The sequence below is a fragment of the Halorhodospira sp. 9628 genome (assembly GCF_022228075.1).
Taxonomy (GTDB): Bacteria; Pseudomonadota; Gammaproteobacteria; order Nitrococcales; family Halorhodospiraceae; genus Halorhodospira; species Halorhodospira halophila_A.
In genome coordinates this window covers 338,289-393,853 of the sequence record NZ_JAJNRF010000001.1, presented here as the reverse complement: position 1 = coordinate 393,853, position 55,565 = coordinate 338,289, and the positions used below count along the sequence as shown (strand labels likewise).

Here is a 55,565-nt window from a genome sequence, read left to right as displayed (position 1 = left end):
GGCGTTGGGCTTCGGCATGAAGGCCCCGGGGACCGGGGTGCTGGAGTTCACCGTCCGGCCCCATGAGCAGCAGACCCGCGTGCGGGTGACCGCGTATTGGTCCCCGCGGGGGGTGCCCGGGCGCATGTACTGGTACGCCATGGAGCCCGCCCACGCCATCCTGTTCAAGGGGCTGGCCCGCGCCATCTGCCGCCGCGCGGAGACGCGGGCGAGTGGTTGAGCCCCTTCTTTGACACACCGCGAGCGCGTGCCGGATCCTGATCCCTTCTGAACCGCATTGTCGGGAGCTGGAGGACCATGAGCGAGCCGCACATCGAATACCTTCAGGGCGAGGAGATCGGCCAGCGTTTTGAGCAGATCGCCGCGCTGCGGCTGCAGGTCTTCCGGGAATGGCCCTACCTCTACGACGGCAGCATGGAGGAGGAGCGGTACTTCCTGCGCTTTTACCTCGACGCCCCGTGGGCGTTGGCCACCGTGGTTGTGGATGGCGACGAGGTGGTCGGGCTGTCGACGGCCATGCCGCTGACGGACGAGTCCCCGCGGATCCAGAAGCCGTTTATCGATGAAGGCTTCGATCCGGGGCAGGTGTTCTACCTGGCCGAGTCGATCCTCCTGCCGGCCTATCGCGGCCGGGGGTTCTACCGGCACTTTTTCGATGTCCGGGAGCGCCATGCTCGAAGCTGTGGCGACTACCAGTGGGCCACCCTGTGCACTGTGGTCCGTGATCCGGCCCATCCGCTCCGCCCGGCGGACTACCAGCCACTGGACCCCGTCTGGCGGCACTTCGGGTATACGCCCCGCGAGGAGCTGATCGCCTACTACCCTTGGAAGCAGGTCGACGAGCCTGCGGAGACCGATAAGCCCCTGCAGTTCTGGATCAAGCAGTTGTGAAGGCGCTGCGGCGGGATCCCGGCCGAGGGCGTGGCCGGACGGGGAGGAGTGATGCGCATCGAGCCCAAGCCTCTGAACGCCTATCCCTGGTACCTGCGCCCGTTCTTCTGGAACCAGCGCCGCAAATACGGTGAAGTCCTCCAGCCGGGGCTGCTTTGGGGGCGCTCGCCCAGGGTCTTTGCCGCCTTGGCTCTGCTTTTCGGTGCCCTGGAGCGCAGACGCAGCCCCCTGGATCCGGCGCTGCGCTCGCTGGTTACCGTCCGTGTGTCACAGATCAACCACTGCGCGTTCTGCATCGATATCAATACCCGCACGCTGAACCGGCGCGGCGTTGACTGGACGAAGATCACTGCGCTGTCCGAGTGGCGGCAAAGCGATGCCTTCGACGAGCGTGAGCGGGCCGTGCTGACCTACACGGAGGCCATGACCTGCAGTGATGCCGGGGTTCGGGATGAGCACGTTGACGCCTTGCGGCCCTACTTCGACGAAGACGGGCTCGTGGAGCTGACCGGTCTGATCGCCTTCCAAAACATGTCGAGCAAGTTCAACAGTGCCCTCGACGTGCCGGCCCAGGGGTTCTGTCAGGCGCCTGGCAGGAGCCGGGTGAAAGGCGGCCGGCCCGGCGCCGACTGAGCCGCGCCGCCCGGTGCCGCGTTTACGTTCGGGTTGCCGACGGCGGTGGCCCCTCCACGGCAGCCCCGTCCGGTGCCGTGCGCGGGAAGAGGAACGAGGCCGCCGCCACGAGGAGTGCGAGCGTTGCGAAGGCCACGAACGCCTCCGTGTAGCCGGCCTGCGCGATGGCCCAGCCGACCAGCGGCGATCCGAGGGCCTGGCCGACGGTGATCGCCAGGAAGGGGACCACCGGTCCCAGCGAGGGCCGTTGACGCAACAGTCGGACGCCGGTAACCAGGTACAGTCCGGTTAGGGTCATGAACGCCCAACCGAAGACGCCGGCCGAGAACAGCGCGACCCACCACTCGCCCGGGGCGATGGCCACGAGCCCGGTGGCAGCGCCGAGGGCGACCAGCGCCATGGCCTGGGTGGTGGGGGCGCCAAACCGGTCACCGAGGTCACTCGCCCACGCCCCGGCTAGACCGGTGATGCCGACGGCCAACCAAAGCAGCCCGGTGAGCCTCTCGGGAAGATCGCCCATTTCCACGACCAGGTCGGGCGCGAAGATCCAGTAGGCGGACGAGGTCAGGCCCATCGCGACGCAGAACACGGTCAGCCCGACCACTGGCAGCCACCGCCCGGGTTCGTAGGCCCCGGAGGCCGGAGCGTTGTCGCCGGGCTGCGCCCTTGCCGTCTTCGGGATCAGGAACAGGGCGGCAATGACGCCCATGGCTGCGAGGGCCGCGAACGAGCCGTAGGCCAGGCGCCAGGCCCCGCTGAGCAGTAGTACCGTGGGGACGCACAGGATCAGGCCGAAGCTGGTGCCGGCGTTCATCACGGCGTTGACCCGCCCGCGGAGGTCGGCCCGCACGGCCACCTGCGCACCGGCGGACAGCGCCGGCATCATTAGCCCGGTGGAGATGCCACAGGCGAAGACGCCGGCGCCGAGCGTCAGCGCGTCAGCCGCCTGGCTGATCAGCATAAGGCCACCGAACGCAAAAAGACCGGAGACCACGGCCGCGTAGCGCGGACCGAGGCGGTCGACGATAGGTGACGCGATCAGGCTGGCGAAGCAGAAGCTGACAAAGGCCATCGAACTGATGACGCCGACGGCGTCTGCCGAGAGCCCCAGCTCTGTGCGGATGGCGGGGACGAACAGCCCGAACGCGTATCGGGCGAGCCCGAAGGCGACCGCGATCAGTCCGGCCCCGAGAACAGCGTAGCCGACAGCACCCACGGGCCTCATGATTCCGCACCCTGCGCAGTCGCGAGGACGGCGGGGATAATCCCCTGCAAGTGCTCGGTGGCGGCGGCCGCGCCGAGCACCGGGACCAGGGCGTTGGCCCCCTCAAGCACCATCAGCAGGCGTTCCGCCAGCTTCGGATCGCCTCTCGAGCGGTCGCGTTCCAGGGCGTCGCCGATGACGGCGAGGAGCTCGCGCTTGAGCCGGCGACCCTGCTCGGCGATCACCGGATGATCCTGCTCGTACTCGGCGATGGCCTTGAGGACAATGCACCCGCGACCGGGGGTGGTCTCCAGCCAACGGCAGTGGCGTTGTGCCAGTGCGGTGACGGCCTCACCCGGCGCCGCGTTGTCGACGGCAGCGCGCAGATCCTGGAGATAGCGCTCGTAGCGGCGGGCGAGCACCGCCTCCACCAGTGCCTCCTTGGATGGGAAGTGGTTGTACAGCGTCATCCGGGCGACCCCCGCCTGGGTGATGACGCGGTCGATACCCGTGGCGTGGAAGCCGGCCGAGTAAAAAAGCCGCTCGGCCGTGTCGAGCAGATTTTCGCGCTTGCTGTTGATCATGCGATACACCGGATCAGATAGAACGATCTGTCTAGTCTGGGGTAGAGGTCGCGACCTCGTCAATGGACCGGGCTGCGCTCACGCCTCCTCTTGCTCCTGCGGCGGCGGATCCGTGAAGCTCAGCGAGCTATAGCGGGCGATATACAAGCGTCGGGGACCAGTGATTCGGCGGCAGGCCGACTTTGTTGCCGGGCCGTCGTGGTCGCACCTCTCGCTCAAGGCCGAGGGATTGCTATGGGCGGCTGATGGATCGTGTGCAGATGCCCGGAGGGGATGCGGGGGAGCGACGGGGTGGGGCCGCCCTGGGTAGCTCCGGCCCCCAGCCCGCATGGGCTGGGGGCCGAGGAAGGATCCTACTCCCAGCCGTCGTAGGGGAGGAGGTCCTCATAGATCTCGTCGCTGCGATAAGTCTCGACGCCGAAGAGTAGGCGGCCGCGCTTCTCGATGCTGTCGGCCATGGTGCTGACGAGGTCGAGCGCATCTAGGGCTTGGGTGTTGCTGTACTCGGTCAGGTATGTCTCGGCCAGTTCCGGCTCCCCGGAGGCGATCAGAGCCCCGGCCATGGCGTGCACCTGTTCTTGCTCGGCTCGCCGCGCCGCCTCATACGCGGTCAGCGCCTCCTCGACCTCCGGGTAGAACGCCTCGTAGCGCTTCTCGTGGGCCGGGCCGGCATTCCACAGGGATCCGCCCATGGCGTGGAAGAGGCGCTTGAACTCCCGGAAGGCGTAGCGGCTGGCTTCCTGCTCGAAGAGTTCGGGCGGCAGGAACTGGGCGTCCTCGTCCTGGCTCAGGTAGCGGTGCCACTTGAACTCGACCGGAACGTCTTCCTGGCCAATGTAGTGCGGCATGAACGGGCTCGCTGACGAGGGTGCCACGGTCGCCCAGAGGGTCTGCAGTGTGTGGTGCTCGAGGTCGTCCCGCAGGTGGGCGACCGTCCCGTAGCCCGCCGTCTGGCTGGTGATCTTCGGCGAGCGCACGGCCTCCTTCATGTCGCTCAGCGAGACCGGCTCACGCGCCTCAAGCCAGCGCTCCATCTCGGCGACCGCCGGCGCGCGCATCTGCATGCCGTCCTGCTCGGGCTGCCGATCCGTGCCATAGACCTCATTGAAATGGAAGGCGCCGTCTTGCTCCGGATCGTACCACCCCTGCTCCTCGGCGAAGGAGATAAGGTGCTCGGCACCCATGTAGTCCGGGTGGTCCTGGAAGTCCGCGGGTATCTCGCCGATGTAGCCGGGACGAGAAACCCGTACCTCGTCCGGCGCCAGGCGCTTAGCAGCCCAGAGGCCCTCTCCGCCGGCGAGCTGGATCAGAATCCATCCTTCGTCCTCGTCGGCGAACAGGTGCGAGTTGCCGCCGTAGGTCGCGTGGCCGTGCTCCTCGACCATCTCGCCAACGAGTGCGGTCGCGCCCCTCGCCGACTCGGCACGCTCCATGGCGATCTGCGCATGATCGCTGTAGGAGAGGCCGCGCTGGGGCGTCGGGGTCATCTCGACGAGTTCCTCGCGGGACGGCGACCAGATATCCCGTGCCGCCAGCCCTTGCTCGTTGAGGCCGCCGTTGACCAGCGGGGGCGGGAAGCCGGCCCACGAGGTGTAGCGCACGGCAATGTACTTGTTCGTCTGGCTTGCCTGCGGGATCTCGATGCGCTCGCCGGGGATGTCGGCCTGGTCTGTGATGCCTACCTCCATCGTGGCGCCAGGCTCATGTGACTGCGCCGGGATGACCTCGATGAAGTGGCTCGATGGCTCATCGCCGTAGCCGCCGAGCAGGACGCTACCATCCTCGGTCAGCTCGTGGCCGACGTAGAGCCCTACGCTCTTGCCTCGCTCCTCCTTGGGGTAGGTCGCGGGCGTGGCTGCGAGCAGTTCGCTCGCCTCGCCTCCGGCCAGGGTGGGTGCGCTGGCAGCGCCGCCGATCATCAGTGCCGGTGCGGCGAGGGTGATCAGGCGTTGCGGCAAGATTGCCTCCGGTTGGTTGCTTCCATCATGGATGAACCGTGAAGGCACGCCTCACTCTCGCCCGCAGGCGCAAGGCGTACACTTCCGGGAAGGCGGTGAGAAGGTTGGGAAGATGGCGGAAGGGGAGGGATTCGAACCCCCGGTGGGCAGGGCCCACAGCTGATTTCGAGTCAGCCGCCTTCGTCCGCTCGGCCACCCTTCCTAAGCCTTTTAGGATAGCCAGTAAGGGCGGGCTGCTGCAAGGGGTTACGGCGCGCGTGGTGTGTCGGTGAAGGTGACCGAGCGGTAGCGCGCGAATTGCAGGGTCCTGGACCAGTAGTCCGGGGGCAGGCCGGCCTTGAGCTTGAGCTGAGCGAGGAACTCCTGCGGGTCCGGTAGGCCCTCCCAGACCGCGGGCAGGAAGGTGGCGCGGCGCAGACCGTCGTGGAGGATCAGGCCGTCCTCGCCGGGGACCAGCTCTTCGAGCAGTTGCGCCTCGTGCTCCACCTCCAGGGGTTCGGCCTCGCCGAGGACGGCGACCTTGACGGTCAGCGCGTCGAGTTCTTCGCGGGTGACGGGGTCGAAGCGCGGATCGCTAAAAGCGGCCTCCAGGGCCGAGTCCATGACACTGCGCACCAGCGGTTGGCGGGGCACCAGGCTGCCCATGCAGCCACGCAGCACGTCGCCCTGGTGGAGCGAGACGAAGGCGGCCCCGGGCCGGGTCAGGGCCTCCGGCAGGCCCGAGGCGATGGGCAGCGGCTCGCCCACCTCCTGCTGGTGGGCGATGTTCTGCCGGGCGAAGCGGGGCAGGAGGGCGCCGTGCTCCGACGGGACGTCGGTGCCGATGGGAGTTTGCTCAGTGGAAGACATAGCTGCCATACCCTACGACCGAGGAGCGATCGCCGGTGACATCGCCGGAGTTGCATTGCGCAATCGTCTGCGCCTGCAGGCCGTGCTTGCGCGCGAACCACAGCAGCCCGCGCAGCGGGGCGGCGCCGCAGGCCCGCTGCGGGGTGATCTGCTCGAAGGTGCCGGCCTCGATGGCCGCGGTGGTCTCGGCGTCGAGCTGCCGGGCAGTGGGGTCGTCGTGGAAGTGGCTCAGGTCCGAGCTGACCACCACCAGGGTGTCCGGTTGCCAGAAACGCTCGATCAGGCGGCCGCACGCCTCGGCCGGACCGCGGCCGACCACCAGGGGGAGAACGTCGAAGTCCTCGAGCAGGGTCTGCAGGAAGGGCAGATGGACCTCCAGGCTATGCTCGCGTGCGTGGGCCGTGTCGTCGATGTGCACGCTATCCAGTGCCAGCGCCTTTCGGCGCAGGGTGTCGCTAACGGGCACCGTGCCTAGCGGGGTCGCCAGGGCGTCGGCCATCGGCAGGGCGATGCCGCTGAGGTCGACGAAGTGGGCCGGTCCGAGCAGCACCACGTGGCGCAGTTGCTGGCGGATCGGGGCGATGCGCTGATAGCCCCGCGCCGCGGCGGCACCCGAGAACGGGTAGCCGGCATGGGGGAGCACCATGGCGCGGGGGGCCCGGGCCGGGTCCTGTTCCGGCTCGCCGGCCTCGGCGAGCAGTTCCTGGACGGACCGGCGCAGGGCTTCCGCCTCGCCGGGGTAGAAGCGTCCGGCGACGGCAGGGGGGCGAACCGAGGGCGTGGTCTCGTGCATGGGCGTGACCTCCCGTGGCGAAGGAACCGCAATGTCGATGAACCCGTCTAAACTTTAGACGATTCAACCCGAGCGCGGTTTCCGAGCGATCATGAATCAGACCACGACCCCTGTACCAAGAGAGCGCGATCCCGCGGACCCGTCCGTCGTGGCCACGCGTTTCTGGAGCCGGTGTGACGACGGGCGGCTCCAGTGCGACCTCTGTCCGCGCCACTGTCGCCTGAAGGACGGGCAGCGGGGGCTGTGCTTCGTGCGTATGGCCCGGGGCGGGGAGGTGGTGCTGACCACCTACGGCCGCTCCAGCGGCTTCTGTATCGACCCCATCGAGAAGAAGCCGCTCAACCACTTCCTGCCCGGCTCGTCGGTACTCTCCTTCGGCACCGCCGGCTGCAACCTCGCCTGCAAGTTCTGCCAGAACTGGGACATGAGCAAGTCCCGGGAGATGGACATCCTCGCCGATCGCGCCGAGCCGGAGCAGATCGCCGACGCCGCGGCGGCCCAAGGGGCGCAGAGCGTGGCCTTCACCTACAACGACCCGGTCATTTTCCACGAATATGCAGTGGATGTGGCGGCGGCGTGCCGGGCGCGCGGCATCCGCACGGTGGCGGTGACCGCCGGGTATATCTGCCCGGAGCCCAGGGCGGAGTTCTTCGCTGCCCTGGATGCTGCGAATGTCGACCTCAAGGCGTTCAGTGAGCGTTTCTATCACCGTCTGACCGGCGCCCACCTGGCACCGGTGCTGGATACCCTGCGCTACGTTCGCCACGAAACCGATTGCTGGCTTGAGCTTACCACGCTGCTGATCCCCGGTGAGAACGACAACGATGCCGAGATTGAGGCCATGGCGCAGTGGGTGCTGGAGCACCTCGGCGCGGATGTGCCGATGCACTTCACGGCCTTCCATCCGGCCTTCCGGATGGTGAACCATCCGCGAACGCCGCCGCAGACCCTGAGCCGTGCCCGGGAGATCGCCCTGGCGCAGGGGTTGCGCTATGTCTACACCGGCAACGTCTACGACCCGGAGGGCAGTGCCACCTACTGCCACGCCTGCGGCGAGCGGCTCATTGAGCGCGACCGGTACGAACTCGGTGCCTGGCGGCTGGGCGCCGCCGGCGCCTGCCGGCGCTGCGGGGAGCCGTGCGCCGGGGTCTTCGAGGCCCGCCCCGGGCGCTGGGCGGGGCGGCGCCTACCCTTGCGTTTCAGCTAGTCGCTGCTGGCTTCCCCGGTCCCCGAGGCGGTGCCGATCGGCGCAATCACGCGGACCTTCGCCCAGACCCCTCGTGCGTCCGGGAAGCACAGGGATCCGTCGGCGAAGGTCATCTTCCAGTACGAGATGACCGTGGCGGGGGTCTGCGGGGCGGTGAAGTCGACCTGCAGCGTGACCCGCTCCCCGGGGTCGACCCGCGGGAGCGGTACCGAGGGTTGCAGCGGTACCAGTCGGGCGCCGATCTCCCGGGGGGTACCGGCCGTATCCAGGATGCGGATGTCGTCATCCTGACACGTGAGATAGCGGTCGACCCACGGCTGGTCGCCGAGATTCTGGAGCTGCCAGCCCTTGCGGAAGCGGCTACCCGCCAGCACCGGAGCGCCGTCCGGGTAGTTGAGGTCGCCGATGAAGCCGCTGCGGTCGAGGCCGTTCTCGACGGTCTCCGTGACCCCCGTCGCGTTGGGGTCGTTGCGGAACATGGGCTCGAGCAGTGCCAGCGGGTGGACCTCCAGCGCGTTGGCGATGCGGACGATGGTGCTCATGCTCGGATAGCGCCCCGGTTGCCAGGCGTCGTAGAGGGCCTGACGGCTCATGCCTGCCCGCCGGGCCAGCTCTGCCAGCGGGAGCCCTCGCTCCCGGGCGGTCTTGCGGATGTACTGCTCCAGTTCCGTCTGCATGAGCTCGGGTTTCGTCTTCGTCCGTGGATTAAGCGTAGCCCCGCTGACGGGATGGACTAGGGTAGTGGGCTTTAATCCTTTTTCATAGTAGGGAAACTGGCGCAACTGTCCAGCGATCTGGACGACTCGCACGCCTTGCATGGTCATCCACTGTATAAGGGGGCTACGATCCCCTCGGAAGCTGGCCGAAGTCAGGGCAGTGCAGTTTCGGGTGCGAAGGCTCCTGCCTGTCGGTTCGGCCCGATACGGGGGGCTGTACTGCCCTGACTTCGGCCAGCTGGGGCAGGGCGGAGCCTGGATCCGCCAGCGGTCTGGAATGGACTTCCGAGGTGGTTTGCGTGCGAGGGATCCCGCTGTGTTCCCTGATTGTCTTCGGTGGGCTGGGTCTTGCCCTGGTTTTCGGTGTCGCCTTCACCGCAGCCGGGACGTATCTCGGCCCAGAGAGCCACGCTGCTGAGCCGGCCCGCACGCATCCCGCTTTGCTCACCGCCCACCCGTCGCTCCCCGGCCTGCTGCGCATGCCGGAGGGCGGGCAAGCACCGGCTGGCACGTCGACCTACCTCGTGGCGCTCATCTCAGCCGGGGCAGGCTTCACCGTGGTGGGCCTGTTCGGCCTGTGGCTGCGCCGGCAACTGGTCGTTCCGCTGCAGGAGGCAGCCCGGTCCATCGAGGTTGGGGCGCCGATGCGCCTGCGGGGGATGGCCGGGGCCGTGCGCGAGCTGCGCATGGTCGAGGAGCGCTACAACCGCGCTCGAGAGGCCATGGAGCAGCGCATCGAGGCGCTGGACGAGCAGCTGCATACCGACTGGCTGACCGGGGTGAGCAACCGGCGCGGCCTCGAGGAGGCCTTGCTCGTGGAGTTGGATCGGGCGCGGCGCTCCGGGGCCCCGGTCAGCCTGGTCTTCCTGGATCTCGATGGTTTCAAGGCGCTGAATGATGAGCAGGGCCACGAGTCCGGGGATCGGGCCCTGCAGCAGGTGGCCAGACTGCTGCGCCGGCGCGTACGCGAGGCCGATGCGGTGGCGCGCTGGGGCGGCGACGAGTTCGTGATTCTCTGCCGGGACACCGACTTGGCCGGGGGCGAGGCGTTGGCCCATGCGCTCGCCCGACGCCTGGCGCAGTGGCCGCGGATGCCGGGTGGGTGTCGGGCAAGCATCGGGGTGAGCGCCTGGCAGCCCGGAGAGGGTTTCCGCGAGTTGATTGCCCGTGCCGACGAGGCCATGTACGACGCCAAGCGCCAGGGTGGTGGGCGCGTCTGCGTCAGGTCAGGTCGCTAAAAAGGTCCTGTTCGCGTTGTCTCGGTTGCAGCCCCGAGAGGCTCACGCCGAGCAGCCTGACCGCCCGGGACCCGGCCTCGGTCTCCGCGAGCAGGGCGGGGATCAGGGCCTCGATGTCCGCCGCCCCGGCGACCGGCCCGTGCGGGGAGACCCGCCGCGTGATGGATTCGAAGTCGGCGTAGCGCAGCTTCAGTGTCACCGTCCGGGCCACCACGCCTTGGCTCTCCAGGCGCGTAGCCACCTTGGCGATGAGCGGAGCCAGCCGCTCGCGGATCTCTTCCGGATCCCGGGTGTCATCCCCGAAGGTGCGTTCGGCACCGATGGATTTCCGTGGTCGGCGCCGCCGGACGGGGCGGTGGTCGATGCCGCGGGCGGCGTCGTGCAGGGTGCCGGCGCGGTTGCCGAGGAACACGTGCAGATCGGCCAGCTCCCAGTCGAGCAGGTCGCCGACCCGGGTGATGCCGAGGCGCTCGAGCCGGGCGGCGGTGGCCGGCCCGACGCCGTGAAGCCTTCGGATTGGCTGAGCGGTGACGTACGCCGGTCCCTGTTCGGGTGGGACGACGTAGAGGCCGTCCGGCTTGCCCTCGTCCGAGGCGAGCTTGGCCAGCAGCTTGTTGTAAGACACCCCCGCCGATGCCGTCAGGCCGGTCTCCTCGCGGATGCGCCGGCGGATCGCCTGGGCCATGTGGGTGGCGGATCCGTGGAAGCGCTGCGAGCCGGTGACGTCCAGGTACGCCTCATCCAGCGAGAGCGGCTCGATGGTGGTGGCGAAGTCGGCAAAGATGCCGTGGATCTGCCGCGAGATGGCGCGGTAGTGGTCGAAGCGCGGGCGCAGGAAGATGGCGTCCGGGCACAGGCGGCGGGCCCGGGCAGCCGGCTGCGCCGAGCGAATGCCGAAGGTTCGCGCCTCGTAACTCGCCGCGGCGACCACCCCTCGCCCGTCGGGGGACCCTCCCACCACCACCGGTCGTCCACGCAGGCTCGGGTTGTCGCGTTGCTCCACCGAGGCGTAGAAGGCATCCATGTCGATGTGGATGATCTTGCGCGCGGTCATCGCTACAACGCTCAGTCCGCTCGGGTCAGCCACTCCACGCCGGCGGCGGTCACCACCCCGGTGACCACCGCCCAGATGGCCAGGCTACCGATCATCCACTGCGCCGTCTGCCGCCGCCAGGCGCCCAGGGCCAGGGCCATCACTGCCGCCAGGTGGATGCCGGTGAGCACTGGCCCGAGCAGCGCCAGTCCGGGCAGCCCGTAGCGATCCCAGACTCGAGTGGCGCGGTCGCTCCAGCGCCGGCGCACCGGCCCGCGGCGGCGCTCCCACCAGCGAAACAGGGCGATGATGGCGAAAACCGGCAGCGCGTTGCCGATGAATGCGACTACGGTGAGCGGGGTCACCGAGAGCCCCATGGCTGCGCCCATGGGAATGACGACCATGAGCTCCACCCACGGAGTGGCGGCGAGCAGGAAGACGACCGAGTACTTGAGCAGCAGTTCCATAGAGGGGGCCGGCGCATGAATGAGCGGCCCATTCTAAGCGAATCGTCTAGATAAAGAGTTCCGGGGGCAGGGCCCAGTTTGCGGGATCCTCGGCACGCTCGATGCGGTGAGCGGGGTGGCCGTGGTACAGGTCCAGAGTGGGGGGTGGTTCGATCATGCGCTGCGCCGAGATATCGTAGACCACCCGGACACGCGGCTTGTCTGCGGGGCGGTCCCGGGCCTCCAGGACCACGCCGAGCTTGCCGGACGATAGGCGCACCAGGGTGCCCGGTGGATAGATTCCGACGCAGCGCACGAACCGCTGCACCAGCTTACCGTCCAACCCCTGGCCGGCTTCGTGGGCGACGATGCGGAGTCCTTCGGTCGGTGGGCGGCCGCGGTGGTAGGCGCGGATGGCGGTGACGGCATCGTAGATGTCGACAATGGCGGCCATGCGGGTCTCGATGCTCAGCTGCCGGCCGCTCAGGCCGTAGGGGTACCCGGAGCCGTCGATCCGTTCGTGGTGCTGCTCGGCGATGCGCACGGCCAGCGGAGTGGCCTGGGCCGTCTCGCGCAGTAGCGCCGCGCCGCGCCAGGTGTGGTCCTTGACCTGCTGATACTCCTCCGGCGTCAGCGGACCCGGCTTGGAGATGATGGCATCCGGTAGCAGCGTTTTGCCGATGTCGTGGACGATCCCGGCGGAGCCTAGTGCACGTACATGGGGCTCGGGCATGCGCAGGTAGCGCGCGAACGCCATCAGCAGTACGCCGACGTTGACGCTGTGCTGGTAGGTGTAGTGGTCGCGGGAGCGGATGCGCCCGAAGGCGAGCATGGCATCCGGGTGCTCGTGCAGGGCAGCGGAGAGTTCCTCGCTGATGGTGTCGATGTCCTGCATGCGCAGGGCCCGGCCGGCGCGGGCATCCTGCAGCAGCTCGCGCACCGCCGAGCGCGCCTCCTGAGTCAGTTGCCGTGCCCACTGCCGCCCGTCGCCGGCCTTGGCCCGGGCGGGGCGCCGGTGGCTTGGTTCGGCGGCCTGCTGCGCCGCGCCGGAGGTTTCGGGGCGTCCGCGGTGTGGGTCGACCCGCACCCGGGTCAGCCCCATGGCGCGGATCTTGTCGATGCTCGCCTGCTCGAGCTCGAACTGGTTGTACAGGAACGGGTGCATGGCCCACTGCACGCCCAGGTCGACGAGGTACATGCCGGGGCGCAGGTCCTCGACCGGGACCTCGACCGCGTCCCTGGGTGGTGGTCTTTCCACGACTGCTTCCCTCCGCCCGGTTCCCTGCCGGGGATCGCAACCCTGCATTTGAAACTCCAGCGGTCAGCGTAACCCAAACGCCATTTCCCGCAACCCGGAGAGGGGAGCCGTTGGCATTGCCGCACCGCCCTTATATCCTGATCGGGTTCGAGCCCGCCCCGGAGGTCGCATGTTCCTAGAGCGCAACCCGCGATTCGTCAGCCGGCTGACGCGTGAGACCCTCGCGCTGATCATGGCCGGCGGCCGCGGTGGACGGCTCTCCAGCCTCACGGACTGGCGCACCAAGCCGGCGATCCCCTTTGGCGGCAAGTTCCGGCTGATCGACTTCCCGCTCTCGAACTGCATCAATTCGGGGATCCGTCGGGTGGGCATCCTGACGCAGTACAAGGCCCACTCACTGATCCAGCATGTCCAGCGCGGCTGGGGGTTCCTGCGCGGCGAGTTCGGCGAGTTCGTCGAACTCATCCCCGCCCAGCAGCGCATGGACAAGCCGCTGTGGTACTCCGGCACGGCTGATTCGGTCTACCAGAACATCGACATCATCCAGGCCCACGACCCGAGCTACGTGCTGATCCTCGCCGGCGATCACGTCTATAAGATGGACTACGGTGCGATGATCGCCCGCCATGTGGAGTCCGACGCCGACGTCACCGTCGGCTGCGTGCAGGTGAGTCTGGAGCAGGCCCGCGCCTTCGGGGTGATGACCGTCGAGAAGGACGGGCGCGTCACCGCCCTGACCGAGAAGCCGACGCACCCCGAGCCGATGCCGGGCAAGGACGATGTGGCCCTGGTCTCCATGGGTATCTATGTCTTCAACCGCGACTACCTGCTGCAGGTGCTGCGCGAGGACGCCGAGAACTTCGCCAGCTCGCGGGACTTTGGGCGGGACGTCCTGCCCGCGGCCATCCAGCGCGATCACGTCCAGGCCTTCCCGTTCAGCGACCCGGTCAGCGGCAAGCAGGCCTACTGGCGGGATGTGGGCACCGTGGACGCCTTCTACCGCGCCAATCAGGAGCTGATCCAGGAGGAGCCGGAGCTCGATCTCTACGACGACGAGTGGCCGATCTGGACCTACCAGGCGCAGCTGCCGCCGGCGAAATTCATGCATGATCAGAGTGGCAAGCGCGGCATGGCCATCGATTCGATGGTCTCCGGCGGCAACATCATCGCCGGTGCCTCGGTGCGTCGCTCGGTGCTCTTCTCGCGGGTGAAGGTGGGCCCCGGTGCCGAGGTCAAGGAGTCGGTGATCCTGCCCCGGGTGACCGTCGGCGACGGCTGCCGGGTGCGCAATGCGGTCATCGATGAGGGCTGCCGCATCCCGCCGGGGATGGTCATCGGCGAGGACCTGGAGACCGACCGCGAGCGATTCCATGTCACCCCGGGCGGTGTGGTGCTGGTCACCGCCGAGATGCTGGGCCAGGAAGTGGCTCACGTGCGCTGAAACGCCCGCGCTTCGCCGACGCTCGCGTCCCCGCCCATTGCCCCTGATACCAGGAAGCTTGTATGGCTGAGATCCCTGCTGTCGAAGGACTGTTCAACCAATTCGCCATCCTGCTGCTCGTTGCAGCCGTCATTGGCTTTATCGGCACCCGCCTCAAGCAGCCGCTGATCGTATCTTTCATCGCGGTGGGCATCCTGGTGGGCCCGTCTGCGCTTGGCTGGGTGGACGGGCACGAGCCGATGATGGAACTACTGGCCGAGATCGGTATCGCGCTGCTGCTGTTCATCGTCGGCCTCAAGCTCGATCTGCACCTGATCCGCACCATGGGGCCCGTGGCTCTCGCTACTGGCCTGGGGCAGGTGATCTTCACCTCGGCGGTTGGTTTCCTGATCGCACTGGCGATGGGCATGGAGCCGATCACCGCCCTCTACGTGGCGGTGGCGCTGACCTTCTCGAGTACCATCATTATCGTCAAGCTGCTGTCGGATAAGAAGGAGATCGACGCCCTGCACGGGCGCATCGCCATCGGTTTTCTGATCGTGCAGGACATCTGCGTGGTCCTGGCCATGATCCTGATCACCTCCCTGGCAGCTGGTGAGGGGGACGCCAACGTCGCCGTCGAGGTGGGGCAGGTCCTGCTGACGGGCGTGGCCCTGCTGCTGTTCGTGGGCGTGTTGATGCGCTATGTGCTGCCGCGGCTGCTTAACATGCTGGCGCGCACACCGGAGCTGCTGGTGCTCTTCTCCATCGCCCTGGCTGTGGCGATGGCCACTGGGGGCGATCTGATGGGCTTCAGCAAGGAGGTGGGGGCTTTCCTGGCGGGTATCGCCATCGCATCCACGCCCTATCGCGAGGCGGTGGCCTCGCGGCTGACGGCGCTGCGCGATTTCCTGCTGCTGTTCTTCTTCATCTCCCTGGGCGCGCAGCTGGATATGGGCACCATCGGCGATCAGGTGGTGCCGGCGCTGATCTTCTCGGCCTTCGTGCTCATCGGCAACCCGATCATCGTGCTGATCATCATGGGCTTTATGGGCTACCGCAAGCGCACCGGCTTCCTGGCCGGGCTGACGGTGGCGCAGATCTCGGAGTTCTCCCTGATCCTCGCGGCCCTGGGCATGTCGGTGGGGCACATCGGCCAGGACACCATGGGGCTGGTGACGCTGGTGGGGCTGATCACCATCGGCGCTTCCACCTACATGATCCTCTACTCCAAGCCGCTCTATGAGCGTCTGGCGCCGCTGCTCTCGGTCTTCGAGCGCAGGACCCCGCACGCGGAGATCGCCCTGGACAGTCAGCCGGATCAGCACTACGAGGCCGATGTGGTGATCTTCGGTTTGGGCCGCTACGGGCACCAGCTGGCCAAGAACTTCAAGGCCCGCGGCTGGCGGGTGCTCGGCGTGGACTTCGACCCGACCCTGGTGGGACAGTGGCGGGACGAAGGCCACATGGCCCACTACGGCGATGCCTCGGACCCGGAGTTCCCGCAGACCCTGCCGCTGGGCCGGGCCCGCTGGGTGATCAGCACGGTGCCCGATCGGGACATCGGGGCAACGCTGATCACTGCGCTGCGCGGGGCCGGCTACCGCGGTAAGGTGGCGGTTACGTCCCACTCGCGGATGGATGCTGACTACCTGCGTGGCCACGGGCCCGACCGGGTCCTGCTGCCCTTCGTCGACGCCGCGGAGATGGCCGTGGCCGGGATCACCGGGGGGCAGGGAGGAGGTGAACGATGAGCCTTGAGCGGATCCTGATTGCCAGCGACCTATCGGAACGGGCGGCGCTGGCCGGCGCTCGGTCGGCGCAGTTGGCCGAAGAGGCGGGAGCCGGCGTCGTAGCCGTCTGTGTCGTCGAGGGTGATATCCCGGCCGAGGGCGGCGGTGGCGATCCGCGGGCCACGGTACAACAGGCGGTCGAGGCCGAGCTGCAGCGGGTCACGCCGGGGCACTGGGCATCCGTGCGGGTGCGTTTCGGAGACACGCTTGGTGAGTTGTCTCGGGTGGCCGAGGAGGAGCAGGCTCAGCTGCTCCTCCTTGGTGCCCATGGTCAGCATTTCGCGGCCGACTGGGTGCTGGGGACGACCGCCGAGCAGGTCGTGCGCCACCTGCCGGTGCCCACTCTGGTGGTCCGGCAGTCGGCGGAGCATCCCTACCGGCGCATCCTGGTCGCCACCGATTTTTCCGCCTGTGCCCGCGCCGCCCTGCAGCGCGTAGCGGACTGGTTCCCGGGCGCGGACCTGGAGCTGCTCCATGTCCTCGACACCCAGGCCCTGGAGCAGATGCGTACCGCCGGGGTGGATCCGCGCTGGGTGGAGCGGCGCTACGAGCAGCTGCGCACCGAAGCCGAGTCCCGTCTACGTGAGGAACTGCTCGCCTGCAGGGTCGATCCGGATGAGGTGACGATGACGCTGTTGGCGGGCCATCCGGCGGAGTTCTTGCTCGAGCGCGTGCGGACCCGCCAGCCCCAGCTGGTGGCCATGGGCAATCACGGCCGCGGACGCTGGGGCAATCTGCTGCTCGGCAGCGTGGCCAGCCGCGTGCTGCACCAGATCGACACGGACCTGCTACTGGTCCGTGCCGGGGAGGGCTGAGGACGCCCCGGGCATGCCGCTGCGGTGGCGGTCCGCAACCTTCCCGACTGCGCGGAGGTTTCATGGTGGAGGACGAAGGGGACGCGGCCCCCGGGGCCGCGCAGGAGCCGGCTGGACGCTGGCATGCCAGAGAGGCCGAGCAGGTTGCCGAGCACTTCGGCTCGGGGCCGCAGGGCTTGGCGGTTGACGAGGTCCAGGCGCGTCTGCAGCGCCACGGCCCCAACCGGCTGCAGCCGCCCGAGCGGGCCGGCCCGGTGGTGCGCTTCCTGCGCCACTTCCACAACATCCTGATCTACATCCTGATCGCCGCTGCACTGGGCACTGCGCTGCTCGGCCACTGGGTCGATACCGGGGTGATCCTGGCGGTGGTGCTGATCAACACCCTCATCGGCTTCCTCCAGGAGGGCAAGGCGGAGCGCGCCCTGGATGCCATCCGCCAGATGCTCTCGCCCCAGGCGGTGGTGGTCCGCGGTGGCGAGCGCCAGGAGGTGGACGCCGCCGAGATCGTCCCCGGCGACGTCGTCTTCCTCCAGGCCGGCGATAAGGTGCCCGCCGACCTGCGTCTGCTCAACGCCAAGAACCTGCGCATCGACGAGGCGGTGCTCACCGGTGAGTCGGTGCCGGTGGAGAAGGGCACCGAGGCGGTGGATGCCGGGGCGGATCTCGGCGACCGGCGGGGGATGGCCTACTCCGGCACCCTGGTGACCTTCGGCCGGGGGCTCGGCGTGGTGGTGGCCACCGGGGCGGAAACCGAGGTCGGGCGCATCTCGCAGATGCTCGGCGAGGTGCACAGCCTGCAGACGCCGCTGATCCGACAGACCGAGCAGTTCGGCCGCTGGCTGGCGGCGATCATCGTGGTGGTGGCGGCGTTCACCTTCGCCTTCGGCTACTGGGTGCGGGACTACCCGCTCGACGAGATGTTCCTGGCCGCGGCCAGCCTGGCGGTCTCCACCATCCCCGAGGGCCTGCCGGCGATCCTGACCATCGCCCTGGCCATCGGCGTTCAGAAGATGGCCCGGCGCAACGCCATTATCCGGCGCCTGCCCGCGGTGGAGACCCTCGGCTCGGTCTCGACCATCTGCTCGGACAAGACCGGCACGCTCACCCGCAACGAGATGACCGTTGCCACGCTGGTCAGTGGCGAGCGGCAGCTGCGGGTCGATGGCGTCGGTTATGCCCCCCACGGCGGGTTCTGCGAGGGGCACGAGGAGGTGTTCCCCGACCGCGACCCGGTCTTCCACCAGGCCCTGCTCTGCGCCCTGCTGTGCAACGACGCGGAGCACTTCGAGCGCGACGGCGAGTGGCGTCTGCGCGGCGACCCCACCGAGGGGTCGCTGGTGGTGGCCGCACGCAAGGCCGGCTACGATCCGGTGGCCGAGGCGGAGCAGCGCCCGCGCGTGGACGTCATCCCGTTTGAGTCGGATCACAAATACATGGCGACCCTGCACTCTGACCATCACGGATGGCAGGGGATCTATCTCAAGGGCAGTCCGGAGCGGCTGCTCGAGCTCTGCAGTCACGAGCAGACCACCGCGGGGGCGCAGCCGCTGGAGCGGGCCCGGTGGGAGTCGGCCATGGACGAGGTGGCCGCTCGCGGTGAGCGCCTGCTGGCCCTGGCCGTGCGGGAGGTCGAGCCCCATCAGCAGGAGCTGACCTACGAGCAGGTGGAGGCGGGGGGATTCACCCTGCTGGCGCTGGTCGGCATCATCGACCCGCCCCGCGAGGAGGCCATCGAGGCGGTTGCCCGTGCCCAGGGGGCGGGGATCCGGGTGAAGATGATCACCGGGGATCACCTGGCCACCGCGCGGGCCATCGGCCGGCAGCTGGGGATCGGGCAGGGGGCGGCGGTCTCCGGCCAGGAGATCGACGGCATGGACGACGCGACGCTGCAGGAGACGGTACGCCGCGTCGATGTCTTTGCCCGCACCACGCCGGAGCACAAGCTGCGCTTGGTTCAGGCCCTGCAGGCCGAAGGTGGCATCTGTGCCATGACCGGCGACGGGGTCAACGATGCGCCGGCGCTCAAGCGCGCCGACGTCGGCGTGGCCATGGGCAACAAGGGCACCGAGGCGGCCAAGGAGGCCTCGGAGATGGTCCTGGCCGACGACAACTTCGCCTCCATCACCCACGCGGTGGAGGAGGGGCGCGCCGTCTACGACAACATCCGCAAGGCCATCCTGCACATGCTGCCCACCAACGCCGGGCAGTCGCTGACCATCATGATGGCGATCCTGATGGGGCTGGCCCTGCCGCTGACCCCGGTGCAGGTGCTCTGGGTGAACATGGTCACCTCGGTGACGCTGGCCATGGCGCTTGCCTTCGAGCCGGCCGAGCCGGGGGTGATGGGGCGCCCGCAGCGGGATCCGAAGGCGCCGCTGCTCTCCGGCTTCATGCTCTGGCGTATCCCGTTTGTGGCGCTGCTGCTGTGGCTGGGGACCTTCGGCCACTTCGTGTGGATGGAGGAGGTGGTCGGCGCCAGCGATGAGCTGGCCCGGACCGTGGCCATCAACACCCTGGTCGCCGGCCAGGCGTTCTATCTGCTCAACCTGCGCCTGATCTACGACCCGATCTGGCGGGGCTGGGCGTTGTTCCGCTCGCAGGCGATGTGGATCGCCATCGGCGTGCTCATCCTGCTCCAGATTGCCTTCACCTACGCCCCGGTCATGCACGCGCTCTTCGGCACCACGCCGATTGGGCCCCAGGACTGGGCGCGCATCTTGCTCTTCGGGCTGGCGGTGTTCGTGATCGTGGAGTTGGAGAAGGCCGTCGTCCGCCGGCTGCCTGCGCGGCAGCCGGCTTCGGTGGCGACGACGGGGTAGCCGGTGATCCGGGTCGGGGCGGTGCCCGGCTCAGGCCTGCTGGAGGGCCTGACGCACCGCCTCGGCCACCTGGAGGGCGCGCTCCTCGCCCATGTACGGCCACATGGGCAGGCTCAGCACCTCGTGGCAGGCCTGCTCGGCCACCGGACAGTGGGCCTCCAGGTGCTGGTAGACCGGCTGCTGGTGGACCGGGACCGAGTAGTAGACCATGCAGCCGATGCCGGCCGCCTGGAGGGCGTCGCGCACGGCGTCGCGGCGGCCGTCGGCGATGCGCACGGTGTACTGGTGGAAGATGTGATCGCCGTGGGGCGCCGTATGCGGCGTGGTCAGACCCGGCAGGCCGGCCAGTTCGCGGTCGTAGAGCGCGGCGATCTCCTTGCGCTGGGCGTTCCAGCCGTCCACGTGGGGCAGCTTGACCTGTAGCAGGGCCGCCTGCATGGCGTCGAGCCGCGAGTTGTAGCCGATCAGGGTGTGGTGGTCGCGGCGCTCTTGGCCGTGCAGACGCAGCAGCCGGCACTGAGCGGCGAGCTCGTCGTCATCGGTGGTGATCATGCCGCCGTCGCCGAAACCGCCCAGGTTCTTGGTCGGATAGAACGAGTGGGCCCCGAGATCGCCCAGCGTGCCCAGCCGGGCCTCGCCCTGGCGGGCCCCGAAGGCCTGGGCCACGTCCTCGATCACCCGCAGGCCGCGCCGGCGCGCCAGCTCGTTGACGGCGGCCATATCCGGCCCCTGGCCGAAGATGTGCACCGGAAGCAGCGCCTTGGTGCGCTCGGTGCAGGCCGCCTCCAGGGTCTCGGCGGTGACGTTGAAGGTGTCCGGGTCGATGTCGGCAAACCGCGGCGTGGCGCCGGCCAGGCTGATGACCTCGGCGGAGGCGTAGAAGGTGAAGGGCGAGGTCACCACCTCGTCGCCCGGCTCGACCCCGGCGGCGACCAGGGCGATCAGCAGGGCGTCCGTGCCGCTGTTGACGCCGATGGCGTGCCGGCAGCCCAGGTGCTCGGCCACCGCCTGCTCGAAACGCTCCACCGTGGGACCGAGGACGTAGGCCCCGGAGGCCAGCAGATCCGTGGCGGCCTGTTCGAGTTCGCCGCGCAGGGCGTCGTATTGCGGCTTCGGGTTGTAGATGGGGATCTGCACGCTTTCCAGCTCCTATGTGTTCTCTGCGTTTCTCAGGCGCCCCGTGGCCTCGGCCAGCAGGTCGACGATGCCGGCGGCAAAGCGACCGTCCGACTGACACGTCTGCCCGTGGCGCAGGCAGTCGAGGAAGTGCTCCAGCTCCAGGCGCAGGGGTTGGCCGTGGCCTTGGTGGATGGTCTCGGCGCCCTCGTCGATGTTGTCCAGGTGGCCGTCGATGCCCTTGCGGTGGTGGGTGACCACCTGGTTGATCTCGTCGTAGACCACCATCCCCTCGCTGCCGACGATGACCAGGTTGCGCCGTTTCTCCGGCCACAGCCAGGAGCAGTGCAGGTGGCTTTGCAGGCCGTCGTCGTAGCTCAGGTGGAGGTAGACGTCGTCCTCGATGCCCGGCTGCAGGATGCACTGGCCGTGGACCTGCATGCCGCGGGGCGTTCGCCCGGGCAGCAGGAAGCGCTGCACGGCCACGTCGTGGGTGCCCAGGCACCACAGGGCGTTCTCGTAGTCGCGCGCCCGCCCCAGGCCCAGACGCTCCTGATGGACGCTGTGCACCTGCCCGATGCGCCCGGCGGCCAGGTCGTCGCGCAGCCACTGGATGGCCGGCTGGAAGAGCAGCAGGTGGCCGACCATGAGCAGCCGCCCACGCTGCTCGGCCAGTTCCACCAGGTGCCAGGCCTGGCTCGGGTCCGGGGTGAGGGGCTTCTCGACGAAGACGTCCTTATCGGCCTCCAGGGCCTGGCGGACCACCTCGTAGTGGGTCGCCACCGGGGTGGCGACGGCGACGGCGTCGAGCTGCGGGTCGGCCAGCGCCGCCGCGGTGTCCGTGTAGGTGGGGACGTCGGGGCAGATCGTCTGGACCTGGCGCAGGTTTTCGGCGTTGACCTCGACGACCGCGTGGAGGGCGCCGAGCTCATGGAGGTTGCGGACCAGGTTGCGGCCCCAGCCGCCGGCGCCGATGACGGCAACCCGGGGTGTGGCGGCCTGGGCGGCTTCGGTCGTGGCCATGGGCGTATCGATCCTCTCTTGGTGCCGGCGGCGCGCTTCGCCCGCGCTGGGCCGGACGCGGCCTGCGGCGAAACCGCGCTAATTTATCAAAAATCGTGCTGGGCAGGTTATCGACCGGATCGCTGCGGGCTGTAGGGCCGCGTCGCATCAGTCGGCGGCGAGGGTTTGCAGCGCTGCCGCCAGGCGCTGCCAGGCCGCCTCGGTGCCGGGCAGGCCGAAGCGCAGTCCCGCCGGCTCATCGAAGGCGCGGACCCAGACCCCGGCCCGGGCCAGCAGCGCCTGGTAGCGCCGCGCCGCGGTGCAGGGGACCCAGCGAAACAGCGCCGTGCCCCCCGCCGGTGCCAGCCCGGCGGCGGTCAGCAGCCCATCCAGCCGCTGCGTCGCCGCCGTCAGGGCGCGTCGCTGGGCCGCCTGCCAGGCCTCGTCGGCCAGGGCCTGCCCGGCGGCATGGCGGGCCGGGCCGGCCAGAGGCCAGGGACCGAGCACCCCGGCCAGTTGCTGGCGCAGCCCCTCCGGGCCGAGCAGGAAGCCGACCCGGGCGCCGGCGAGGCCGTAGAACTTGCCCAGCGAGCGCAGCAGGATCAGGCCCGGGCGGCCGACGGCCGGGGCCAGGGAGGTCTCCGGCTCGGCGTCGCAGAACGCCTCGTCGACGATCAGATGCCCGCCCCCGGCGGCCAGCGCATCGCACCAGGCGAGCAGGGTGGCGGCGGGGTAGCGGGTGCCGGAGGGGTTGTTGGGATGGCTCAGCACGAGCGTGTGCCAGGGCGGGGGCGTGGGTGGCCCGGCGGCGATCCGCTCGGCGGTGATGCGCTCGACGCGGTGGCCCCAGTGCTGCCACGCCCGCGCATGCTCGGCATACTCCGGCGCCGGGATGGCCACGTTTCCTGGGGAGTGGAGAGCCGGGAGCAGGCTGATGGCGGCCTGGGAGCCGGGCAGGGCCAGGGCCGCGCCGTTGCCGGCGGCGTAGTGCGCCGCGGCCTGCGCCTCGAGTCCGTCGGCCTCGGGCAGCCGGTGCCAGGTGGCCGCCGGGGCGGCGCTCAGCGGGAAGGGGGTCGGGTTGATGCCGGTGGAGAGGTCCACCCAGCCCCCCGGCGGCTCGCCGAAGCGCGCCGTCGCCTCGGCGAGGTTGCCGCCGTGCTCCAGCGTGTCGGGCAGGTGCTGTGCTTCGCTCATCAACGACCCCTCAGGGGATCAGCGGGGAGGGCGCCCACAGGGCGATCGCCGCCGCGATCCAGATCAGCACCCCGCGTTCCACCAGCGCCACTGATGCCTCGATGGTGTTGGCGTCCGCCGGATGCCCGCTACCCAGCGTGGGGCGTTGGCGGACGCCGTCGCTGTAGACGGCCGCGCCGCCGAGGGTGGTATCGAGGGCCGCGGCGCCGGCGGCCAGGACCACGCCCGGGTTGCTGCCGGGCCATTGCGGGGCCTGGTTGCGCACTGCAGCCCACACCGCCTGCGGGCGCAGGCTCGCCAGGGCATAGGTGAGCGCCGTCAGACGCGCCGGGATCCAGCCGAGCAGGTCGTCCAGGCGGGCGGCGGCGTAGCCGAAGTCGTTGAAGCGCACGGTCCGGTAACCCCAGAGGGCGTCCAGGGTGTTGATCAGTCGGTGGGCGACTGCCCCCGGAGCGCCGGCGACCAGGAACCAGAAGAGGGTGGCGAAGACCGCGTCGTTGCCGTTCTCCAGGGTCGATTCGGTGGTGGCGCGGGCGGTGTCTTCGGCGTCCATGGACTGTGCATCCCGACTGACGATCCTGCCCACCGCCGCGCGGGCCTCGGCCAGGTCGCCACGGGCCAGCGGTTGCGCCACACCCAAGGCGTGCTCGCGCAGGCTGCGGCTGCCCAGGCAGAGGTAGAGCAGCCCCAGCTCCACCACCCAGCCGAGCGGCCCCAGCGTGAGCAGGGTGGCGAGCAGCACGGCCGGTGCGACCAGGATGGCGACCGCCACCATGCCGGCCTTGCGCCGGTCCGGGTCGGGCAGGCGCCCTTGGTTGAGCAGCCGCTCCAGCCAGCCGGCAACCCGGGCAAAGCCGTTCAGTGGGTGCCCGGCGCGGGGCTCGCCGAAAACCCGGTCGAGTAGCCACGCGCCGATGATCAGGGCGGGGAACGGCACGGGAGCGGCCTAGACGCTCGCCGCCACGGCGGCGGCGCCAAGCAGTGCGGCGGTCTCGGTGAGCTCCACGGTGGCGCCGGCGGTGTCGCCGGTGGTCCCGCCGAGGCGCCGTGACATCGCGTGCTGCGCCAAGACCAGGGCGACTGCCCCGGCGGCCACCGCCGCCAGCCCGGCCCATCCGGTGAGCAGGGCGGCCAGGGCGGTGACCACGGCCGCACTGCCCAGCGAGGCGCCGGGTGGCCCGAAGTGGGACAGGGCCTCGCCGATCCCGCCGGGGCGCACATAGGGTGTGGTCAGGAACAGCAGGGTCAGCCCGGCGCGTCCGACAACCGCCGCTGTGGCGATGGCCAGTACGGCGCCGGCGTCGAGCAGGGCGGCCACCGCTGCCACCTTGAGCAGGAGGACGGCGACGATCGCCGTGACCCCGATGGGCCCGCAGGAAGGATCCTTCATGATTTCCAGGGTGCGTTCCCGCTGCGCCATGCCGCCGACCCAGGCGTCGGCGGAGTCGGCCAGGCCGTCGAGGTGCAATGCGCCGGTCAGCAGCGCCCAGATCACCACTACCAGGGCTGCAGTGAGCAGTGCAGGCAAAGCTTGGGTCAGGAAGGCCATCAGAATCAGCAGGGTGCCGATGATCGCCCCGACCAGGGGGTAGGCGACCAGCGAGGCGCCACTCTCCTCGTCGTCGATGCGGCCGAGCGAAGGCACCGGAAGGCGCGTGAGAAAGGCGATGGCGATCAGCAGCGGTCGCAAGGCGGTCATCGCTCCCCCTCCGCCGATGTTGCGCGGTTATGGAAGTAGAGGGTCGGATCGGTGCCGGGCTCGACACGGACCCGGCTGACCGAGGCGTAGGGCACGTAGAGTCGGTTGAACCCGCGCAGCGGGAGCTCCAGCAGGTGCGACAGCACCACGCGGATCAGCCCGCCGTGGCCGACGAGCAGCAGGTGCTCGCCGGGGTGCTCTGCGAGCAGCCGCACCCAGGCATCGATGACGCGGCGCTGGAAGTCGGCCATGGGCTCGGCGTTGGGCGGCGTATAGTGGAGCGGATCGGCCCAGAAGCGGGCCTGCCCCTGGGGGTCCTGCTCGTAGAGCTCCGCCGGGGTCAGGCCCTCCCAGTCACCGAAGCCGATCTCTTGGAAACCGTTTTCCACCTGTAATGGCAGCCCCTGCTCGGCGGCGTAGCGTTCGGAGAACTCGCGGCAGCGGCGCAGCGGGGAGCAGACGATCCGGGTCAACGCCGCGGGCTCGAGCGGGGCGGCGCGCATCTGCGCCCAGCCGCGTTCGCTGAGCGGGTCGTCCTGGGTGCCGCGGTAGCGGCGGCCGCCCACCGGCTCGCCGTGGCGGATCAGATCGATCCAGGTCTCCTGGCCTTCGATGGGGGGTCTCACCCTTTGCCCTCCGGGGTTACGCCGGCCTCCGCGAAGGTGGCCATGCGGTTGTGGATGGCGCAGGCCATGCGCATCAGCGGTATCGCGGTCGCAGCGCCGCTGCCCTCGCCCAGGCGCATGTTGAAGTCGAGCAGCGGGCGCCCGCCGAGGGCCGCGACGATGCGGTGGTGACCCGGCTCGGCGGAGCCGTGGCCGAGGATCATCCAGGCGCGGGTGCCGGGGCGCAGTCGCTCGGCCAGCAGGGCGGCTGCGCCGCTGATGAAGCCGTCGAGGAGGATGACCACACCGCGCTGGGCGCAGCGGATGTAGGCACCGGTCATGGCGGCCAGCTCCAGGCCGCCCACGCGACGACCGGCTTGCCACGGCTCGCTGAGGTTTGCCGGTCCGCCGAGCTGTTCTCGGTGCAGGGCCAGGGTCTCGTCGACGGCCTCCGCCTTGTGTCGCAGCCCGGCGGCATCGTGTCCGGTGCCTGGGCCGACTAGCCCCGGCGCCGGTTTGTTGAGCAGGGCGCCGACCACGGCGGCGGCCGCAGTGGTGTTGGCGATGCCCATCTCGCCGGCGATAAAGACCCGGGTGCCGTGCTGATCGATGGACCGGTCGACGGCCCGCGCGCCGGCGGTGAGCGCAGCGCTGAACTGCTCGTCGGTCATCGCCGGCTGCCGGCGCATGTTGGCCGTGCCGGCGGCGATGCGTTCGTCGCGCACCGCCTGCGGCACCGCGCCCTGCCATCGGGTGCCGACATCCACCACCTCCAGCTGGGCGCCGATCTCCTCGCTCATCACGCAGATGGCTGCGCCGCCGTTGGAGAAGTTCTCCATCATCTGCAGCGTGACCATCGGGTCGAAGGCGGAGACGCCGTCCTCGGCGATGCCGTGGTCGCCGGCGAACAGCGTGATCTGGACCGGATCCACGGCGGGGTGCGGGGTCTGCTGAAGCCCGGCGAGCTGGATGGCGATCTCTTCGAGCCGGCCGAGCGATCCCGGCGGCTTGGTCAGCTGATCCTGTCGAGCCCGCGCCTGCTGGGCGTAATGCGGATGGGTCTGTTGGATCGGTTCATCGAGCCACTCCGGTTGGTTCACGATTGCGCTCCTCATTCCCTTCTTGGCGGCGTCAGCCCGTCGCGGGGGGACGACTCTATTTCAGGGGCTGTGCGAGGCCGGCGACGGTCCAGGTCACTCGCTCGCAGCGTTCGGCCATCTGTTGGTGCAGCGCTCCGGCCTCGTCGCAGAAGCGCCGCGCCAGGGCGTTCATCGGCATTACGCCCAGACCGGTTTCATTGCTGACCAGCAGCAGGTCGCCGCCTGCGGCGGCAACCGCGTCGACCAGCCCGGTTCGTGCCTGCTCAAGGCTCTCGCTGGTGACGTTTGCCTCGGTGGCCCCGTCCCCGGCGACGAGCTGATTGGTCAGCCATAGACTCAGGCAGTCGACCAGGAGTACGCGGCCCGGGGCGCTGTGCGCCTCGATGGCCCGGGCCAGCTCCAGCGGGGCCTCGATCGTCTGCCAGTGCGCGGGGCGTCGCGCCCGGTGCGCGGCGATGCGCTCGGCCATGCCGGCATCGCCGCGGGGTCGGGCCGTGGCGATGTAGACGACATCGTCGCTGAGTTCGCGCGCGCGCTGTTCGGCATGACGGCTCTTGCCCGAACGGACGCCGCCGAGGATGAGTTCCCGCATGGTATTCCCCCTGGCACGGGTGAGGGAGGATACCATACCCTTGCACTAGCCGGTCCCGGTCGGGACCGCATGCCCGATGCAGAGAAAGCCAGCCAGCATGACCCTTAACGTAACGGAAAGGCACCAGGCCAGTGACCCCGTCCCCGGGGCCTACGTCGACCACCCCCTGCGCCAGGAAGTCAACGACGAGATTCACGCCCGACCCTATGAGCGCCTGCGGGCCCCGGCCCGGGTCAGTCACCTGGGGATGTTCTCCGGGCGCCACTCAGCGGATGCCGATCGGGCGGCCGTAGCGGATCTGTGCGAGCGCTTCGGCGTGGAGCCGCCGGAGCCGGATGCCCAGCACATGTCCCGTGACTTCGGCGCCTTTCGGCTCAAGTGGGAGCGGCGCACCGAGGTTTCGACCTACACCTTCATCGTCGAGGACGAGTTCGAGCACCCGTTCGAGGGGCCACCCATCGAACGCTTGCCCGAGGACTGGCTGGCCAGTTTGCCCGGACCGCGCCTGGTCGGCATCCATCTCGCGCTGGAGCCGTCCTGGTCGCAGCCGCGGACCAGCAGCGGAATCGTGGCGCTGTTCAACGACAACACGATCGTTGGCAGCCAGATCGCCGGCGGAGCGGCGCGGGTGTGGACGGACTTCCGTATCCACGATGACGGCTTTTCGCGCATCCTCCTGCGCGATGTGAACATGCGCGAGCGCCAGGCCGGGCGTGCCATCCAGCGTCTGCTCGAGATCGAGACCTACCGCATGATGGCGCTGCTCGCCTTCCCAGTGGCGCGGCGCCTCAACCCTCAGCTCAACGAGCTCGAGGAGCAGCTGGCCGGGATCACTGAGCGCATGACCGGCTCGAGCCGGGAGCGTGACGAGCAGCACCTGCTCGGTCAGCTGATGGAGTTGGCCGCCCAGGTGGAGCGTATCGGCAACAACACCAACTACCGCTTCCATGCGGCGCGTGCCTATCACGAGCTGGTCGAACGGCGCATCCAGGAGCTGCGCGAGCAGCGCATCCAGGGCGTACAGACCATCCAGGAGTTCATGGAGCGGCGCCTGGTGCCGGCCATGCGCACCTGTGCCACGGTCACCGAACGGCGCGAGTCGCTCTCCGAGCGTATATCGCGCACCGGCGATCTGCTGCGCACCCGCATCGACGTGGCCCTGGAGGCGCAGAACCGCGATCTGCTCGACTCCATGGATCGCCGCGCCAAGCTGCAGTTCCGGCTGCAGGAGACGGTCGAGGGGCTGTCGGTGGCGGCCATCAGCTACTACCTGATGGGGCTGATCAGCTACGTCCTGGAGGCGGCGCGCGACGCCGGTGCCCCGATCCGGGTGGAGGTCACCCAGGGGCTGGCGGTGCCGGTGGTGGTGTTCACCATCTGGCTGGTGGTGCGCCTGGTCCGCTACCGCATCGCCAAACGCCAGGAGGCCTAGCGCCGCGCCGGCCGGCGCGGCGCCGGCCGCGGATCAGCCCTCCACCCGGTCGGTGGCCGTGCCGGTGCTGGTGTCGCTGGTGTGCCAGTCCGACTCCACCTGCGCCCACGGTTCCATGGGCGGTTCGCTGCGTTCGCCGGGCCGCGGTGCGAAGCGCTCCTCCTCCAGCGCTTTGAGCAGGCCCACGACCATCCCGAGGATGATGAACGAGAACGGCACTGCAGCGGCGATGACCGCGCCCTGCAGGGTGGTCAGGCCGCCGGCGGTGAGCAGCACGATGGTCACCAGGGTGATGACCGTGCCCCAGATCACCGTGTGCAGCCGGGAGATCTCCGTCGAGCCGTTGGAGAGCAGGGTCTGGGTGACCAGGATGCCGGCGTTCGCGGAGGTGATCAGGTAGGTGCCGATGAGCACGGTCACCAGCACCGACGCTGCCGCTCCCCAGAGGCCCACGTCCATCAGCTCGATGGTGCGGAAGACGGCGGTGCTGACCTCCTCGCGGGTGGCTTCGGTGACCCCGCCGGGGCCAAAGAGCTCAAGGTGGATGGCGTTGCCGCCAAACAGTCCGATCCAGACGATGGTGATACCGGTCGGCACCAGCAGCACGCCCATGACGAACTCGCGCAGCTTGCGGCCGCGCGAGATGCGCGCGATGAAGATCCCGACGAAGGGCGCCCAGGCCAGCCACCACCCCCAGTAGAAGAGGGTCCACTCGGCCTGCCAGTTGCCCTCGGCGTTGGCGTGGGTATGGAAGGAGAGGGTGAAGAGGTTCTGCAGGTAGTCGCCGGTGGACTGCACGATCAGCGCCAGCAGGTACTGGGTCGGCCCCCAGAGCAGGAAGAAGAGCAGCACCGCGGCGCTCATCCAGAAGTTGGCCTCGCTGATCATGCGCACCCCGGACTGCACGCCGTAAAGCACCGATACGGTGGCGACGCCCATCACCGTGACAGCGATGGCGATCTGACCGGTGGTGCCCGCCGTGATCCCGGTGAGTTCGCCGATGCCGGTGTTCAGCTGCTGGATGCCCAGCCCCAGCGTAGTGGCGATGCCGAAGACCGTGGCGAACACGGCTAGGACGTCGATGGCATCCCCCCAGGGGCCGTGGATGTGCTTGCCGATGAGCGGGTAGAAGGCCGAGCGCATGGTCAGCGGCAGCCCGCGGCGGAAGCTGAAGTAGGCGAGGATGAGGGCGACCAGCGAGAAGACCGCCCAGCCGTTGAGGCCCCAGTGAAAGTAGGCCAGGCGTAGCGCGGTGTCGGCGGCTTCGCTCGGGTCGTCGCTGACCGTGAACGGGTTTCGGTCGAAGTGGGAGATGGGCTCGGCGACCGCCCAGAAGATCAGGCCGACGCCCATTCCGGCGGCGAAGAGCATGGTGAGCCAGGAGAAGGTTCGGAACTCGGGCACCTCGTGGTCCTGGCCCAGGCGCACGTTCTTAAAGCGCCCGGTGCCCAGCCAGATCACCAGCAGCAGAAAGGCGGCCACGACCAGCACGTAGTACCACTGCAGGAAGGGGGTCAAGGCCTCGCGCCAGCCGGTGACCACCGTCTCCAGCTGCTTCGGCCAGACGGCTCCGGCCAGGGCAAAGGCGGCCACAAGGAAGGTGGACACGGCGGTCACCCGGGGGCTCATGCCCTTGAAGAAACCGCGGGTCGCTACGTTGAACATCGCTGCTGGCTCCTGCTTTGCGGTAGGCTAACGGGCTGGCGCACGGGCGCCCTAGCCTAACAACCACCGACGCGTCCTGCGGCGTTGGCCGCGCCGCGGGGCCCAAGGAGGCGTGCATGCATCGCGGGATGCTCCCCGTTTTGTCCGTCGTCGGCATCCTGGCCGTGGTGACCGTCGCACTCGGGCCCATGGTCTCGGCGCCGATCGCCGCCGCCTGGCCCGCCTGGTGGCCGGTATGGTCCGGGTTTGCCCTGATCGGTGTACTGGCCGTTCACGTCGCCCGGCAGCGGCCTTGGCTGGCCCGGGTAACGGCGGTTCGGGCATTCCTGGCCTGGATACTCTGGGCGATGCCGGCGCTGGTCTACGCCGTCGTCGGTGGTCGCTACGGGCTGCCGACGGCCGGATGGGGCGAGCAGGCGCTCGGTGCAGACGAGATCAGCCACTGGCTTGATCGGGTCACCGCTTACAGCCTGTTGGGGGCCCCGCCGATTCCCGAGCCGCTGCCCCAGTTGGGGGCGACCGTAGCCCTGGTGGCGGTCTATGCGGCCCCGGTGCTGGCCTTGCTGGTGCTGGTCTCGATCTGGCGCAGCGGCCGGCGCGGTCGCCGCGGCCGTGCTTGACACCCCTGGCCCCCCTGCCTAGCATCCGCGGGGCTGACCCGGAGCGCAGATCCTGCCCATGAACCTTGATGCAATCCGTGAGCTCGCCGCCGACGACATGGCGGAGGTCAACCGCTTGATCCAGGCGCGGCTGTCGTCGGACGTGGTTCTGATCAACCAGCTCGCCCACCATATCGTCAACAGTGGCGGTAAGCGTCTGCGCCCCACGGTCGTGCTTCTGGCGGCGCGGGCCTGCGGCTACCAGGGCACGGATCACGTCCAGCTGGCGGCGATCATCGAGTTCATCCACACCGCCACGCTGCTCCACGACGACGTGGTGGACGGCTCGGACATGCGTCGTGGCCAACAGACGGCGCACACCATCTGGGGGAACGAGGCCAGCGTGCTGGTCGGCGACTTCCTCTATACCCGGGCCTTCGAGATGATGGTCGAACTCGACTCCATGGCCGTACTGCGGATCCTGGCGCGGGCGACCAACACCATCGCCCGGGGCGAGGTGATGCAGCTGATGAACGTCCACGAGCCGGATCTCACTGAGGCCGATTACCGGCAGGTGATCTACCGCAAGACGGCGACCCTGTTCGAGGCCGGCTGTCAGAACGGAGCGGTGCTCGCGGGACTGGACGAGGCCGGATGCGAGGCCCTGGCGGCCTACGGGCGGCACTTGGGGACGGCCTACCAGCTGGTGGACGATGCTCTGGATTACAGCGGCGATGCCACCGAGATCGGCAAGAACATCGGTGACGACCTGGCCGAGGGCAAGACCACCATGCCCCTGATCCACGCCATGCGCGAGGGTGAGCCCGCGGACCGTGACCTGATCCGGGAGGCCATCGAGGCCGGTGGGCTGGATCAGATGGAAGCCGTCGGCCGGGCGATTGAAAAGACCGGATCGGCTGAATATACTAGGCGCCTCGCTGAGGTTGAGGTTGAGCAGGCCATCGAGCAGCTCACCTCAGCGGTTCCGGGTAGTCCCTGGCGGGATGCGCTGGTACACTTGGCCCGCAACTCGGTATCCCGGACAGCGTAACAGGTTGCACACGGGGTGTAGCTCAGTTTGGTAGAGCACTGCCTTCGGGAGGCAGGGGCCGCAGGTTCAAATCCTGCCACCCCGACCAGACAATCCAAGGCGCCGCGGATCGACCGCAGCCACCACGCCCGCCTCTCCCCAATCGTTCGACGGCCCGGAAGCGGCCCCGGGGTCAGGCGCGGTGATCGTGTCGAATCGAGCGGCGGCCCGTAGCCATCAGAGTAGACAGGAGCAAGACGCCGATGTACGCGGTGATCCGAAGCGGCGGAAAGCAGTACCGGGTCTCGGAAGGAGACGTGCTGCGAGTCGAGAAGCTCCCGGCCGAGGTCGGCGAGACCGTGCAGTTCGACGATGTCCTCATGGTCGGCGAAGGGAGCGAGGTCAAGATCGGTACGCCGCAGGTCGAGGGCGGCAGCGTGAAGGCCGAGGTCCTTGAGCAGGACCGGCATCGCAAGGTCGAGGTGACCAAGTTCAAGCGGCGGCAGGGCTATCGTCGCCACCACGGTCATCGGCAGCCGTACACCCAGGTCAAGATCACCGGCATCAACGCCGGCTGACGGAGGGCATCAGGCATGGCACACAAGAAGGCGGGCGGCAGCACCAAGAACGGTCGCGACTCTCAGTCAAAGCGTCTGGGCGTCAAGCGCTACGGCGGTGAGGCGGTCTCTGCGGGCAGCATCATCGTCCGCCAGCGCGGCACCCACTTCCACGCCGGCGAGAACGTCGGGGTGGGCAAGGACTACACCCTGTTCGCCAAGAGCGACGGTCGGGTTGTCTTCGAGCGCAAGGGGCCGGCCCAGCGCCGCCGGGTGCGAATCGAAGCGGTCTAAGGGCGGCGACCCATTCCGGACCCGTAAAGCCCCGCCATGGAGCGGGGCTTTTTTGTATACGGACGCGCTACAGCGCAGAGGCCGAGCATGCGATTCGTCGATGAAGTCACCTTTGTCGTCCGCGCCGGGGACGGCGGCGACGGCTGTGTCCACTTCCGGCGCGAGAAATATGTGCCCCGGGGGGGGCCTGACGGCGGCGATGGCGGCCGCGGCGGCAGTGTCTACCTCGAGGGCGACGAAGGCCTGAACACCCTGGTCGATTACCGTCACGATCGCTTCTTCAGTGCCGAGAGCGGTGAGGCTGGCGCAGGCCGGCAGTGCACCGGGCGCTCGGGTGTCGACCGCGTCCTGTCGGTGCCGGTCGGCACCCTGGTCATGGACGAAGGCACCGACGAGGTCATCGGCGACATTACCCGCCACGGCGAGAGGCTGATGGTGGCCGCCGGCGGACGTGGCGGGCTGGGCAACCTCCATTTCAAGAGCTCGACCAACCGCGCCCCGCGTCAATCCACCGACGGCACCCCCGGGGAGTCTCGGGAGCTGCGTCTGGAGCTTCAGCTGCTGGCCGATGTCGGGCTGCTCGGCATGCCCAACGTGGGCAAGTCGACCCTGATCCGCACCATCTCCGCCGCTCGCCCGAAGGTCGCCGATTACCCCTTCACCACCCTCTATCCACAGTTGGGCGTGGTCCGTTACGAGGCGCAGCGCTCGTTCGTGGTGGCCGACATCCCCGGCATCATCGAGGGGGCGGCCGAGGGGGCCGGACTCGGGGTGCGGTTTCTCAAGCACCTGAGCCGGACCGGTTTGCTTTTGCACCTGGTCGACGGGGTGGCCGAGGAGGAGCGTGGCGGTGACCCGGTGGCCGAGGCGCAAACCCTGCTCGCCGAGCTCCAGGCGTTCAGCCCCGAGCTGGCTGAAAAGCCGCGCTGGTTGGTGGTCAATCGCCTCGACGCCCTGCCCGAGGAGGTGCGCGAGGAGCGGGTAGCGGAGATCGCCCGGGGCCTGGCGTGGGACGGCCCGGCTTACGGCATCTCGGGGCTGACCGGCGAAGGGGTAGATCGGCTCTGTGGGGATATCATGAGGGACCTGGAGGCGCGACGCAGGGAGGATGAAGGTGGGGCGACGTGAGGCGCTGCGCCAGGCCCAGCGCTGGGTGATCAAGGTCGGCAGTGCCTTGATCACCGACAACGGGCGGGGGTTGGCGCATAAGCAGATCAGCGCCTGGGCGGATCAGGTGGCGGCACTGCGCAAGGCCGGACGCCAGGTGACCCTGGTTTCCTCGGGGGCAGTGGCCGAGGGGATGCAGCGGCTGGGCTGGCGCAACCGGCCGCGAGCCGTCTATCAGCTCCAGGCTGCGGCCGGCATCGGGCAGAGTGGCCTGGTCCACGCCTGGGCCGAGGGCCTGGCGCGGCACGGACTGCAAACCGCCCAGGTCCTGCTGACCCACGACGACCTCTCTGATCGACGCCGCTACCTCAATGCCCGCAGCGCGCTGCGCGAGATGCTCCGCCTCGGCGTGGTGCCGGTCGTGAACGAGAACGATACGGTCGTCACCGATGAGATCCGTTTCGGTGATAACGACACCCTGGCTGCGCTGGTCGCCAACCTGGTGGAGGCCGAGGCGCTGGTGGTCCTGACCGATCAGCCCGGCCTGATGGACCGCGATCCGCGTGCGCATCCCGACGCCGCGCTGCTGGATGAAGTCCGTGCCGGCGACCCGGAACTCGAGCGGTTGTGCGGCAGCACTGCCGGGGTCCTGGGCCGTGGCGGCATGCTGACCAAGGTCCGCGGTGCTGAGCGGGCCGCCCGCTCCGGTACCTACACGGTGGTCGCCAGCGGGCATGAGCCACGGGTGATCCAGCGTCTGGTCGAAGCCGAGCGAGGGCTGGGGACGCTCTTCGTACCCGATCAGGAGCCCCTGGCGGCGCGCAAGCAGTGGCTGGCCAGCCACCTGCAGACCCGTGGCGCGCTGACCCTCGACGAAGGCGCTGCGCGAGCCCTGCGCGCGTCCGGCAAGAGCCTGCTGCCGGTCGGCGTAGTGGCCGTGGCGGGTGACTTCTCCCGCGGGGAGATGGTCGTCTGCCGGGATCCGTCGGGGATCGAGGTGGCGCGCGGTCTGGTCAACTATGCCGCCGACGAGGCGCGACTGATCTGCGGACGTGCCAGTCGTGATATCGAGGCGGCGCTCGGCTACGTCGATGAGCCGGAGCTGATCCACCGCGACAACATGGTGGTGACGGTGTAGGTCATGCTCGGGCCCGCCCTTCGCGTCTTGGTGCCGTTGGCGACCGGATGTCTGCTCGGCGGCTTGCTCGCCGCTTGTAGCGCCTGGCCGCTGTCACCGGCGCAGCAGGAGGCCTTCAACGCGGCGCGTGACGGCGATGCCGCCACCCTGGAGCGGGCCCTGGACGGTGCTGCCGATGTGCAGGCAACCGACGGATCCGGGCGCGGACTCTTGCACTACGCCGCCCTCAACGGCGAGGCGGGGGTGGTGGAGCTGCTCATCGAACGCTCGGACGGGGCGGATCTCGAGCTCCGCGACGATGGCGGGCGGGTGCCCCTGCACGAGGCGGCCGCGGGTGGGCACACCGAGGCGGTGGCGGCGCTGCTGTCAGCCGGGGTAGCGGTGGATCCCGTTGACGGGGATCGGCGGACACCGTTGATGCTGGCCGCCCGCAGCGGTGATCCGCGCACAGTGGAGGCGTTGCTGGCTGCCGGGGCGGAACCGGATCGTCAGGATGCCGATGGTGCGACCGCGCTGTCGATGGCATCGGCCGCCCGCTACCCCCGGGTCGCAGCGCAGCTGCGCGAGGTCAGCGAGCGACCGGCCGCCCCCTGGGCCCTGATCGGGGTCGTGCGCGCGGGCGATGTCGAGACCCTGGCCTGGATGCTCGACCGCGGGTTGCCAGTGGATCTCGCTTGGCAGGATGGCGATGACTTCCTCTCCCTGGCGGATATCGCCGCCGAATCCAGCCCGCGGGCTGCGGCTCTACTGCTGCGCCGAGGTGCGCAGCTGCACGGGGACGGGACTGCGGCCCTGGTGGCGGCGGCGCTCCACGGGGATGCCGATCAGGTCGCCGAGCTGCTCGGCGAAGGGGTGGATCCCGACGTGACGGTTCGCGGTGGCGATGCCGAGGGCCGTACGCTCCTGATGGAGGCGGCACGCCTTGGGTATGACGAGGTGGTGGCAGACCTCTTGGCTGCGGGGGCTGATGCCAGCGCCGTCGACGAGCACGGCGCCGATGCGCTCTGGCACGCCGCGGTAGGCTACGTCTCGCCGGGGGACGAGCAGGCCGGGCTGGAGCGCGACGCGGATCGGGGCACTGTGGTCCGGACCCTGCTCGAGGCCGGCGTTGCCCCGTCCAGCGGCGACCGTCACGATTTTGCCGCCATCCATGCAGCGGCGGCCCGGGCGGAGGCGAAGACTGTCGAGGCGCTCCTCGATGCCGGCGCCGGCCTGGAGCAGACCGATCGCAACGGCCGGACACCGCTAATCTTCGCCGCCCAGGCCGGCAACGAGGCGACCCTGGCCGCCCTGCTGGCGCGAGGGGCCGATCCGCGGGCCGTGGATGCGCTCGGCGCTACGGCGCTGACCCATGCCCGGTTGGCCGAGTCGCGTGGTATGGCCGAAGAGGCGGTAACGGCCGTGCGCGAAGCCGGGGGCGGTAAGGCCGTGGGGCCGCGCCAGGGGACGCCGGGGTTGTCCGTTGGCGGCGATCACCAGCGCCTGATGCGTCTCGACGCCCCGGTGGCCATCTTCGACAGTGCCGGCTACGACGGTCACAGTGCCCGTTTTCTGCCCTACACCACGGCTTGCCGGGGTCACGGTTGCCTGGTGCCGCCCGTGGTCGTGCTGCCGGCCGGGACAACGGTGGAGCTGGTGGCCCGCGAGGCAGCCGAGGACGGCCGGCTCCACGGGGTCTTCCTGGTCCAGGAGCCGGGCCTGCGCGGACTGCTGTTCGAGGATTACCTGTTCGGCGCTTGGCCACCGGACGGGACGGCGGTCAGCGAGATCAGCGTGGGGCGGGTGGCGCACATCCGCGGCATGGACTGGGTCGAGATCTTCGATGTCGATCTGCCAGCTGCCACAGGCGGACTGTTCTGGTGACGGCCACGGATGGGGGGGGCACAACGCAAAACGGGCGCCTTGAGGGCGCCCGCTTGGGATGCTGCGCGTTCCGGTTGCCCGGTTCAGCCGGCGAGGCTACGCACCTTGGCGTTAAGCCGGGACTTGTGGCGCGCGGCCTTGTTCTTGTGGATGATCCCGCGATTCGCCGAACGATCGATGACTCGCACGGCACTGCGGTAGGCCTGCTGAGCCTGATCGTGGTCCCCGGTCTTGACCGCCTTGAGAACTTTCTTCATCGAGGTGCGCATCTCGCTGCGGCGCGACTTGTTGCGCAGCCGGCGTTCTTCGGCCTGACGGGCACGCTTCTTGGCGCTCGCGATATTCGCCACGGTTGTACTCCTGCTCGCTTGCGATCCTCGGAGACGGGGTCCTACGCTGTCATAGCGGACCCTGCAAAGCGCGTAAATATGCCTGCTGGCGTGATCGCTGTCAAGCGCGCCGGGTTACTCCCCGGCAGCGGTGGCCAGCGTCCAGGCCAACAGTTCGCTGCCGACGCTTCGATTGGCGGCTCCCAGGGCGGCAACAGCCGCATCGACGTCACGGGCCGGTGCCTCCTCAGTGGCCGAAAATCGCTCGGCGTCGATGATCCGCCGTTGCCCGACGTCCACCAGACGGGCATCCACCACCACCCGCGCTCGTGGTGTCTCATCACGGGCATCCAGCTGGAAGTCGCGCAGGGTGGTGCGCAGTTCCAGGTCCGCGGCGAGGCGGTCGCCGTCGGCGCTCAGGTGCCGGACACGGCCGTCGCTCCGGAAGGTGTCGATGAGGTGCTCCTGCCAGAGCCGGGGCAGCGGCGAGACCCAGCGCGCGCCGCTAAAGGCGCTCATGCGGTGTTCGCCGGTAGCGACGGCGATCCGGTTACCGGCCAGCAGGTCACTGCTGCCGGGAGCGGCCACACGCAGCGTCCAGTCCACCTCGCGACCAGCCGGCGACGGTGCGTCCGCATCGGGCGGCGGCAGGCGATAGGCGGTGTAGGTCTCGGGGTCGGGCAGCAGGGTGCAGGCGCTCAGCGTCGCGGCTGCCAGCAGCGTCAGCAGCAGGCCGGGGCGGCGGGGCGTTTTCACGGCTGGTACTCCTCCATCTGCTCACGGCGCAGCAGTTGCCCGCCGGGGTCCTGTCCCAGGCGTCGGAGCAGGCCGCGCAGGGCGTCCAGGGTTTGCTGCAGCTCTTCGCTCAACGGTTCCAGGTCCTGCAGGCTCTGCAGGCCGCGTTCGACAGCCTCGCGGTTGTCGCGGAACAGCTCCTGCGCCTCGCTGCTGCTTCCCTCGAGCGCCTCGGCCGCGCGCGCGGTGCTGCGTAGGATCTCGCGGCCCGGGCCGTCAAGCAGCGCGCGGATCTCCTCAAGCATTTGTTGCGCCTCGCTCAGGGTCTCCTGAAGCTGCTCGCCGCCATCGGCCAGGGCGGTGATGCCCCGGCCCAGGTCGTCGCTGCGCGAGGCCACCGTCCCGCTGGTCCGCTCAAGGTGTTTGAGGGTGGCGCTCAGGGTCTCGATGTTCTCCGGAGAGAGCAGCTGATTGGCGGTCTCGACCAGGTCGTTGATGCCGGCCAGCAGTTGGTCGCTGTCCTGGCGCAGACGGGCCATGGGCGAGGGCTCCGTCTCGATCCGCGCCATTCCCCGATCCGGTGGTTCAAGCGGCGGAGCGTCGGCATCGCCGGGCTTGAGCCGGATGTGGGCACCGCCGGCGAACAGGCTCGAGCTGCCGATCTGGGCCCGGGTGTCGCTGCGGACCGGGGTGTCGCCCCCCACCGTGATGCGGGCGATCACCCGCCGCGGGTCGTCGGGGTCGAGGGTCAGGTGGTCGATCTCGCCGACGTTGATCCCGTTGAACTTCACCGGGCTGCGCGTGGTCAGGCCGCTGACATCCTCTTCGAAGACGATCTCGAAGCGCTGCCGTTCACCGTGGAGATCGGAGTCGGTGAGCCAGACCCCGAAGAGGATGACGCCCACGATCAGGGCCAGGGTGGCCAGCCCGATCCAGAAATGCCGCGCCCGGGTCTCCATTCAGCGGTTCTCCTGCGTGCTGCGGGCGGCGCGCCCCCGCGCGCCATGGAAATAGGCCCGCACCCAATCGTCGTCGATGGCGCTCACTTGCTCAAGCGTGCCCGTGGCCAGAACCCGCTGGTGGGCGAGCACCGCAACGCGGTCACAGGTGGCATAGAGCGTATCCAGGTCGTGGGTGACCAGGAAGACCGTCAGGTTCAGCGCGTCCCGCAGGGTGACCAGCAATCGGTCGAAGCCGCCGGCACTGATCGGATCCAGGCCGGCGGTGGGCTCGTCCAGGAACAGGACGTCCGGGCAGAGCGACAGGGCGCGGGCAAGGGCAGCCCGCTTGACCATCCCGCCGGAGAGTTCGGCGGGGTAGCGCGGGCCGGCCGCCGGGTCGAGGCCGGTGAGCGCCAGCTTGACCCGGGCCAGGTCTTCGGCCTCGGCGCGGGTTAGCCCGGCGTGTTCGATCAGGGCCAGCGCGACGTTCTCGGTGATGGTCAGCGACGAGTAAAGGGCGCCGTGCTGGAACAGTACGCCGATGCGCCGCTCCAGCCCGCCCCCTTGTCGGAGGGCGTCGACGGATTGGTCGTGGATCCGGATCTGGCCGGCGGCCGGGCGCAACAGTCCGATGAGCGTGCGCAGCAGGACCGACTTGCCGCTGCCCGAGCCGCCGACTAGGCCGAGGATCTCGCCCCGGTGCACGTCCAGATCCAGCCCGTCGTGGATGGTCTGCCCGCCGAGTCGGGTGACCAGGCCGCGGACCCGGATCGCCGGGTGAGGATCGGTGGTGCTGGCGCTCACCATCCTATCTCCACATAGATGAGGGCGGCCACGGCGTTGAGGATGATGACCCAGAAGATCGACTGCACCACCGCCGAGGTGGTGTGCGTGCCCACCGACTGCGCGCTGGCACTGCACTTGAGTCCTTCCAGGCAGCCGATGATGGCGATCACGAAGGCGAAAACCGGCGCCTTGGCCAGTCCGGCAAGGTAGTGGCGCAGCGAGATGTCGCTGTAGAGCGAGATGATCCGCCCCGCGGGGACGTCGACGTTGAGCAGGGTGACCAGCCCACCGCCAGCCAAGCCACAGACCACCGCCACGAAGGAGAGGACCGGCACGGCAATCAGCAGCGCGACAACCCGCGGGATGACCAGCATCTCGATGGGGCTGAGCCCCTGGGCGCGCATGGCATCGATCTCCTCGTTGGCCTTCATCGAGCCGATCTGGGCCGTAAAGGCGCTGGCCGAGCGTCCGGCGAGGAGGATCGCGGTGAGCACGACGCCGAACTCGCGCAAGAACGCATACGCCACCAGGTCCACAGTGAAGATGCCGGCACCGAAGCGCCCCAGCACGGTGATTCCGAGAACCGCAATCACCGCCCCGACGGCGAAGGTCAGCAGGGCGACGATGGGCAGCGCCTCCAGCGCCGTATGCTGGAGCTGGCGCGAGACCGCGGCCGGGCGCCAGCGCCAGGGGCGCAGGGCGCTGGCGGCGAAGGCGGCGAGGACCAGACCGGTAAAGGCGATGGCCCGGGCCAATTGTTGGCCCGCATGGCTGATTTGTGCCCCCAGGCCGATCGTCAGGCGCCCGAAGAAGTAGGGTTCACGGGTCGGTTCCGGGGTGGCGCGGGCACGCTCGCTAGCTGCCGCCACGGCCTGGAGCAGGTTGCGTCGCTCGGCGGAGAGCTCGGGTGCCGTGCGCGCCAGCGCTTCGACACGTTCCGGCCCGAGCAGGCGGGCCAGTAGGGTCGCGCCGGCGGTGTCCAGTCGTTCCAGTGCGCCGAGATCGACCCGCGGTTCGCCGTCCAGCCGCGTCTGCTCCACTTGCCGGAGCACGGTGCGGTAGTGGGCCAGGGTCCAGTCGCCGCCGACAAGCACCTCGGGCCCCGCTGCCCCGTGCCGGCACCTCAGGTAGCCCGGGTCAGCCACGGATGGTCGTATCCCCTTGACCGGGCGCTGTATCATCAGCGCCGTCGCTGTTTGCTGTGTGCCGAGGAGGCGTTCCCTGCGTGGTTACCGGTCTGTTTCGCCACATCTTCACGTTCGGCTCCCTGACCCTGGTTTCGCGGATCCTCGGTTTGGCCCGGGATGTGATCATCGCCGGGGTGTTCGGCTCGGGGGCGCAGACGGACTCGTTTATTGTCGCCTTCAAAATCCCCAATTTCATGCGGCGGATTACCGCCGAAGGGGCGTTTTCGCAGGCGTTTGTCCCGGTGCTCACCGACTATCGCACGCACAGCACGCACCGCGAAGTCCGCGCCCTGATCGCCTACAGCGCCGGCACCCTCGGGGCGGCATTGGCGTTGGTCACGGCCCTCGGCATGGTGGCGGCGCCGGCGGTGGTCAGTGTCTTCGCCCCCGGTTTCAGCGACGATCCGGAGCGCTTCGCGCTGACCGTGGACCTGCTGCGGGTGACCTTCCCCTACATTCTATTCATATCCCTGGTCGCGTGCGCCGGGGCCGTGCTGCATACCTGCAACCGGTTCGCCTCCTTCGCCTTTGCGCCGGTGTTGCTGAACGCTGCGATGATCGGGGCCGCGCTGTGGGCCACGCCGTGGTTCGAAGAGCCGATCATGGCCCTGGCGGTGGCCGTGGCGGTGGCCGGTGTCCTGCAGCTGCTGCTGCAGCTGCCGTTTCTCTACCGGGAGGGGCTACTGGTCTGGCCTCGGCCGTCGCTGCGCCACCCCGGGGTGCGGCGGGTGGCCCGGCTGATGGGACCGGCGGTGATCGGCTCCTCGGTGATGCAGGTCAACCTGCTGGTGGACACCATCCTCGCCTCCTTCCTGATCACCGGCAGTGTCAGCTGGCTTTACTTCTCGGACCGCCTGGTGGAGTTCCCGCTGGGGGTGTTCGGCATCGCGCTGGGAACCGTGCTGCTGCCGCGGCTCTCGGCCGAGCACGCCGGCAGTGAGCCGGAGCGCTTCTCGCGCACGCTGGACTGGGGGCTGCGTCTGGTGCTGCTGGTGGTGGCGCCGGCCACGGCCGGGCTGATCGTGCTCGCCGGGCCGATTCTGGCTACCCTGTTTCAGTACGGTGCCTTCGGCGCGGACGATGTGGTCGCCGCTTCCTGGTCTCTGGCCGCCTACAGCCTGGGTCTTTTCGGATTCGTCCTGGTCAAGGTGCTGACGCCGGGATACTTTTCCCGGGAAGACATGAAGACCCCGGTCTACTGCGCGGTGGCCGCCGTGGCGGTCAACCTGGTCCTCTCAGTGAGCGCGGTCTGGGCCCTGCACGAGACGCCCTTCGGCCACGTGGCTCTGGCCGCCGCCACGGCGGCCTCGGCGACCGTCAATTCGGCGCTGTTGTTCACCGGCCTGGTTCGCCGGCGGGTCTACCGGGGGGGCAGCGGCTGGCTGCGCCTGACGGTGCAGGTGGCCGTGGCCACGTCACTGATGGTGGCGGTCCTGCTCTACCCCGCGCTGCGCCTGGAGGCGTGGCTGGAGGCCGGCGTTGTGGCGCGCGTGCTGGCGCTGACCGGTGTCGTGGCTGCCGGCGGGGCCGTCTACTTCGCTGCGCTCTACGCCCTGGGTGTCCGGCCGCGGCAGTTCCGCGAACCGGAGGCGGCCGGTGAGCCGGGCGGCTAGCCGAGGCTGTTGCCGGGCTAGTACACTTGATCCTTTTCTCAGGGGCCATGGAACTCATCCGGGGATTGCATAACGTCCGGGCCCGTCACCGCGGCGCGGCGATCACCATCGGCAACTTCGATGGGGTCCACCGCGGGCACCGGGCCATGATCGAGCGCCTGCGCCGGGAGGCGGCGCGGCGTGGTCGGCCGGCCGTCGTGGTCACCTTTGAGCCGCACCCCATGGAGCGCCTGGCCCCGGCGCGGGCGCCGGCGCGTTTGACCGGGCTGCGCGAGAAGGTGCGCCGGCTCGCCGAGACCGGTGTGGATGCGGTGCTCTGCCTGCGCTTCGATCAGCATCTGGCGGCGGTGGAGGCCGAGGCCTTTGCCGGCGAGTTGCTCGGTGAGCGCCTGGGTGCCGGATACGTCCTAGTCGGCGACGATTTCCGGTTCGGTCGCCAGCGCCGGGGAGATCTGGACATGCTTCGGCGCGTTGGCCGCGAGCGGGGCTACGAGGTGGCACCCATGGACACGGTGGTGCGCTCCGGGGAGCGGGTGAGCAGCACCCGCATCCGTCAGGCCGTTACCCAGGGGCGCTTCGCCGATGCGGCCGAGCTGCTCGGACATCCCTATTGCGTGCAGGGGCGTGTGGTCCACGGTGATGCCATGGGCCGGAAGCTCGGCTGGCCGACGGCCAATCTACGGCTGTCACCGGAGCGCATCCCGCTCGACGGTATCTACGCCGGGTGGGCCCGGGGGGCTGCCGAACGCCCGTGGCCGACGGCAATCAGTGTCGGCGTGCGCCCCACGGTGGGGGGGCGGCGCTTGGTTTTCGAGGCTCACCTGATCGATTTCGACGGCGACCTCTACGGCCGCCACCTCTGCGTCGAGCCGGTGGCCCGGCTCCGGGGCGAGGAGCACTTCGACGGGCTCGATGCGCTGGCGAGACAAATCGGCGAGGATGTACGCGCGGCGCGGCGCGTGCTCGGTCAAGAACACCATTAGGCGAGGCGGCGACGTGAGCGAGTACAAGCACACCCTCAACCTTCCCCACACCGAATTCCCGATGCGGGCGCGTCTGGCCGAGCGTGAGCCGCAGCGCCTGCAGCGCTGGGAGGAAGAGGACCTCTACGGCGCCATCCGGCGTGCGCGGTCGGGGCGCGAGCGGTTTATCCTGCACGACGGTCCGCCCTACGCCAACGGCGATATCCATATCGGCCACGCGGTCAACAAGATCCTCAAGGATATCATCGTCAAGGCGCGCACCCTGGACGGGTATGACGCGCCGTACATCCCCGGGTGGGACTGCCACGGCCTGCCGATCGAGCACAAGGTCGAGGAGGAGGCTGGCAAGCCCGGCGTAGACCTGAGTTACGCGCAGTTTCGTGAGCGCTGCCGGGCGTTCGCTGCCGAGCAGGTGGACGGACAGCGCCAGGACTTCAAGCGCCTGGGCGTGCTCGGCGACTGGGAGCGCCCCTATCTGACCATGGATTACGCCACCGAGGCCGGCATCCTGCGGGCCCTGGCCCGGATCTTCGAGGGCGGGCACGTTACCCAGGGGTTCAAGCCGGTGCACTGGTGTGCCGACTGCGGCTCGGCCCTGGCCGAGGCCGAGGTGGAGTACGAGGAGCGCACCTCGCCGGCGGTGGATGTGCGCTTCGCTGTGGCGGACGAGATGGCGCTGCAGCAGCGCGTCCTGCTCGAGGGCGAGGGTGCCCAGGCGGGAACGGCCTCGGTGGTGATCTGGACCACCACGCCCTGGACGCTACCGGCCAACCGGGCGGTGGCGGTGCATCCCGAGCTGGAGTACCTGGTGGTCGCCCTGGATCACAGCGAGCGGCTCATCCTGGCCGCCGATTTGGCCGAGTCGACCCTGGCGCGGGCCGGCATCGGCCGCCACGAGGTGGTGGGCCGCTGCCGCGGGGCGGATCTGGAGGGACTGACCCTGCGCCACCCCTTCCTTGAGCGCGAAGTCCCGGTGGTTCTCGGCGGGCATGTGACCACCGACGGGGGTACCGGTTGCGTGCACACGGCGCCGGGGCACGGCCAGGAGGACTTCGAAGTCGGGCAGCGCTACGCTCTGGAGGTGACCAATCCGGTCGACGGCGCCGGCTGCTTCTTCGAGGATACCGAGCACTTCGGCGGGCTGAATGTCTTCGATGCCAATCCCCGGGTCGTCGAGGTGCTCGAGGCCGGCGGGGCGCTGCTGCACCACGAGAAGTACCGGCACAGCTACCCCCACTGCTGGCGGCACAAGACCCCGGTGATCTTTCGGGCCACGCCGCAGTGGTTCATCGATCTGGATCGTCACGGCATGCGCGAGTGCGCTCTGGCCGGGATCCAGGGCGTGCGCTGGATGCCGGAGTGGGGCCAGGCGCGCATCGACGCCATGGTCCGCGGGCGTCCGGACTGGTGTATCTCCCGGCAGCGCCACTGGGGCGTGCCCATCGCCGTGTTCATCCATCGCCGCAGCGGCGAACCGCATCCGCAGACGCCTCAGCACATGGAAGCGGTCGCCGAGCGCATGGAGCGCGAGGGGCTGGAAGCCTGGTGGGACCTGGATCCCGCGGAGCTGCTCGGTGACGAGGCCGCCGAGTACGAGAAGGTCACCGACATCCTGGACGTCTGGTTCGACTCCGGGGTGACCCACGCCACCGTGCTGGATCAGCGCGACGGCCTGCAGGTGCCGGCGGATCTCTATCTGGAGGGCTCGGATCAGCACCGCGGCTGGTTCCAGTCTTCGCTGCTCTCCTCGGCGGCAATCCGCCGTTCGGCGCCCTACCGTGGCGTGCTCACCCACGGATTCACCGTGGATGAGCAGGGGCACAAGATGTCCAAGTCGCGCGGCAACGTGGTGGCCCCGCAGGACGTGATGGACCGCCTCGGCGCCGATATCCTGCGCCTGTGGGTGGCCTCGGCGGATTACAGCGGCGAGATCGCTGTCTCCGACAATATCCTGCAGCGCACCGCTGATGCCTACCGTCGCATGCGCAACACTGCCCGGTTCCTGCTCGGCAATCTGCACGGCTTCGAGCCCGGGCGTGATGCTCTGGCCGCGGAGCAGATGCTGCCCCTGGACCGTTGGGCGGTGGCGCGGGCCCGGGAACTGCAGGAGCGGATCGTCGCCGCCTATGACCGCTACGAGCTGCACCGCATCTACCACCTGCTGCATAACTTCTGCGTGGTGGACATGGGTGGCTTCTATCTCGATGTGCTCAAGGACCGTCTGTACACCACGCCGGCGGACAGCCGCGCCCGGCGCTCCGGCCAGACGGCCATGTACCACATCGCCGAGGCCTTGGTGCGCTGGCTGGCGCCGATCCTCTCCTTCACCGCCGACGAAATCTGGGGGCATCTGCCCGGCGATCGCCGCGAGCCGGTGTTCACGGCGGAGTGGTACGATGGGCTCTTCCCGCTGGACGACGAGTCGCGCGAGGCCTCGTTCTGGGAGCGGGTCATGGAAGTGCGCACGGTGGTCAGCCGCGAGCTGGAGCGGCTGCGTAACGAGAAGGTGATCGGCGCCAATCTGGATGCCGAGGTGGACCTCTACGTCCCCGAGGCGCTCGCTGCGGAGCTCGCCCCGCTGGGCGATGAGCTGCGCTTCGTGCTGATCACTTCGGCGGTACGCATCCACGACGTCGCCGAGGCTCCGGCCGGTGCCGCCAGCGCCGCCCTGGAGGATGGCACCGAGGTGCGCATCGTGGTGGCCGCCTCCGGCCACGACAAGTGCCCGCGTTGCTGGCATCGTCGTCCCGATATCGGCGCCAGTGATGAGCACCCGCAGCTGTGTGGGCGCTGCGTCGAGAACGTGGCCGGGGCCGGTGAGCGCCGGGCCACGGCCTGACGGGGTTGGGATGGGCTACCGGCTCTGGCTTCTGCTCGCCGTCGCCATCGCGGCCCTGGATCAGGCCTCCAAGGCGTGGGCCCAAGCGGCGCTGCGACCTTACGAGTCGGTCGAATTGCTGCCCGTGCTCAGTCTCACGCTCGGCTACAACCCCGGGGCGGCGTTCAGCCTGCTCGGCGACGCCGGCGGCTGGCAGCGCTGGCTGCTTGCCGGCATCGCTGCCGCCGTGGGGGTCTACCTGATCTACTGGCTGCGCCGTATCGGGGCGTCGCAGCCCTGGCTCGCCTTGGGGGTGGCTCTGATCCTGGCCGGGGCCCTGGGCAACCTGGTCGATCGCCTGTACCTGGGGTACGTGGTTGATTTCATCCACCTCCATTACGCTGGGTTTCACTGGCCGATCTTCAACGTCGCCGATATTGCCATCACACTGGGCGCCGGCCTGGTGATCGCGCTGCTCGTGTTCTCAAAATCGGCCACTGAACACTGAACCGCTGCAGGCAGAACCGGAGGTTTCCGTGCCCAAGATTCACCTTGCCAATCCCCGCGGTTTCTGCGCCGGCGTGGACCGGGCCATCGCCATCGTCGATCGGGCGCTGGCGGTTTACGGGTCGCCCGTCTACGTCCGTCATGAGGTGGTGCATAACCGTTTTGTGGTGGATGATCTGCGCGGGCGCGGCGCGGTCTTTGTCGAGGAACTGCACGAGGTGCCCGACGGGGCCACCGTGATCTTCAGCGCCCACGGCGTGCCGCAGTGGGTCGCCGACGAGGCCGAGCGGCGGGGGCTGCAGGTCTTTGATGCCACCTGCCCGCTGGTGACCAAGGTCCACAAAGAGGTGCGCGATCATGCGCGAGCGGGCCGTGAAGTGGTCCTGATCGGCCACGCCGGTCATCCGGAGGTCGAGGGCACCATGGGGCAGTATCTGGCCCCGGAGGGACAGGGCGGTATCTACCTGGTGCAGAGCCAGGAGGAGGCGGCGGCGCTACAGGTCCGGACCCCGGACGATCTGGCCTTTGTCACCCAGACCACGCTGTCGGTGGACGACGCCGCTGGCATTGTCGAGGCGCTGCAGCGCCGCTTCCCGTCTATCCAGGGGCCGCGCAAGGACGACATCTGTTACGCCACGCAGAATCGCCAGGATGCGGTGCGTACTCTTGCCGACGAGGTTGACCTGCTGTTGGTGGTCGGCTCGGTCAACAGCTCCAACTCCAACCGCCTGCGCGAATTGGCCGTGCGCTGCGGTACCGAGGCGTACCTGATCGATGGTGCTGCCGATCTGGACCGGGGCTGGCTGGATGGCCGTCAGGCGATCGGCGTGACCGCCGGCGCCTCGGCGCCGGAGAGCACCGTGGTGGAGGTGGTCGAGCAGCTCCAGGCGTGGGGCTGCGAAGCGCCGGAGGAGCGGCCGGGCAAGGCGGAGACGGTCACCTTTGGTTTGCCGCGGGAGCTCGGTCAGCCTCCGGCGGCCTCATGAGCGCCGTGCCGGCGACTCCTCCCGCCGCTTGAGCGGGTGCAGCACCAGCAGGGCCTCCGGCTGGCGCTGGCGCACCTGCTCGGCAACCGCCCTGGGCACCACGGCCAGGCCGTCGCCACTGATGACCAAGCCGGCGTAGCCGTCCGCCAGCTGCCGCTGTTGCTGCCGGGTCACCCAGGCGTGGCGGATCCGCTGTCCCTCGATGAAGTGGTAGGCGGTGTCGCCTCCCCAGCGCGGTAGCGCGTAATGGCGGATCAGGTCGGGTAGTGGGATGTGCGCCTCGAGCGGTTGGTGATCCCGTGCCTTGTCCGGGCGGGATCTCCCGCGCGGGGTTGCCCGGTCGCGGGGGCCTCGGCGCTTGCCCGACTGCTGCCTGCGAGCTTCCTCCTGGCTCGCCAGACCTGCTCTAACAAGCTGTTCTTGAAGAGAATTTGACATGTGCAGCATTCTGCACAGGTGGCCTGCCGGCGTCGACCCCCGGTCGCGACATGGCGGGTTATACTGATCCCGCAGCCAGTTTTTCCGGATAAGGCGAGGGGGCTATGAAGGCGTGGATTCGGGGTGCCCTGGTGCTGTTGGCCATGGCGGCGGTCGCGGGCTGCGGTCACTCGGTGGAGCGGATCGATCGGGATGCGGAGCACGACCTCTCCGGTCGGTGGAACGACCAGGATTCGCGACTGGTTGCTGAGGAGATGATCGCCGACGCGCTGGATCGCCCCTGGTTGCGGGAGTTTCGGCGCGACGAGGGCGGGCGGCCCACCGTCATCGTGGGGGGTGTCCGCAATCTCAGCCACGAGCACATCAATACCCGCACGTTCGTTAACGATATCCAGCGGGAGCTGATCAATTCCGGACAGGTGGATTTCGTCGCCGACGCCGATCAGCGCGAGCGCATCCGTGAGGAGCGCCGCGACCAGGATCTGCACGCCAGCGAGGAGACCCGCAAGGCCATGGGGGAGGAGCTGGGCGCTGACTACATGCTGCTTGGTTCGGTGAACTCCATCATCGATCAGGAGGGGCGACGTCAGGTCCGTTACTACCAGGTCGACATGGAGCTGATCAGCCTGGCCGATAACCGCAAGGTCTGGATTGGCAACAAGGAGATCCGCAAGCTCGTGCGTTCGGCCTCGGCGCGGCCCTGAGCGGCGCGGCCGCGTGACGCATTGGCTGTATAGGCCCTGGCTGGCACTGATACTGGCTGCTGCCCTGGCCGGGTGCACGACCTACGGCGATCGGATGGCACCGGTAGAGGCCGCCGTGGAGGACGGCGATCCGCGTCGAGCGGTGGAGCTGCTCGATGCGGACTCCGGCGGGCCGGGGGACCGTGTTGTCGACCTGCTCAACCGCGGAGCGCTCCTGCGCATGGCCGGGGAGTTCGAGGCCAGCAACCGTGCCCTGGAAGAGGCCTACGACGCCATCGCCGAGGTCGATCCGCTGAGCGTCTCGGAGAGCGTGGGCAGTCTGATGGTGGGTGAGACCGCTTTCGCCTACGCCGGCGAGCCCCACGAACGGGTCCTGCTCCATCTGCTCATGGCCTTCAATTATCTGGATCTCGGGGATCCGGATGCGGCGCGGGTCGAGGCTTTGCGCGTGGATCTGCGCCTGCAGCGTCTCGCCGCCGAGCAGGGGCGGTCCGTCTACCGGCAGGATCCGTTTGCCCGGTACCTCAGCGGGTTGATCTTCGAGCGTCTGGGTGAGCCGGATCAGGCCCTGGTGGCCTATCGCCAGGCCTACCAGGCTTACCGCGAGCAGGGCGGACGGCTGGGGGTTGCGGTGCCCCGCTCGCTACAGCGCGATCTGCTGCGCCTAGCCGATAAGCTGGGACTCGACGAAGAGCGGGCCGAGTGGCAGCAGGCTTTTGGGCTGGACGCCTGGCCGGATCCGGCCGAGCATCGCGAGCAGGCGCACGTGGTGTTGATTGCCGGGGTGGGGCTGGCCCCGCGCAAGGGAGAGCAGGGGTTCGCGGTGCAGGATCGCCAGGGACGCATCCACAGCGTGGCCCTGCCGTACTACGAGCCGCGGCGCAGGCCGCTGGGCGGGGTCCAGTTCAGCGCTGGGGAGGCCTCGGTGCCGGCAGAGCCGGTGCACGACGTGGACGCCGTCGCCCGGATCCTGCTCGAAGAGCAGCAGGGCGTGCTCGCCGCCCGCGCGCTGGGGCGACTGCTGGTGCAGAAGGAGATGATCGATCAGGCCCGCGAGGCCAGTCCGGTAGCCGGTCTGGCCATGAACGTCTTCACCCTGGTGGCGGACCGGGCGGACACCCGCACCTGGGGCATGCTGCCGGCGCAGTACTACATGGCCCGCATCAGTCTGCCACCCGGCGAGCACCGGCTTGAGCTGGTCTATCAGGGCCGGTCCGGTCACCCGCTGACCCGGGTGGACCTCGGGGCGCTGGAACTCGAGGCCGGGGCTTATCACTTTGTATTCGATCGCTGGGTCTCGGCGCGTGCCGGCTCCGTGACCCACAGGGGGGAGCCGTGAAAGCGCTTCTCGTAGTCCTGATGGCGCTGTTCCTGCTGGCCGGCTGTGCTGGTAGTGCTCCGCCATCGGGAGATCAGCCATCCTGGGTGGTCGGCGGTGAGCCGGCCTCCTATCCCCGTGAAAGCTATCTCAGTGCGGTGGGCACGGCCGATCACCGTGAGCTGGCCCACGATCGGGCCCGGGCCGAGCTGGCGCGCGCCTTCGAGGTTCATGTAACGGCGGCGACACAGCAGGAGGACCGGCTGGCGTTCGGCGACGGCGAGACCCGGCACCGGGCGACGCTGGGTCAGCAGGTCGCGACGCGCACCGCGGTCACCCTGCGCGGTGTCGAGATCGGCGAGACCTGGCGGGAGCCGCAGAGCGGCCGGTATCACGTCCTCGCCGTCATGGATCGGCAGCAGGCGGCCAGCGCGCTGCGCGAGGGCATCGCGGGCCTGGACGCGGCGACCAGTCGCTATCTGCGCCAGGCAGACGCTGCCGCCGACCCGCTGCACGCACTCGCCGCGCTGGCCCGGGGGCTGGAGGCGCAGCGCCAGCGTGCCGAGTATCAGCAGGCCCTGCGGGTGCTCACCGGCGCCGGCATGACGGTGCGGTACGAGCTGGCGGTGCTGCGTGCGCGGCTGGCCGCCGAGGCCGGGAGCATCCCCTTCGGCATCGGCGCGCGGGGTGATCATGCCGAACGGGTGGCAAGCAAACTGCGGGCATCGGTGGCCGCTGCCGGGTTCCGGGTCGATGAACGGGAGGATGCCTACCGGCTGGAGGCTGTGCTTGAACTCGAGGATCTCGGGCAGCGCGATGGCTGGTACTGGCAGCGTGGCGGCCTGACCCTGCGCTTGCTGGATGATGCCGGTGAAGTCCGTGGCGAGCAGCGCTGGCCGGTGCGCGGTGCCGCCACCGATTACACGACGGCCGAGCGTCGCGCCCTGGAGCAGGCATTCGAGCGCCTCGGCGAAGACCTGTTCGGCCTGATCATCGCCTTGGCTGTCGGCCAGGGCGAGTCGGCGCCGCGAGGCTAGAAGCGACCGCGCAGCGTGGCCGTAGCGAGCAGCGAACTCGAGCGGCTGCCGCGGAAGTCATCCGGAACCAGATCGCGGTCAACGCTTCTTGCCGAGGCCTCCAGCCGGAGCTCGATCCGCTCCCAGGCATAGCCGCCGCCGCCGAGCAGGTGGAAGCCAGTGCCGGAGAGCGTATCGCCGTTGTCGCGTTCAAGGCGCTCGTAGTGCAGGCCGGCCCCCATGTAGGCGCGCGGCCCGGCCTCGCGGAACTCGCGCCCGAAACGCAGGGTCAGGTCTGTGGCGCTCCAGCGTTTCGGTTCCGGGTCGGCGTAGAGGCTGCCGCTGGTGCTCAGCTGCTCGCTGTGCAGGTGGGCGATGCCCACCGAGGCGTGTTCGCTGACGGCGTACTGGATGTCCAGCACGGGACCGTGGGCGCGCAGGCGCGTTGAGTCGTCGCCGTATCGCTCTTCAACCGACAGGTGGTGGTAGCCGTAGCCGACCCCCACACTCCAGTTGCGCCGGGGCGGCGGCGCCTGCTCTTCGGCCCGCTCGGCCACGCGTATCGTCTCCGCTTCTTCTGCCCGTTCCTCCTCGGTCTCGTCATGAGTCGCCCCCGGGATTCCACCCTGCCACCAGGCCGGTCGGTCCGTGGGCGGTGTCTCACGCGTTGTATCGGGTGGCTCGGGGCCGTCGGCCTGTTCGAGGATGCGCATGATCCCGGGCATCAACGCCGGCCGCATCTCCATGGCGTGGCGGGCAATCGGGTCGGCCAGTCGCGGATAGGTCGACAGCAGTTCGTCGAGCTCATCGAGGAAGGCCTCATCGTCGCGCAGCGCCGCCTCCTCGATGCGGGTCAGGGCGTCATCGAGGATGCTGCGCTGGTGTTCGGTGAGCAGGCCCGGATCAGCGGATGCGCTGCCGTGGGGCGCCGGAGCCTCGGCGTCTTCGGCCGTCGCTTGGAGGACCGGCCACAGCGTGGCGGCCACGATGAGTAACCCGGCGAGGTGCCTGCTGCCGGGCGTGCGGTTGGGCCGACGATACCGGTGCATGGGTGGCTCCTGTCTGTTGTGCCGCTACCTCTTGCTTCCGGCCAGCGCGGCCCGTCGGCTGGTGAGGCGCGCCGGCCCTGCCCCGAAGGATAGTCAGCCCGTGCCCGTCTCGCGACCCAGCGCCGGTGGGTTATTCCCCGCGGCCGCTCGCAGCCTCTAGGCGGATCCGTTCGACCGCCTCGCCGTACTGCGGATGATCGGGTGCTGCCGCTTCGCTCCGGCGAGCCGCCTCCAGCGCCTCGGCGACCTGGTCCAGGCGCAGCAGTGCCCAAGCCAGGTTGTGGTGGGCCGCTGGCCCCGACTCGTCCTCCGCCTCGATAGCGTGGCCATAGGCGTCCACAGCGGCGGCGTACTCCCCCCGGGCGTAGCGGATGTTGCCGAGGCCTAGCCAGGCGTCTGCGTGCGCGGGCCAGCGCGTCGTGGCGGCGTGGTAGCCGGCCAGGGCCGGCTCCCAGCGCTCCTGGCGCTCCAGCTCGGCGACGGCGGCGACCCAGTCATCGGCGTTGGCGCTGCGGGGCAGGTGCCCGGGGCGGGGGATCACGACGGCCCAATGGTCGCCGCGTTGCCAGGTTCGCTCGAACCGGCGCAGCGAGAGGGTCTCGCGTCGCTCGGTGCCCGAGCGCAGGGTGACTGTCCCGGCGTCCAGGTCGTAGCCCACCACCACGGCGTAATGCCAGCGGGGCAGCGCCTCGAGGGCGAGGTTCTGCAGGACCAGCACCGGCTGGCCGCCGGCGACCTCGGCCAGGAGATCGGCCAGATCCGGTGCAAGGACGTAGGGGATGCGCTCGGCGCGGCGGGCGGCGGCCAGCAGCTCGTTCTGCAGCGTGCCCTGGCGCTCGGGAAGGTAGACGGCATCGATCAGCTCATCGTCGCTGGTCACCACGTCGCTGGCGACCAGGACCGTGGCCAGTGCCGCCGGGCCACAGTAGTAGGTCTCGTCCGGGAAGAAGGGGGTATCGCTCAGTTCTACGGCGCGGGGCAGCTCGGCGGTCTCCCGCGCCTCGGCGATCACCTCCGGGTGCTGCAGCGGCGGCCCGGCGCAGCCACCCAGGCCGATGGCGAGCACCGCCGCGCCGAGCGCGGCGGGCCGCCAGGCTCCCCGTTGCCGGGGGGTGTGGCGTGGAGGGATCGGCCGGGGGATCAGCGGACCAGCAGCCAGATGATGACCAGCAGGAGGATGGTGGTTGCGCCGATGGACACACCCGCGCCGGCCGGTTGCTGATCGATGCGCTCGGCCAGCTCCCGCGCCTCTTCGTCGCTGAGTGCGGCGACACGCTCTTCGGCCTGTGCCGGATCAACGCCGTAGTCGGTCAGTGCCTGCTGGACATCCTCGCGTTGCAGGGCCTCCTGGACGCGATCGCGGTCCGATGCCGCCTGGCGCTCGCTGATCACGTCGCTGGTCCCGACCACACCCGCCAGCGCGGTGGTCGGCGCCATGGCACCCAGCGAGAGGGCGAGCCCGATGAGCACGATGAGACCTTTGATGCCGGTGCGCTTCATGGACAACCTCCGTCTGCAAAAGGGGTCTGTCACGGCAGTTGCGCGACAGGTGGAGCGTCGCACGGCGACGCCTCCCATGCAACGAGGAGGGGTGGGCGGTTGGCTCCGCGTCTCGGCTCTAGTCGCGCACGCGTCGCAGGAAGTCGGCGAGGAGCTGCTTGAGCGTCGGCAGGTGGTCGTTGAGGTCGTGCTCGGCGTCGAGCAGGTGCAATCGGGCCCGCTGGCGCTGGGCGAACGAGACCACCGCCTCGGGCGGGATCAGGGCATCGCGCCAGCCGTGGACGATCTCCTGGTGCTCCGTGGTGGGCGTCGGATAGGCCGGGTAACCGGGTATGCCGATGGCCGGGGCGAGCAGGAAGAGGCCGTCCGCCTTGAGCTCGTTGGCGGCATTCGCCATGACATAGCCGCCCATGCTGGACCCGACCAACACCAGCCGGCCGGCGGCCCGGGGTCGGTGCTCGAGCAGCATGGCCACCCGCTCATCCGGGTCCTCGGTGGCCGTGAAGTCGATGCTCTCGACGGCGAAGCCGGCCTGCTCGGCGACAGGCAGCAGGGCGGAACTCTTGCGGCCCCAGGGACCGGTGCCCTTGCCGTGGGCGTAATAGACGCGGTGCTCAGGGTGGGTCATCGTGGGCGTATTCTGCCGGTGAGGGGGGTGGGGTTTCCACCCACCGGGCCCCTGGTGTCACCCTGGCCGGTGCGAACCGTTGACGGCTCTCGGGCTCAATGTGCCGCGGGCCCCGACCCTGCGAGGGGGCAGAGTCAGGGCCCCGGGCAGGGGTTTAGATGCCGAGGCTTTGACGAACCACCTCGAGGGCGTCGTCCTCGCCGTCGCGCGTGCTCACCCCCTCAAGCCAGCGTTCCAGCAGTTCCGGACGCGATTCAATGAGCGCGCGGGCGGCTTCACGATTGCTCATCTCATCGTCCATAACGTAAGACTCGCCCTCGTTGCGCTCTTCCACGGAGACCGTGAACTGCTCCAGGAATCGGGCCACGTTGGGGCACTGCTCGGCGTAACCGGCCGTGATGAGGGTATGCACCGTTGCCCCGCCCTGATCCGGACCGAAGTAATCCTCGCCACCGGTCAGGTACTCCATCTCGATATTGCGGTTCATCGGGTGCGGGGCCCAGCCGAGGAAGACGATCCACTCCTCGCGGTTGGTTGCCCGGCGGACCTGCGCGAGCATGGCAGCCTCGGAGGACTCCACCAGCGACCAGTCGCTCAGGTCGTAAGCGCCATCACTGATCATTTCCTCGATAATCACGTTGCCGTCGTTCCCCGACTCAAGGCCGTAGGTGTTGCGACCTGCGTGATCATGTACCGCCAAGGAGTTATGCTCTCTTCCAAGCCCGGTTGGCGTTACAGGAACTGGGCGAGAGCCTGAAGGCGGAAAGGCGAGGTCGGTAATATGAGCGGAGCGACCATCCATAAGCAAGCGCGCACGACGCCGCAGTTGCGCGAGGAGATCCGCAACTCGACGCTCTCGGAGCGGGCCCTGGCGGAGAAGTACAACATCAGCCGTGCCACCGTGCGCAAGTGGAAGTATCGGGAGACGAGCGAGGACCGCAGCCATCGCCCGCACCGGCTGCACACGGCGCTGTCGCCGGCGCAGGAGGCGATTGTGGTGGAGCTGCGGCGCACCCTGCTGCTCCCCACCGATGACCTGCTGCTGGTCGTGCGTGAGTTCATCAAGCCGGACATGGTCCGCTCGGCGCTGCAGCGGCTGCTGGTCCGTCACGGGGTCTCGCAGCTCAAGGAGCTGATCCCGCGCTCGGAGGGCGAGTCGCGGCCGACGAAGGCGTTCAAGGACTACCGGCCCGGCTACGTGCACGTCGACATCAAGTACCTGCCGGAGATGGCCGATGAGCAGGGGCGCACGTACCTGTTCGTGGCCATCGACCGGGCCAGCCGCTGGGTCTACCTCGAGCGCCACCGCGAGAAGTCGCGCAAGGCGGCTGTGCGCTTTCTCAAGCGCCTCCAGGAGAAGGCCCCGTTCCGGATCCA

The 55,565-nt window shown here is 69.2% G+C and carries 54 protein-coding genes, 2 tRNA genes and 1 pseudogene (2 of these 57 cut by a window edge); 27 read left to right on the top strand and 30 right to left on the bottom strand.

What is annotated here, in order from left to right:
* The 3 genes from LRG10_RS01845 to LRG10_RS01835 all read left to right on the top strand — a co-directional run.
* Positions 1–220 carry the end of a DUF2867 domain-containing protein gene (locus LRG10_RS01845; protein ID WP_201171763.1) on the top strand. It extends 275 nt beyond the left edge of the window, so the window shows 220 of its 495 coding nt (coding positions 276–495); the start codon falls outside the window, past its left edge; the stop codon is at positions 218–220.
* 77 nt (positions 221–297) lie between these two features.
* Positions 298–891, top strand: coding sequence for a GNAT family N-acetyltransferase (locus LRG10_RS01840; protein WP_201171761.1), 594 nt, complete (start codon positions 298–300; stop codon positions 889–891).
* A 51-nt stretch (positions 892–942) separates the two neighbouring features.
* Positions 943–1,524, top strand: a complete 582-nt coding sequence (locus LRG10_RS01835) for a carboxymuconolactone decarboxylase family protein (protein ID WP_201171750.1) — start codon at positions 943–945, stop codon at positions 1,522–1,524.
* A 22-nt stretch (positions 1,525–1,546) separates the two neighbouring features.
* Here LRG10_RS01835 and LRG10_RS01830 read toward each other — a convergent pair whose 3' ends face one another.
* The 6 genes from LRG10_RS01830 to amrB all read right to left on the bottom strand — a co-directional run bounded on the left by LRG10_RS01830 (position 1,547) and on the right by amrB (position 6,912).
* On the bottom strand, positions 1,547–2,749 hold the full coding sequence (locus tag LRG10_RS01830) for an MFS transporter (RefSeq protein ID WP_201171748.1): 1,203 nt from the start codon (positions 2,747–2,749) through the stop codon (positions 1,547–1,549).
* Complete coding sequence (locus LRG10_RS01825; protein WP_201171747.1) at positions 2,746–3,312, bottom strand: TetR/AcrR family transcriptional regulator; 567 nt, start codon at positions 3,310–3,312, stop codon at positions 2,746–2,748. The genes LRG10_RS01830 and LRG10_RS01825 overlap by 4 nt, the downstream gene beginning before the upstream one ends.
* A gap of 353 nt (positions 3,313–3,665) precedes the next feature.
* The gene (locus tag LRG10_RS01820; RefSeq protein ID WP_201171746.1) at positions 3,666–5,270 is read right to left on the bottom strand and encodes a C69 family dipeptidase; all 1,605 of its coding nucleotides are present in this window, start codon (positions 5,268–5,270) and stop codon (positions 3,666–3,668) included.
* A 113-nt stretch (positions 5,271–5,383) separates the two neighbouring features.
* Positions 5,384–5,472 (bottom strand) — tRNA-Ser (locus LRG10_RS01815).
* A 44-nt stretch (positions 5,473–5,516) separates the two neighbouring features.
* Positions 5,517–6,119 (bottom strand): AmmeMemoRadiSam system protein A, encoded by a 603-nt coding sequence (amrA, locus tag LRG10_RS01810; protein ID WP_201171741.1) that lies wholly within the window; start codon positions 6,117–6,119, stop codon positions 5,517–5,519.
* Entirely contained in the window at positions 6,106–6,912 is an 807-nt protein-coding gene (amrB, locus tag LRG10_RS01805) for an AmmeMemoRadiSam system protein B (protein ID WP_201171739.1), read from the bottom strand. Before amrB ends, amrA begins: the two co-directional genes overlap by 14 nt.
* Positions 6,913–7,003: 91 nt before the next feature.
* Between amrB and amrS the strand changes: the two genes are divergently transcribed.
* Positions 7,004–8,119, top strand: coding sequence for an AmmeMemoRadiSam system radical SAM enzyme (gene amrS / locus LRG10_RS01800; protein ID WP_201171738.1), 1,116 nt, complete (start codon positions 7,004–7,006; stop codon positions 8,117–8,119).
* Here amrS and LRG10_RS01795 read toward each other — a convergent pair.
* Entirely contained in the window at positions 8,116–8,796 is a 681-nt protein-coding gene (locus LRG10_RS01795; protein WP_201171737.1) for an NBR1-Ig-like domain-containing protein, read from the bottom strand. The two genes, amrS and LRG10_RS01795, sit on opposite strands and share 4 nt — an antisense overlap.
* A 338-nt stretch (positions 8,797–9,134) precedes the next feature.
* Between LRG10_RS01795 and LRG10_RS13200 the strand changes: the two genes are divergently transcribed.
* Positions 9,135–10,073 (top strand): GGDEF domain-containing protein, encoded by a 939-nt coding sequence (locus tag LRG10_RS13200; RefSeq protein ID WP_201171735.1) that lies wholly within the window; start codon positions 9,135–9,137, stop codon positions 10,071–10,073.
* Here the strand turns inward: LRG10_RS13200 and dinB are convergent.
* Genes dinB through LRG10_RS01775 form a run of 3 tightly spaced genes read right to left on the bottom strand, consistent with a single transcriptional unit; the run spans position 10,057 to position 12,810 of the window.
* Positions 10,057–11,127 (bottom strand): DNA polymerase IV, encoded by a 1,071-nt coding sequence (gene dinB / locus LRG10_RS01785; protein WP_201242911.1) that lies wholly within the window; start codon positions 11,125–11,127, stop codon positions 10,057–10,059. The genes LRG10_RS13200 and dinB overlap by 17 nt on opposite strands.
* Positions 11,128–11,138: 11 nt before the next feature.
* A complete protein-coding gene (locus LRG10_RS01780; RefSeq protein ID WP_201171713.1) occupies positions 11,139–11,573 on the bottom strand; it encodes a small multi-drug export protein in 435 nt (144 codons plus the stop codon).
* Positions 11,574–11,619: 46 nt separating this feature from the next.
* Positions 11,620–12,810: an HD-GYP domain-containing protein gene (locus tag LRG10_RS01775; protein WP_201171707.1), complete on the bottom strand. Its 1,191-nt coding sequence runs from the start codon at positions 12,808–12,810 to the stop codon at positions 11,620–11,622.
* 169 nt (positions 12,811–12,979) lie between these two features.
* Here LRG10_RS01775 and glgC point away from each other — a divergent pair, with 169 nt between their 5' ends.
* From glgC to LRG10_RS01755, 4 genes are all read left to right on the top strand, one after another.
* Positions 12,980–14,251, top strand: coding sequence for a glucose-1-phosphate adenylyltransferase (glgC, locus tag LRG10_RS01770; RefSeq protein ID WP_201171705.1), 1,272 nt, complete (start codon positions 12,980–12,982; stop codon positions 14,249–14,251).
* Between the two features lie 62 nt (positions 14,252–14,313).
* Positions 14,314–15,984 carry a cation:proton antiporter gene (locus tag LRG10_RS01765; RefSeq protein ID WP_201171704.1) on the top strand — a complete coding sequence of 557 codons (1,671 nt, stop codon included), beginning with the start codon at positions 14,314–14,316 and terminating at the stop codon, positions 15,982–15,984.
* Positions 15,981–16,838 (top strand): universal stress protein, encoded by an 858-nt coding sequence (locus tag LRG10_RS01760; RefSeq protein ID WP_201171703.1) that lies wholly within the window; start codon positions 15,981–15,983, stop codon positions 16,836–16,838. The genes LRG10_RS01765 and LRG10_RS01760 overlap by 4 nt, the downstream gene beginning before the upstream one ends.
* Before the next feature lie 62 nt (positions 16,839–16,900).
* Positions 16,901–19,657 carry a cation-transporting P-type ATPase gene (locus LRG10_RS01755; RefSeq protein ID WP_201171702.1) on the top strand — a complete coding sequence of 919 codons (2,757 nt, stop codon included), beginning with the start codon at positions 16,901–16,903 and terminating at the stop codon, positions 19,655–19,657.
* Between the two features lie 30 nt (positions 19,658–19,687).
* Here LRG10_RS01755 and LRG10_RS01750 read toward each other — a convergent pair whose 3' ends face one another.
* From LRG10_RS01750 to cobU, 8 genes are all read right to left on the bottom strand, one after another.
* Entirely contained in the window at positions 19,688–20,794 is a 1,107-nt protein-coding gene (locus LRG10_RS01750; protein ID WP_201171701.1) for a DegT/DnrJ/EryC1/StrS family aminotransferase, read from the bottom strand.
* Positions 20,795–20,806: 12 nt separating this feature from the next.
* On the bottom strand, positions 20,807–21,796 hold the full coding sequence (locus LRG10_RS01745; protein ID WP_238634526.1) for a Gfo/Idh/MocA family protein: 990 nt from the start codon (positions 21,794–21,796) through the stop codon (positions 20,807–20,809).
* A gap of 147 nt (positions 21,797–21,943) precedes the next feature.
* On the bottom strand, positions 21,944–22,969 hold the full coding sequence (gene cobD, locus LRG10_RS01740; RefSeq protein WP_201171698.1) for a threonine-phosphate decarboxylase CobD: 1,026 nt from the start codon (positions 22,967–22,969) through the stop codon (positions 21,944–21,946).
* A 10-nt stretch (positions 22,970–22,979) separates the two neighbouring features.
* Complete coding sequence (gene cbiB, locus LRG10_RS01735; protein WP_201171696.1) at positions 22,980–23,906, bottom strand: adenosylcobinamide-phosphate synthase CbiB; 927 nt, start codon at positions 23,904–23,906, stop codon at positions 22,980–22,982.
* 9 nt (positions 23,907–23,915) lie between these two features.
* Entirely contained in the window at positions 23,916–24,668 is a 753-nt protein-coding gene (locus tag LRG10_RS01730; protein WP_201171694.1) for an adenosylcobinamide-GDP ribazoletransferase, read from the bottom strand.
* On the bottom strand, positions 24,665–25,294 hold the full coding sequence (locus LRG10_RS01725; protein WP_201171691.1) for an alpha-ribazole phosphatase family protein: 630 nt from the start codon (positions 25,292–25,294) through the stop codon (positions 24,665–24,667). Before LRG10_RS01725 ends, LRG10_RS01730 begins: the two co-directional genes overlap by 4 nt.
* Entirely contained in the window at positions 25,291–26,388 is a 1,098-nt protein-coding gene (cobT, locus tag LRG10_RS01720) for a nicotinate-nucleotide--dimethylbenzimidazole phosphoribosyltransferase (RefSeq protein WP_255772006.1), read from the bottom strand. The genes LRG10_RS01725 and cobT overlap by 4 nt, the downstream gene beginning before the upstream one ends.
* A gap of 40 nt (positions 26,389–26,428) precedes the next feature.
* Positions 26,429–26,965: a bifunctional adenosylcobinamide kinase/adenosylcobinamide-phosphate guanylyltransferase gene (cobU, locus tag LRG10_RS01715; protein ID WP_201242598.1), complete on the bottom strand. Its 537-nt coding sequence runs from the start codon at positions 26,963–26,965 to the stop codon at positions 26,429–26,431.
* A 97-nt stretch (positions 26,966–27,062) separates the two neighbouring features.
* Between cobU and LRG10_RS01710 the strand changes: the two genes are divergently transcribed.
* Positions 27,063–28,397 carry a DUF3422 family protein gene (locus LRG10_RS01710; RefSeq protein WP_238634521.1) on the top strand — a complete coding sequence of 445 codons (1,335 nt, stop codon included), beginning with the start codon at positions 27,063–27,065 and terminating at the stop codon, positions 28,395–28,397.
* Positions 28,398–28,430: 33 nt separating this feature from the next.
* Here the strand turns inward: LRG10_RS01710 and LRG10_RS01705 are convergent, their stop codons facing one another.
* Positions 28,431–30,062: a BCCT family transporter gene (locus tag LRG10_RS01705; protein WP_201171686.1), complete on the bottom strand. Its 1,632-nt coding sequence runs from the start codon at positions 30,060–30,062 to the stop codon at positions 28,431–28,433.
* Between the two features lie 116 nt (positions 30,063–30,178).
* On the opposite strand from LRG10_RS01705, the gene LRG10_RS01700 reads away from it, so the two are divergent.
* From LRG10_RS01700 to LRG10_RS01665, 8 genes are all read left to right on the top strand, one after another.
* Complete coding sequence (locus LRG10_RS01700; protein ID WP_201171685.1) at positions 30,179–30,682, top strand: hypothetical protein; 504 nt, start codon at positions 30,179–30,181, stop codon at positions 30,680–30,682.
* A gap of 58 nt (positions 30,683–30,740) precedes the next feature.
* The gene (gene ispB / locus LRG10_RS01695) at positions 30,741–31,712 is read left to right on the top strand and encodes an octaprenyl diphosphate synthase (RefSeq protein WP_201171684.1); all 972 of its coding nucleotides are present in this window, start codon (positions 30,741–30,743) and stop codon (positions 31,710–31,712) included.
* A gap of 11 nt (positions 31,713–31,723) precedes the next feature.
* Positions 31,724–31,800, top strand: a tRNA-Pro gene (locus LRG10_RS01690).
* A 154-nt stretch (positions 31,801–31,954) separates the two neighbouring features.
* A complete protein-coding gene (gene rplU, locus LRG10_RS01685; protein WP_201171683.1) occupies positions 31,955–32,269 on the top strand; it encodes a 50S ribosomal protein L21 in 315 nt (104 codons plus the stop codon).
* A 15-nt stretch (positions 32,270–32,284) separates the two neighbouring features.
* Positions 32,285–32,542 carry a 50S ribosomal protein L27 gene (gene rpmA, locus LRG10_RS01680; RefSeq protein WP_201171682.1) on the top strand — a complete coding sequence of 86 codons (258 nt, stop codon included), beginning with the start codon at positions 32,285–32,287 and terminating at the stop codon, positions 32,540–32,542.
* Between the two features lie 87 nt (positions 32,543–32,629).
* Complete coding sequence (gene cgtA / locus LRG10_RS01675) at positions 32,630–33,670, top strand: Obg family GTPase CgtA (RefSeq protein WP_201171679.1); 1,041 nt, start codon at positions 32,630–32,632, stop codon at positions 33,668–33,670.
* Entirely contained in the window at positions 33,651–34,787 is a 1,137-nt protein-coding gene (gene proB / locus LRG10_RS01670; protein WP_201171677.1) for a glutamate 5-kinase, read from the top strand. The genes cgtA and proB overlap by 20 nt, the downstream gene beginning before the upstream one ends.
* Before the next feature lie 3 nt (positions 34,788–34,790).
* Complete coding sequence (locus tag LRG10_RS01665; protein ID WP_238634519.1) at positions 34,791–36,650, top strand: ankyrin repeat domain-containing protein; 1,860 nt, start codon at positions 34,791–34,793, stop codon at positions 36,648–36,650.
* 83 nt (positions 36,651–36,733) lie between these two features.
* Here LRG10_RS01665 and rpsT read toward each other — a convergent pair whose 3' ends face one another.
* The 5 genes from rpsT to LRG10_RS01640 all read right to left on the bottom strand — a co-directional run bounded on the left by rpsT (position 36,734) and on the right by LRG10_RS01640 (position 40,586).
* Positions 36,734–37,000 carry a 30S ribosomal protein S20 gene (gene rpsT / locus LRG10_RS01660; protein WP_238632676.1) on the bottom strand — a complete coding sequence of 89 codons (267 nt, stop codon included), beginning with the start codon at positions 36,998–37,000 and terminating at the stop codon, positions 36,734–36,736.
* A 114-nt stretch (positions 37,001–37,114) separates the two neighbouring features.
* Positions 37,115–37,735: an ABC-type transport auxiliary lipoprotein family protein gene (locus tag LRG10_RS01655; RefSeq protein ID WP_201171672.1), complete on the bottom strand. Its 621-nt coding sequence runs from the start codon at positions 37,733–37,735 to the stop codon at positions 37,115–37,117.
* Positions 37,732–38,673: an MlaD family protein gene (locus LRG10_RS01650; protein ID WP_238634517.1), complete on the bottom strand. Its 942-nt coding sequence runs from the start codon at positions 38,671–38,673 to the stop codon at positions 37,732–37,734. The genes LRG10_RS01655 and LRG10_RS01650 overlap by 4 nt, the downstream gene beginning before the upstream one ends.
* Entirely contained in the window at positions 38,674–39,462 is a 789-nt protein-coding gene (locus LRG10_RS01645; protein WP_201171670.1) for an ABC transporter ATP-binding protein, read from the bottom strand.
* Positions 39,456–40,586, bottom strand: a complete 1,131-nt coding sequence (locus LRG10_RS01640; RefSeq protein WP_238632672.1) for an ABC transporter permease — start codon at positions 40,584–40,586, stop codon at positions 39,456–39,458. The genes LRG10_RS01645 and LRG10_RS01640 overlap by 7 nt, the downstream gene beginning before the upstream one ends.
* Before the next feature lie 80 nt (positions 40,587–40,666).
* On the opposite strand from LRG10_RS01640, the gene murJ reads away from it, so the two are divergent.
* From murJ to ispH, 5 genes are read left to right on the top strand one after another with little or no spacing between them, the layout of a single operon-like run.
* The gene (murJ, locus tag LRG10_RS01635; protein WP_201171666.1) at positions 40,667–42,241 is read left to right on the top strand and encodes a murein biosynthesis integral membrane protein MurJ; all 1,575 of its coding nucleotides are present in this window, start codon (positions 40,667–40,669) and stop codon (positions 42,239–42,241) included.
* A gap of 47 nt (positions 42,242–42,288) precedes the next feature.
* Positions 42,289–43,224 (top strand): bifunctional riboflavin kinase/FAD synthetase, encoded by a 936-nt coding sequence (locus tag LRG10_RS01630; protein WP_201171663.1) that lies wholly within the window; start codon positions 42,289–42,291, stop codon positions 43,222–43,224.
* Between the two features lie 13 nt (positions 43,225–43,237).
* Positions 43,238–46,063 carry an isoleucine--tRNA ligase gene (gene ileS, locus LRG10_RS01625; protein WP_238634516.1) on the top strand — a complete coding sequence of 942 codons (2,826 nt, stop codon included), beginning with the start codon at positions 43,238–43,240 and terminating at the stop codon, positions 46,061–46,063.
* Between the two features lie 10 nt (positions 46,064–46,073).
* Positions 46,074–46,550: a signal peptidase II gene (gene lspA / locus LRG10_RS01620; RefSeq protein ID WP_201171657.1), complete on the top strand. Its 477-nt coding sequence runs from the start codon at positions 46,074–46,076 to the stop codon at positions 46,548–46,550.
* Positions 46,551–46,578: 28 nt separating this feature from the next.
* Complete coding sequence (ispH, locus tag LRG10_RS01615) at positions 46,579–47,535, top strand: 4-hydroxy-3-methylbut-2-enyl diphosphate reductase (protein WP_201171655.1); 957 nt, start codon at positions 46,579–46,581, stop codon at positions 47,533–47,535.
* Here ispH and LRG10_RS01610 read toward each other — a convergent pair.
* A complete protein-coding gene (locus LRG10_RS01610; RefSeq protein ID WP_201171654.1) occupies positions 47,530–47,973 on the bottom strand; it encodes a DUF2058 family protein in 444 nt (147 codons plus the stop codon). The two genes, ispH and LRG10_RS01610, sit on opposite strands and share 6 nt — an antisense overlap.
* 104 nt (positions 47,974–48,077) lie before the next feature.
* On the opposite strand from LRG10_RS01610, the gene LRG10_RS01605 reads away from it, so the two are divergent.
* From LRG10_RS01605 to LRG10_RS01595, 3 genes are all read left to right on the top strand, one after another.
* Positions 48,078–48,677 carry a penicillin-binding protein activator LpoB gene (locus LRG10_RS01605; RefSeq protein WP_201171652.1) on the top strand — a complete coding sequence of 200 codons (600 nt, stop codon included), beginning with the start codon at positions 48,078–48,080 and terminating at the stop codon, positions 48,675–48,677.
* 94 nt (positions 48,678–48,771) lie between these two features.
* On the top strand, positions 48,772–50,016 hold the full coding sequence (locus tag LRG10_RS01600; RefSeq protein WP_238634514.1) for a COG3014 family protein: 1,245 nt from the start codon (positions 48,772–48,774) through the stop codon (positions 50,014–50,016).
* Positions 50,013–51,032: an LPP20 family lipoprotein gene (locus LRG10_RS01595; RefSeq protein ID WP_201171647.1), complete on the top strand. Its 1,020-nt coding sequence runs from the start codon at positions 50,013–50,015 to the stop codon at positions 51,030–51,032. The genes LRG10_RS01600 and LRG10_RS01595 overlap by 4 nt, the downstream gene beginning before the upstream one ends.
* Here the strand turns inward: LRG10_RS01595 and LRG10_RS01590 are convergent.
* The 5 genes from LRG10_RS01590 to LRG10_RS01570 form a co-directional block, all read right to left on the bottom strand.
* Positions 51,029–52,060, bottom strand: coding sequence for a hypothetical protein (locus tag LRG10_RS01590; RefSeq protein ID WP_201171645.1), 1,032 nt, complete (start codon positions 52,058–52,060; stop codon positions 51,029–51,031). The two genes, LRG10_RS01595 and LRG10_RS01590, sit on opposite strands and share 4 nt — an antisense overlap.
* Before the next feature lie 130 nt (positions 52,061–52,190).
* Positions 52,191–53,126 carry a PA2778 family cysteine peptidase gene (locus LRG10_RS01585; RefSeq protein WP_238634509.1) on the bottom strand — a complete coding sequence of 312 codons (936 nt, stop codon included), beginning with the start codon at positions 53,124–53,126 and terminating at the stop codon, positions 52,191–52,193.
* 74 nt (positions 53,127–53,200) lie between these two features.
* The gene (locus LRG10_RS01580) at positions 53,201–53,560 is read right to left on the bottom strand and encodes a PA2779 family protein (protein ID WP_238634508.1); all 360 of its coding nucleotides are present in this window, start codon (positions 53,558–53,560) and stop codon (positions 53,201–53,203) included.
* A 118-nt stretch (positions 53,561–53,678) separates the two neighbouring features.
* On the bottom strand, positions 53,679–54,188 hold the full coding sequence (locus tag LRG10_RS01575) for a serine aminopeptidase domain-containing protein (protein WP_238634507.1): 510 nt from the start codon (positions 54,186–54,188) through the stop codon (positions 53,679–53,681).
* 154 nt (positions 54,189–54,342) lie between these two features.
* Complete coding sequence (locus tag LRG10_RS01570; RefSeq protein WP_238634506.1) at positions 54,343–54,888, bottom strand: glycine betaine ABC transporter substrate-binding protein; 546 nt, start codon at positions 54,886–54,888, stop codon at positions 54,343–54,345.
* 81 nt (positions 54,889–54,969) lie between these two features.
* On the opposite strand from LRG10_RS01570, the pseudogene LRG10_RS01565 reads away from it, so the two are divergent.
* Positions 54,970–55,565 (top strand): annotated as a pseudogene (locus LRG10_RS01565) (IS481 family transposase); its annotated part runs 376 nt beyond the window's last position; the annotation flags it as partial.

Excerpts from the sequence above, each read along its gene's own strand:
- LRG10_RS01840 (WP_201171761.1), top strand. The coding sequence starts at position 298 with ATGAGCGAGCCGCACATCGAATACCTTCAGGGCGAGGAGATCGGCCAG.
- LRG10_RS01835 (WP_201171750.1), top strand. The coding sequence starts at position 943 with ATGCGCATCGAGCCCAAGCCTCTGAACGCCTATCCCTGGTACCTGCGC.
- LRG10_RS01830 (WP_201171748.1), bottom strand. The coding sequence starts at position 2,749 with ATGAGGCCCGTGGGTGCTGTCGGCTACGCTGTTCTCGGGGCCGGACTG.
- LRG10_RS01825 (WP_201171747.1), bottom strand. The coding sequence starts at position 3,312 with ATGATCAACAGCAAGCGCGAAAATCTGCTCGACACGGCCGAGCGGCTT.
- amrA (WP_201171741.1), bottom strand. The coding sequence starts at position 6,119 with ATGTCTTCCACTGAGCAAACTCCCATCGGCACCGACGTCCCGTCGGAG.
- amrB (WP_201171739.1), bottom strand. The coding sequence starts at position 6,912 with ATGCACGAGACCACGCCCTCGGTTCGCCCCCCTGCCGTCGCCGGACGC.
- amrS (WP_201171738.1), top strand. The coding sequence starts at position 7,004 with ATGAATCAGACCACGACCCCTGTACCAAGAGAGCGCGATCCCGCGGAC.
- LRG10_RS01795 (WP_201171737.1), bottom strand. The coding sequence starts at position 8,796 with ATGCAGACGGAACTGGAGCAGTACATCCGCAAGACCGCCCGGGAGCGA.
- dinB (WP_201242911.1), bottom strand. The coding sequence starts at position 11,127 with ATGACCGCGCGCAAGATCATCCACATCGACATGGATGCCTTCTACGCC.
- LRG10_RS01780 (WP_201171713.1), bottom strand. The coding sequence starts at position 11,573 with ATGGAACTGCTGCTCAAGTACTCGGTCGTCTTCCTGCTCGCCGCCACT.
- glgC (WP_201171705.1), top strand. The coding sequence starts at position 12,980 with ATGTTCCTAGAGCGCAACCCGCGATTCGTCAGCCGGCTGACGCGTGAG.
- LRG10_RS01765 (WP_201171704.1), top strand. The coding sequence starts at position 14,314 with ATGGCTGAGATCCCTGCTGTCGAAGGACTGTTCAACCAATTCGCCATC.
- LRG10_RS01760 (WP_201171703.1), top strand. The coding sequence starts at position 15,981 with ATGAGCCTTGAGCGGATCCTGATTGCCAGCGACCTATCGGAACGGGCG.
- LRG10_RS01755 (WP_201171702.1), top strand. The coding sequence starts at position 16,901 with ATGGTGGAGGACGAAGGGGACGCGGCCCCCGGGGCCGCGCAGGAGCCG.
- LRG10_RS01745 (WP_238634526.1), bottom strand. The coding sequence starts at position 21,796 with ATGGCCACGACCGAAGCCGCCCAGGCCGCCACACCCCGGGTTGCCGTC.
- cobD (WP_201171698.1), bottom strand. The coding sequence starts at position 22,969 with ATGAGCGAAGCACAGCACCTGCCCGACACGCTGGAGCACGGCGGCAAC.
- LRG10_RS01730 (WP_201171694.1), bottom strand. The coding sequence starts at position 24,668 with ATGACCGCCTTGCGACCGCTGCTGATCGCCATCGCCTTTCTCACGCGC.
- cobT (WP_255772006.1), bottom strand. The coding sequence starts at position 26,388 with ATGAGGAGCGCAATCGTGAACCAACCGGAGTGGCTCGATGAACCGATC.
- cobU (WP_201242598.1), bottom strand. The coding sequence starts at position 26,965 with ATGCGGGAACTCATCCTCGGCGGCGTCCGTTCGGGCAAGAGCCGTCAT.
- LRG10_RS01710 (WP_238634521.1), top strand. The coding sequence starts at position 27,063 with ATGACCCTTAACGTAACGGAAAGGCACCAGGCCAGTGACCCCGTCCCC.
- LRG10_RS01705 (WP_201171686.1), bottom strand. The coding sequence starts at position 30,062 with ATGTTCAACGTAGCGACCCGCGGTTTCTTCAAGGGCATGAGCCCCCGG.
- LRG10_RS01700 (WP_201171685.1), top strand. The coding sequence starts at position 30,179 with ATGCATCGCGGGATGCTCCCCGTTTTGTCCGTCGTCGGCATCCTGGCC.
- ispB (WP_201171684.1), top strand. The coding sequence starts at position 30,741 with ATGAACCTTGATGCAATCCGTGAGCTCGCCGCCGACGACATGGCGGAG.
- rplU (WP_201171683.1), top strand. The coding sequence starts at position 31,955 with ATGTACGCGGTGATCCGAAGCGGCGGAAAGCAGTACCGGGTCTCGGAA.
- rpmA (WP_201171682.1), top strand. The coding sequence starts at position 32,285 with ATGGCACACAAGAAGGCGGGCGGCAGCACCAAGAACGGTCGCGACTCT.
- cgtA (WP_201171679.1), top strand. The coding sequence starts at position 32,630 with ATGCGATTCGTCGATGAAGTCACCTTTGTCGTCCGCGCCGGGGACGGC.
- proB (WP_201171677.1), top strand. The coding sequence starts at position 33,651 with ATGAAGGTGGGGCGACGTGAGGCGCTGCGCCAGGCCCAGCGCTGGGTG.
- LRG10_RS01665 (WP_238634519.1), top strand. The coding sequence starts at position 34,791 with ATGCTCGGGCCCGCCCTTCGCGTCTTGGTGCCGTTGGCGACCGGATGT.
- LRG10_RS01650 (WP_238634517.1), bottom strand. The coding sequence starts at position 38,673 with ATGGAGACCCGGGCGCGGCATTTCTGGATCGGGCTGGCCACCCTGGCC.
- LRG10_RS01645 (WP_201171670.1), bottom strand. The coding sequence starts at position 39,462 with ATGGTGAGCGCCAGCACCACCGATCCTCACCCGGCGATCCGGGTCCGC.
- LRG10_RS01630 (WP_201171663.1), top strand. The coding sequence starts at position 42,289 with ATGGAACTCATCCGGGGATTGCATAACGTCCGGGCCCGTCACCGCGGC.
- lspA (WP_201171657.1), top strand. The coding sequence starts at position 46,074 with ATGGGCTACCGGCTCTGGCTTCTGCTCGCCGTCGCCATCGCGGCCCTG.
- LRG10_RS01610 (WP_201171654.1), bottom strand. The coding sequence starts at position 47,973 with ATGTCAAATTCTCTTCAAGAACAGCTTGTTAGAGCAGGTCTGGCGAGC.
- LRG10_RS01605 (WP_201171652.1), top strand. The coding sequence starts at position 48,078 with ATGAAGGCGTGGATTCGGGGTGCCCTGGTGCTGTTGGCCATGGCGGCG.
- LRG10_RS01600 (WP_238634514.1), top strand. The coding sequence starts at position 48,772 with ATGGCACCGGTAGAGGCCGCCGTGGAGGACGGCGATCCGCGTCGAGCG.
- LRG10_RS01590 (WP_201171645.1), bottom strand. The coding sequence starts at position 52,060 with ATGCACCGGTATCGTCGGCCCAACCGCACGCCCGGCAGCAGGCACCTC.
- LRG10_RS01580 (WP_238634508.1), bottom strand. The coding sequence starts at position 53,560 with ATGAAGCGCACCGGCATCAAAGGTCTCATCGTGCTCATCGGGCTCGCC.
- LRG10_RS01575 (WP_238634507.1), bottom strand. The coding sequence starts at position 54,188 with ATGACCCACCCTGAGCACCGCGTCTATTACGCCCACGGCAAGGGCACC.